Source organism: Metapseudomonas otitidis (assembly GCF_900111835.1).
GTDB lineage: Bacteria > Pseudomonadota > Gammaproteobacteria > Pseudomonadales > Pseudomonadaceae > Metapseudomonas > Metapseudomonas otitidis.
In genome coordinates, this window is the sequence record NZ_FOJP01000007.1 from 1 (window position 1) to 57,671 (window position 57,671).

At 67.7% G+C, this 57,671-nt stretch carries 45 protein-coding genes and 1 rRNA gene; 27 read left to right on the forward strand and 19 right to left on the reverse strand.

The window, feature by feature from the left end; genetic code table 11:
• The 3 genes from BM198_RS09910 to BM198_RS09925 all read right to left on the reverse strand — a co-directional run.
• Positions 1 to 95 (reverse strand): 16S ribosomal RNA (locus BM198_RS09910); the annotation flags it as partial.
• A gap of 487 nt (positions 96 to 582) precedes the next feature.
• Complete coding sequence (locus BM198_RS09920) at positions 583 to 1,806, reverse strand: CaiB/BaiF CoA transferase family protein (protein WP_074969650.1); 1,224 nt, start codon at positions 1,804 to 1,806, stop codon at positions 583 to 585.
• Positions 1,807 to 1,880: 74 nt separating this feature from the next.
• A complete protein-coding gene (locus tag BM198_RS09925; protein WP_044403414.1) occupies positions 1,881 to 3,062 on the reverse strand; it encodes an acyl-CoA dehydrogenase in 1,182 nt (393 codons plus the stop codon).
• 180 nt (positions 3,063 to 3,242) lie between these two features.
• Here BM198_RS09925 and BM198_RS09930 point away from each other — a divergent pair, with 180 nt between their 5' ends.
• The 7 genes from BM198_RS09930 to BM198_RS09960 all read left to right on the forward strand — a co-directional run bounded on the left by BM198_RS09930 (position 3,243) and on the right by BM198_RS09960 (position 13,568).
• On the forward strand, positions 3,243 to 4,151 hold the full coding sequence (locus BM198_RS09930) for a LysR family transcriptional regulator (RefSeq protein ID WP_044403416.1): 909 nt from the start codon (positions 3,243 to 3,245) through the stop codon (positions 4,149 to 4,151).
• 209 nt (positions 4,152 to 4,360) lie between these two features.
• Positions 4,361 to 6,127 carry a DUF1302 domain-containing protein gene (locus BM198_RS09935; RefSeq protein ID WP_074969652.1) on the forward strand — a complete coding sequence of 589 codons (1,767 nt, stop codon included), beginning with the start codon at positions 4,361 to 4,363 and terminating at the stop codon, positions 6,125 to 6,127.
• A gap of 22 nt (positions 6,128 to 6,149) precedes the next feature.
• Positions 6,150 to 7,520, forward strand: a complete 1,371-nt coding sequence (locus BM198_RS09940) for a DUF1329 domain-containing protein (RefSeq protein ID WP_044403420.1) — start codon at positions 6,150 to 6,152, stop codon at positions 7,518 to 7,520.
• A 132-nt stretch (positions 7,521 to 7,652) separates the two neighbouring features.
• Entirely contained in the window at positions 7,653 to 10,172 is a 2,520-nt protein-coding gene (locus BM198_RS09945; RefSeq protein ID WP_074969654.1) for a winged helix-turn-helix domain-containing protein, read from the forward strand.
• A gap of 508 nt (positions 10,173 to 10,680) precedes the next feature.
• On the forward strand, positions 10,681 to 11,802 hold the full coding sequence (locus BM198_RS09950; protein ID WP_074969656.1) for a Re/Si-specific NAD(P)(+) transhydrogenase subunit alpha: 1,122 nt from the start codon (positions 10,681 to 10,683) through the stop codon (positions 11,800 to 11,802).
• A gap of 12 nt (positions 11,803 to 11,814) precedes the next feature.
• Positions 11,815 to 12,129: an NAD(P) transhydrogenase subunit alpha part 2 gene (locus tag BM198_RS09955; protein WP_044405771.1), complete on the forward strand. Its 315-nt coding sequence runs from the start codon at positions 11,815 to 11,817 to the stop codon at positions 12,127 to 12,129.
• 2 nt (positions 12,130 to 12,131) lie between these two features.
• Positions 12,132 to 13,568 carry an NAD(P)(+) transhydrogenase (Re/Si-specific) subunit beta gene (locus BM198_RS09960; protein WP_044405769.1) on the forward strand — a complete coding sequence of 479 codons (1,437 nt, stop codon included), beginning with the start codon at positions 12,132 to 12,134 and terminating at the stop codon, positions 13,566 to 13,568.
• Between the two features lie 249 nt (positions 13,569 to 13,817).
• Here the strand turns inward: BM198_RS09960 and uvrD are convergent, their stop codons facing one another.
• On the reverse strand, positions 13,818 to 16,001 hold the full coding sequence (gene uvrD, locus BM198_RS09965) for a DNA helicase II (protein WP_044405767.1): 2,184 nt from the start codon (positions 15,999 to 16,001) through the stop codon (positions 13,818 to 13,820).
• A 200-nt stretch (positions 16,002 to 16,201) separates the two neighbouring features.
• Between uvrD and BM198_RS09970 the strand changes: the two genes are divergently transcribed.
• A complete protein-coding gene (locus BM198_RS09970; protein ID WP_083422364.1) occupies positions 16,202 to 19,087 on the forward strand; it encodes an EAL domain-containing protein in 2,886 nt (961 codons plus the stop codon).
• Here the strand turns inward: BM198_RS09970 and trhP are convergent.
• Together trhP and zwf are read right to left on the reverse strand one after the other, a co-directional pair.
• Positions 19,071 to 20,414, reverse strand: coding sequence for a prephenate-dependent tRNA uridine(34) hydroxylase TrhP (gene trhP, locus BM198_RS09975; RefSeq protein ID WP_074969658.1), 1,344 nt, complete (start codon positions 20,412 to 20,414; stop codon positions 19,071 to 19,073). The genes BM198_RS09970 and trhP overlap by 17 nt on opposite strands.
• Positions 20,415 to 20,721: 307 nt before the next feature.
• Positions 20,722 to 22,143, reverse strand: a complete 1,422-nt coding sequence (gene zwf / locus BM198_RS09980; protein WP_222902168.1) for a glucose-6-phosphate dehydrogenase — start codon at positions 22,141 to 22,143, stop codon at positions 20,722 to 20,724.
• A 174-nt stretch (positions 22,144 to 22,317) separates the two neighbouring features.
• Here zwf and hexR point away from each other — a divergent pair, with 174 nt between their 5' ends.
• Positions 22,318 to 23,184: a transcriptional regulator HexR gene (hexR, locus tag BM198_RS09985; RefSeq protein ID WP_044405761.1), complete on the forward strand. Its 867-nt coding sequence runs from the start codon at positions 22,318 to 22,320 to the stop codon at positions 23,182 to 23,184.
• 22 nt (positions 23,185 to 23,206) lie between these two features.
• Here the strand turns inward: hexR and BM198_RS09990 are convergent, their stop codons facing one another.
• Entirely contained in the window at positions 23,207 to 23,983 is a 777-nt protein-coding gene (locus BM198_RS09990; RefSeq protein WP_074969660.1) for an IclR family transcriptional regulator, read from the reverse strand.
• A 167-nt stretch (positions 23,984 to 24,150) separates the two neighbouring features.
• Here BM198_RS09990 and BM198_RS09995 point away from each other — a divergent pair, with 167 nt between their 5' ends.
• From BM198_RS09995 to BM198_RS10010, 4 genes are read left to right on the forward strand one after another with little or no spacing between them, the layout of a single operon-like run.
• Entirely contained in the window at positions 24,151 to 24,906 is a 756-nt protein-coding gene (locus BM198_RS09995) for an ABC transporter substrate-binding protein (RefSeq protein ID WP_074969662.1), read from the forward strand.
• Positions 24,907 to 24,966: 60 nt separating this feature from the next.
• Positions 24,967 to 25,623, forward strand: a complete 657-nt coding sequence (locus BM198_RS10000; protein WP_074969664.1) for an amino acid ABC transporter permease — start codon at positions 24,967 to 24,969, stop codon at positions 25,621 to 25,623.
• Positions 25,620 to 26,363, forward strand: a complete 744-nt coding sequence (locus BM198_RS10005; protein ID WP_074969666.1) for an amino acid ABC transporter ATP-binding protein — start codon at positions 25,620 to 25,622, stop codon at positions 26,361 to 26,363. Before BM198_RS10000 ends, BM198_RS10005 begins: the two co-directional genes overlap by 4 nt.
• Positions 26,360 to 27,646: an NAD(P)/FAD-dependent oxidoreductase gene (locus tag BM198_RS10010; RefSeq protein ID WP_074969668.1), complete on the forward strand. Its 1,287-nt coding sequence runs from the start codon at positions 26,360 to 26,362 to the stop codon at positions 27,644 to 27,646. The genes BM198_RS10005 and BM198_RS10010 overlap by 4 nt, the downstream gene beginning before the upstream one ends.
• Positions 27,647 to 27,658: 12 nt before the next feature.
• On the opposite strand, the gene BM198_RS10015 is transcribed toward BM198_RS10010, so the two are convergent.
• From BM198_RS10015 to BM198_RS10025, 3 genes are all read right to left on the reverse strand, one after another.
• Entirely contained in the window at positions 27,659 to 30,100 is a 2,442-nt protein-coding gene (locus tag BM198_RS10015; protein WP_074969670.1) for a TonB-dependent siderophore receptor, read from the reverse strand.
• Positions 30,101 to 30,195: 95 nt separating this feature from the next.
• Entirely contained in the window at positions 30,196 to 31,146 is a 951-nt protein-coding gene (locus tag BM198_RS10020; protein WP_074969672.1) for a FecR domain-containing protein, read from the reverse strand.
• Positions 31,143 to 31,661 (reverse strand): sigma-70 family RNA polymerase sigma factor, encoded by a 519-nt coding sequence (locus tag BM198_RS10025; protein ID WP_074969674.1) that lies wholly within the window; start codon positions 31,659 to 31,661, stop codon positions 31,143 to 31,145. Before BM198_RS10025 ends, BM198_RS10020 begins: the two co-directional genes overlap by 4 nt.
• 184 nt (positions 31,662 to 31,845) lie before the next feature.
• On the opposite strand from BM198_RS10025, the gene BM198_RS10030 reads away from it, so the two are divergent.
• The gene (locus tag BM198_RS10030; RefSeq protein WP_074969676.1) at positions 31,846 to 32,070 is read left to right on the forward strand and encodes a PA3496 family putative envelope integrity protein; all 225 of its coding nucleotides are present in this window, start codon (positions 31,846 to 31,848) and stop codon (positions 32,068 to 32,070) included.
• Here BM198_RS10030 and BM198_RS10035 read toward each other — a convergent pair.
• Positions 32,012 to 32,959, reverse strand: coding sequence for a LysR family transcriptional regulator (locus BM198_RS10035; RefSeq protein ID WP_107331003.1), 948 nt, complete (start codon positions 32,957 to 32,959; stop codon positions 32,012 to 32,014). The genes BM198_RS10030 and BM198_RS10035 overlap by 59 nt on opposite strands.
• Before the next feature lie 204 nt (positions 32,960 to 33,163).
• On the opposite strand from BM198_RS10035, the gene BM198_RS10040 reads away from it, so the two are divergent.
• The 3 genes from BM198_RS10040 (at position 33,164) to BM198_RS10050 (ending at position 37,379) form a co-directional block, all read left to right on the forward strand.
• A complete protein-coding gene (locus tag BM198_RS10040; RefSeq protein WP_044405753.1) occupies positions 33,164 to 34,579 on the forward strand; it encodes an acetyl-CoA carboxylase biotin carboxylase subunit in 1,416 nt (471 codons plus the stop codon).
• A gap of 16 nt (positions 34,580 to 34,595) precedes the next feature.
• Positions 34,596 to 36,401, forward strand: a complete 1,806-nt coding sequence (gene oadA, locus BM198_RS10045) for a sodium-extruding oxaloacetate decarboxylase subunit alpha (RefSeq protein WP_044405751.1) — start codon at positions 34,596 to 34,598, stop codon at positions 36,399 to 36,401.
• A gap of 537 nt (positions 36,402 to 36,938) precedes the next feature.
• Positions 36,939 to 37,379 carry a CBS domain-containing protein gene (locus BM198_RS10050; protein ID WP_044405749.1) on the forward strand — a complete coding sequence of 147 codons (441 nt, stop codon included), beginning with the start codon at positions 36,939 to 36,941 and terminating at the stop codon, positions 37,377 to 37,379.
• Between the two features lie 6 nt (positions 37,380 to 37,385).
• Here the strand turns inward: BM198_RS10050 and BM198_RS10055 are convergent, their stop codons facing one another.
• The 4 genes from BM198_RS10055 to purE all read right to left on the reverse strand — a co-directional run bounded on the left by BM198_RS10055 (position 37,386) and on the right by purE (position 39,893).
• A complete protein-coding gene (locus BM198_RS10055; RefSeq protein ID WP_074969678.1) occupies positions 37,386 to 37,922 on the reverse strand; it encodes a DUF3299 domain-containing protein in 537 nt (178 codons plus the stop codon).
• A 65-nt stretch (positions 37,923 to 37,987) separates the two neighbouring features.
• Positions 37,988 to 38,233: a GlsB/YeaQ/YmgE family stress response membrane protein gene (locus BM198_RS10060; RefSeq protein ID WP_044405746.1), complete on the reverse strand. Its 246-nt coding sequence runs from the start codon at positions 38,231 to 38,233 to the stop codon at positions 37,988 to 37,990.
• Between the two features lie 82 nt (positions 38,234 to 38,315).
• Positions 38,316 to 39,398, reverse strand: a complete 1,083-nt coding sequence (locus tag BM198_RS10065) for a 5-(carboxyamino)imidazole ribonucleotide synthase (protein WP_074969680.1) — start codon at positions 39,396 to 39,398, stop codon at positions 38,316 to 38,318.
• 3 nt (positions 39,399 to 39,401) lie between these two features.
• Positions 39,402 to 39,893, reverse strand: coding sequence for a 5-(carboxyamino)imidazole ribonucleotide mutase (purE, locus tag BM198_RS10070; RefSeq protein ID WP_044405744.1), 492 nt, complete (start codon positions 39,891 to 39,893; stop codon positions 39,402 to 39,404).
• Between the two features lie 246 nt (positions 39,894 to 40,139).
• Between purE and adhP the strand changes: the two genes are divergently transcribed.
• Positions 40,140 to 41,162, forward strand: a complete 1,023-nt coding sequence (gene adhP / locus BM198_RS10075) for an alcohol dehydrogenase AdhP (protein WP_074969682.1) — start codon at positions 40,140 to 40,142, stop codon at positions 41,160 to 41,162.
• Between the two features lie 15 nt (positions 41,163 to 41,177).
• Here adhP and BM198_RS10080 read toward each other — a convergent pair whose 3' ends face one another.
• Positions 41,178 to 42,104 carry a LysR substrate-binding domain-containing protein gene (locus BM198_RS10080; protein ID WP_074969684.1) on the reverse strand — a complete coding sequence of 309 codons (927 nt, stop codon included), beginning with the start codon at positions 42,102 to 42,104 and terminating at the stop codon, positions 41,178 to 41,180.
• A 180-nt stretch (positions 42,105 to 42,284) separates the two neighbouring features.
• Here BM198_RS10080 and aspA point away from each other — a divergent pair, with 180 nt between their 5' ends.
• Entirely contained in the window at positions 42,285 to 43,709 is a 1,425-nt protein-coding gene (gene aspA, locus BM198_RS10085; protein ID WP_044400038.1) for an aspartate ammonia-lyase, read from the forward strand.
• A 517-nt stretch (positions 43,710 to 44,226) separates the two neighbouring features.
• Here aspA and pdxR read toward each other — a convergent pair.
• Positions 44,227 to 45,693 (reverse strand): MocR-like pyridoxine biosynthesis transcription factor PdxR, encoded by a 1,467-nt coding sequence (pdxR, locus tag BM198_RS10090; protein WP_074969686.1) that lies wholly within the window; start codon positions 45,691 to 45,693, stop codon positions 44,227 to 44,229.
• A gap of 96 nt (positions 45,694 to 45,789) precedes the next feature.
• On the opposite strand from pdxR, the gene BM198_RS10095 reads away from it, so the two are divergent.
• The 4 genes from BM198_RS10095 (at position 45,790) to BM198_RS10110 (ending at position 50,649) form a co-directional block, all read left to right on the forward strand.
• Positions 45,790 to 46,422 carry an FMN-binding negative transcriptional regulator gene (locus BM198_RS10095; protein WP_074969688.1) on the forward strand — a complete coding sequence of 211 codons (633 nt, stop codon included), beginning with the start codon at positions 45,790 to 45,792 and terminating at the stop codon, positions 46,420 to 46,422.
• Between the two features lie 28 nt (positions 46,423 to 46,450).
• Entirely contained in the window at positions 46,451 to 46,894 is a 444-nt protein-coding gene (locus BM198_RS10100) for a GNAT family N-acetyltransferase (protein ID WP_074969690.1), read from the forward strand.
• 10 nt (positions 46,895 to 46,904) lie between these two features.
• Complete coding sequence (locus BM198_RS10105) at positions 46,905 to 47,582, forward strand: GNAT family N-acetyltransferase (protein ID WP_074969692.1); 678 nt, start codon at positions 46,905 to 46,907, stop codon at positions 47,580 to 47,582.
• Positions 47,583 to 47,748: 166 nt separating this feature from the next.
• Entirely contained in the window at positions 47,749 to 50,649 is a 2,901-nt protein-coding gene (locus BM198_RS10110; protein ID WP_074969694.1) for an autotransporter family protein, read from the forward strand.
• A gap of 404 nt (positions 50,650 to 51,053) precedes the next feature.
• On the opposite strand, the gene BM198_RS10115 is transcribed toward BM198_RS10110, so the two are convergent.
• Both BM198_RS10115 and BM198_RS10120 read right to left on the reverse strand, forming a co-directional pair.
• Complete coding sequence (locus BM198_RS10115) at positions 51,054 to 51,755, reverse strand: hypothetical protein (protein ID WP_074969696.1); 702 nt, start codon at positions 51,753 to 51,755, stop codon at positions 51,054 to 51,056.
• 28 nt (positions 51,756 to 51,783) lie between these two features.
• Positions 51,784 to 52,602, reverse strand: coding sequence for a helix-turn-helix domain-containing protein (locus BM198_RS10120; RefSeq protein ID WP_074969698.1), 819 nt, complete (start codon positions 52,600 to 52,602; stop codon positions 51,784 to 51,786).
• A gap of 171 nt (positions 52,603 to 52,773) precedes the next feature.
• On the opposite strand from BM198_RS10120, the gene BM198_RS10125 reads away from it, so the two are divergent.
• The 4 genes from BM198_RS10125 to BM198_RS10140 all read left to right on the forward strand — a co-directional run bounded on the left by BM198_RS10125 (position 52,774) and on the right by BM198_RS10140 (position 57,610).
• Entirely contained in the window at positions 52,774 to 54,222 is a 1,449-nt protein-coding gene (locus tag BM198_RS10125) for an alanine/glycine:cation symporter family protein (RefSeq protein WP_044403437.1), read from the forward strand.
• A gap of 156 nt (positions 54,223 to 54,378) precedes the next feature.
• Positions 54,379 to 55,368, forward strand: coding sequence for an asparaginase (locus BM198_RS10130; RefSeq protein ID WP_044403439.1), 990 nt, complete (start codon positions 54,379 to 54,381; stop codon positions 55,366 to 55,368).
• A gap of 220 nt (positions 55,369 to 55,588) precedes the next feature.
• The gene (locus BM198_RS10135; RefSeq protein WP_044403440.1) at positions 55,589 to 57,082 is read left to right on the forward strand and encodes an acetyl-CoA hydrolase/transferase family protein; all 1,494 of its coding nucleotides are present in this window, start codon (positions 55,589 to 55,591) and stop codon (positions 57,080 to 57,082) included.
• A 312-nt stretch (positions 57,083 to 57,394) separates the two neighbouring features.
• Complete coding sequence (locus BM198_RS10140; protein ID WP_044403441.1) at positions 57,395 to 57,610, forward strand: DUF1127 domain-containing protein; 216 nt, start codon at positions 57,395 to 57,397, stop codon at positions 57,608 to 57,610.
• Positions 57,611 to 57,671: the final 61 nt, after the last annotated feature.

Genomic DNA, 57,671 nt, shown 5'->3' on the forward strand with positions numbered 1-57,671 from the left:
TGAATCATGGAGCAAGCTCCACTCATCCGCTCGACTTGCATGTGTTAGGCCTGCCGCCAGCGTTCAATCTGAGCCATGATCAAACTCTTCAGTTCAATACTGCTTGGGTTTTGAGAAAACCCTAAACTTGGCTCAGCAATCGCAAATAAACTCTCGAATTCACGAGTGTTACTTGTGTTGCTGATAATCAGTCGACTACCAGCCTCACATCACAAGCACCCACACGAATTGCTTGATTCAAATTTTTAAAGAGCGTTTCGATCAAGCCTTTCGTCTCAACCGAGGCCGCGCATTCTACAGCAGCCTTTCTTTCTGTCAAGCTGTTTTTCGAAGAATTTTTTCTTTCTACTCAACAACCTGCGCTTCGTTCGATTTCTCTTCCGAAGCGAGGTGCGCATTCTACAGCACCTCTTTCTTCCGTCAAGCTATTTTTCGAAATTTTCTTTTCTACTCAACAACTTAGCTCGCTTGGCAGAGCGTTCCGCTTCAGCGAGGCGCGCATTCTACATGAGTGAAGATGGGTGTAAACCCCCTTTTCGGAAAAAGTTTACGCCCGGCTTCCAGGCCTCTTTATAGAGGTGGCTACACCACCCCTTCCTGCCGCAGACGTTCGATAGCCTCCGCCGACAGCCCCAGCACACGCTCCAGTACGGATGCCGTGTGCTCGCCCAGGCGAGGCGGTGCCATCCGGTACTCCACCGGCGTATCGGAGAGGCGCAGCGGGCTGGCCACCTGGGCCACCGCACCGGCCAGTGCATGGGGCAGTTCGACTTTCAGCCCCCGGGCCAGCACCTGGGGATCCTCGAATACCGCCGCCAGGTCGTTGATCGGTCCGCAGGGCACGCCGACCGCCTCCAGTGCCGCCACCCACTCGGCCGTGGTCTTGAATACGGTGGCCTGGCGGATCAGCGGGATCAGCTCCGCCCGGTTCGCCACCCGTGCCTTGTTGCTGGCAAAGCGCGGATCGTCCGCCCATTCCGGATGCCCGGCCACCTCACAGAACTTACGGAACTGCCCGTCGTTGCCAACCGTGAGGATGAAATCACCATCCGCCGTGGGGAAGTCCTGGTACGGCACGATATTCGGATGCGCATTGCCCAGGCGCCGGGGAGGAACGCCCGTGGTCAGGTAGTTCATCGCCTGGTTCGCCAGGCAGGCCACCTGCACGTCCAGCAGCGCCATGTCGATGTGCTGCCCCCGGCCGGTGGTCTCACGGGCGGTCAGGGCCGCCAGGATGGCCACGCTGGAATAGAGCCCGGTAAGAATGTCCGTCAGCGCCACCCCCACCTTCACAGGCCCGGCGCCCTCTTCCTGGTCCGAACGACCGGTCAGGCTCATCAGCCCACCCAGCCCCTGGATCATGAAGTCGTAACCCGCACGCTTGGAATAAGGGCCGAACTGACCGAAGCCGGTAATGGAGCAATAGATGAGACGCGGGTTGATCGCCTTGAGCGACTCGTAGTCCAGCCCATAGGCCGCCAGCCCACCGACCTTGAAGTTCTCGATGAGGATGTCCGACTCCGCCGCCAGCTTTCGCACCAGCGCCTGGCCCTCCGGCTGGGTGAAGTCGATGGTCACCGACTGCTTGTTGCGGTTGGCCGAGAGGAAGTACGCCGCCTCGCTGGTATCCCGCCCGCTTTCGTCCTTGAGGAAGGGCGGCCCCCAGGCGCGGGTATCGTCGCCACTCCCCGGCCGCTCCACCTTGATCACGTCGGCACCGAGGTCAGCAAGGATCTGTCCCGACCAAGGCCCGGCAAGCACACGGGACAGGTCGAGCACGCGGATATGGGAGAGGGCACCAGCCATGGAATCACCTGCGGAAGAAGAAATAAGCAGAGCCGGGCCCCTCTATATATAGAAGGGCCCGGACAGGGACCGGATCAGAAGAACGCCTGGATACCGGTCTGCGCGCGGCCGAGGATCAGCGCATGCACGTCATGAGTGCCCTCGTAGGTGTTGACCACCTCCAGGTTCACCAGGTGACGGGCGATGCCGAACTCGTCGGAGATGCCGTTACCGCCCAGCATGTCGCGGGCCATGCGCGCGATGTCCAGCGCCTTGCCGCAGCTGTTGCGCTTCATGATCGAAGTGATCTCCACCGCCGCCGTACCCTCGTCCTTCATCCGGCCGAGGCGCAGGCAGCCCTGCAGGGCCAGAGTGATCTCGGTCTGCATGTCGGCCAGCTTCTTCTGGATCAGCTGGTTGGCCGCCAGCGGGCGACCGAACTGATGACGGTCCAGCACGTACTGGCGCGCGGTGTGCCAGCAGAACTCGGCGGCACCCAGCGCCCCCCAGGAGATGCCGTAGCGGGCCGAGTTCAGGCAGGTGAACGGACCTTTCAGGCCACGCACCTCAGGGAACGCGTTCTCCTCCGGCACGAACACGTTGTCCATCACGATCTCACCGGTGATGGATGCACGCAGGCCCACCTTGCCGTGAATCGCCGGCGCGCTCAGGCCTTCCCAGCCCTTCTCCAGCACGAAGCCGCGGATGTCGCCGGCATCGTCCTTCGCCCAGACCACGAACACATCGGCGATCGGGCTGTTGGTGATCCACATCTTGCTGCCGCTCAGGCGATAGCCGCCATCCACCTTCTTCGCACGGGTCACCATCGAGCCCGGGTCGGAACCATGGTTCGGCTCGGTCAGGCCGAAGCAGCCGATCCACTCACCACTGGCCAGCTTCGGCAGGTACTTCTGCTTCTGCGCCTCGCTGCCGAACTCGTTGATCGGCACCATCACCAGGGACGACTGCACGCTCATCATCGAGCGGTAGCCGGAGTCGATGCGTTCCACTTCGCGGGCGATCAGCCCGTAGCACACGTAGTTCAGACCGCTGCCGCCGTACTCCACCGGAATGGTCGCGCCCAGCAGGCCCACTTCGCCCATCTCGCGGAAGATCGCCGGATCGGTCTGCTCATGACGGAAGGCCTCCAGCACGCGCGGCGCCAGCTTGTCCTCGGCGAACTGCTGGGCGCTCTCGCGCACCATGCGCTCCTCTTCGGTCAGTTGCTGGTCCAGCAGCAACGGGTCGATCCAGTTGAAGGAAGCTTTGGCAGCCATGGGCAAGTCCTCGAATAAGGGATGGGATCAGGCGGAGTGTCCGCGCGTTGTGGGGAACAATCCTAGACAGCGCCCCCAAGCCCGGCAAACGAGGTTTTCGCACCCTCTTGTGCTAATTTCTCACTCCGAACGCTTCATAGCCCCGCCAAAGGCCCGTCACTTGTGAGGTAGCCGTACACAATGCGCCGCAAGATTCCCAGCACCAGCGCACTGGTCGCATTCGAATCCGCCGCCCGCCACCAGAGCTTCACCAAGGCGGCCGAAGAGCTGGCCCTCACCCAGAGCGCCATCTGCCGCCAGATCGGCGGCCTGGAAGACTTCCTCGGCATCGAACTGTTCCGCCGCTCCCGACGTGGCGTGAAGCTCACCGAAGCCGGCCTCGCCTACTCCCGGCGCATCGCCAGCCAGCTCGACGCCGTCGAGCGGGACACCCTCGCCGTCATGGGCCAGCAGGGCGCCATGGCCATCGAACTCGCCGTGGTCCCCACCTTCGGCACCCAATGGCTGCTGCCCCGGCTGAAGGACTTCCAGCGCCTGCACCCCGAAGTCACCGTCAACCTCACCAACCGCACCCGCCCCTTCCTGTTCGCCGACACCGACTTCGACGCCGCCCTGCACTTCGGCACCGCCGACTGGTCCGGCACCCAGTCCCACTTCCTCATGCACGAGCATTCCGTACCGGTGTGCAGCCCCAGCCTGCTGGGCGGCCGGACCAGCCTCAGCGCCGAGGACATCGCCCGCCTGCCGCTGCTGCAGCAGACCACCCGCCCCTACGCCTGGCGCCAGTGGTTCAACTCCCTCGGCCTGAACGTCGCCCGCGACCTCAGCGGCCCACGCTACGAACTCTTCTCCATGCTCGCCCAGGCCGCCATGCACGAAATGGGCGTCGCCCTCATCCCCCCCTTCCTCATCCAGCGCGAACTGGAGGAAGGCCGCCTGGTCACTGCCCTCACCCACAGCTGCCGCAGCGACAAGGCCTATTACCTGTTCATCCCCGAGCGCAAGGTCGAGTCCGCCGTGCTCGGCGCCTTCCGCGACTGGCTGCTGGAAGCCGCCGCCCGGTATCGCCAGGAAGCAGGCGAATCCTGAGGCGAAACACCCCACCCAGCGCCCTGTCACGCAAGGTGACAGCCCAGCCCGAATCCCCGCCCGACGCACCAGAACAGGTCATTTCCCCGCGCCCCATCCCACCGCATCACCCACACGGGTGATGCCGCAAATCGCCCATTCAGGCAGTTATGGGCCCCGACCGCGCTGACTAGCATGAAGCCTCCCTCATTCCTTCACTGGAGAGCCGCATGACAACAAGAACAATGCGCGGAATCTTCCGGCCGCACGCGCTGGCCGCCGCCGTGGCACTGGGGCTGAGCGCCCCCGCCTTCGCCATCAACTTCAACATCGGGGAGATCGAAGGGCAGCTGGACTCCTCGCTGTCCGTCGGCGCCAGCTGGAGCACCCGCGCCCCGGACCGGGACTTCATCTCCACCGCCAGCGGCGGCACCGCCCTGTCGCGGACCAGCGACGACGGCCGCCTCAACTTCAAGAAGGGCGAGACCTTCTCGAAGATCTTCAAGGGCATCCACGACCTCGAACTGAAGTACGGCGACACCGGCGTCTTCATCCGTGGCAAGTACTGGTATGACTTCGAACTCAAGGACGAGCACCGCGAGTTCTACGACATCGACGACCACAACCGGAAGGAAGGTGCCAAGGCCTCCGGCGCGCAGATCCTCGATGCCTTCCTCTACCACAACTACAACCTCGGCGACCTGCCCGGCTCGGTCCGGGTCGGCAAGCAGGTGGTGAGCTGGGGCGAGAGCACCTTCATCGGCAACAGCATCAACAGCATCAACCCCATCGACGCCGCCGCCTTCCGCCGCCCGGGTGCCGAGATCAAGGAAGGCCTCATCCCGGTCAACATGATCTACCTGTCCCAGAGCCTCACCGAGAACCTCTCGGCCGAAGCCTTCTACCAGCTGGAATGGGACCAGACCGTCGCCGACAACTGCGGCACCTTCTTCTCCACCTCCGACGTGGTCGCCGACGGCTGCACCGACCGCCTGATCGTCAACGGGCCCGACCTCGCCCCCGGCGTTTCCACCAACACCGGCAGCACCCTCTACATCCCCCGCGCCGGGGACAAGGACGCCCGCGACAGCGGCCAGTTCGGCGTCGCCCTGCGCTGGTTCGTGCCGGAGTTCAACGACACCGAGTTCGGCGCCTACGCCATGAACTACCACAGCCGTGGCCCGGTGTTCAGCACCATCCGCACCACCAGCCCGAGCCTCGCGGTGATCCCCGGTGCACCGGGCGCCCGCTACTTCATCGAATACCCCGAAGACATCCGCCTCTACGGCCTGAGCTTCCAGACCAACATCGAAGGCACCTCCGTGGCCGGCGAGATCAGCTACCGCCCCAACATGCCGCTGCAGCTCAACAGCACCGACCTGTCCTTCGCCGCCCTGGCCGTACCCTCCTCACCGGTGTTCGAGAGTGGCCACAGCAGCAACACCGCCGGCGCCATCATCCACGGCTACGAGCGCAAGCCGGTCACCCAGGCCCAGGTCACCGCCACCCAGTTCGTCGACCAGGTCATGGGCGCCAGCCGTCTCACCCTGGTGGCCGAGGTCGGCTACAACCACATCAGCGGCCTCGACGACGACATCGGCTCCCTGCGCTACGGCCGCGACCCGATCTACGGCCCCGGCCAGCTCTCCTCCCAGGCCACCTGCATCGCCCTCACCGCCTCCAGCCCCGCCCAGCGCGAGTGCAACGACAAGGGCTTCTACACCAGCAACTCCTGGGGCTACCGCGCCCGCGCCGTGCTCGACTACCCCAACGTCATCGCCGGCATCAACCTCAGCCCGAGCCTCGCCTGGTCCCATGACGTCGACGGCTACGGCCCCAACTTCAACGAAGGCTCCAAGGCCATCAGCCTCGGCCTCACCGCCGAATACCAGAACACCTACACCGCCAGCCTCAGCTACACCGACTTCTTCGGCGGCCACTACAACCCCACCACTGATCGCGACTTCGTCGCCCTCAGCTTCGGTCTGAACTTCTGACCCCGCGCATAGGACTCGCACCATGAAAACCATAAGAATCCTGCAAGGTGGCGCACTGGTACTCGGCCTGCTGGCCTGCCAGGTCATGGCGGCCGTCAGCCCCGAAGAGGCCGCCCAACTCGGCACCACCCTCACCCCCCTGGGCGCCGAGAAGGCCGGCAACGCCGACGGCAGCATCCCCGCCTGGACCGGCGGCCTGGCGAAGAACGCCGCACCGATCGACGCCAACGGCTTCCTCGCCGACCCCTTCGCCAGCGAGAAGCCCCTGTTCACCATCACCGCCCAGAACGTCGACCAGTACAAAGCCAGGCTCTCCGAAGGGCAGCTGGCGATGTTCAAGCGCTACCCCGAGACCTACAAGATCCCGGTCTACCCCACCCACCGCACCGCCGCCGCGCCGGAGGCCATCTACGCCGCCGCCCGGCAGAGCGCCCTCAACACCCAGCCGGTGGACGGCGGCAACGGCCTCTCCAACTTCGCCGACAGCCACTACTACGCCTTCCCGATTCCCAAGGACGGCGTCCAGGTGCTGTGGAACCACATCACCCGCTACCGCGGCGGCAACGCCCGGCGCCTGGTGGTCCAGGTCACCCCGCAGACCAACGGTTCCTTCTCCCCCGTGCAGTTCCAGGACGAGGTCGCCTTCCCCGCCGACATGACCGACCTGGACAAGGACAAGGCCGCCAACATCCTTCTCTACTTCAAGCAGCGGGTCCTCGCGCCCTCGCGTCTGGCCGGCAACGTGCTGCTGGTCCACGAGACCATCGACCAGGTCAAGGAGCCGCGCCTGGCGTGGATCTACAACGCCGGCCAGCGCCGCGTGCGCCGTGCGCCCCAGGTCGCCTACGACGGCCCCGGCACCGCCGCCGACGGCATGCGCACCGCCGACAACTTCGACATGTTCTCCGGCGCCCCCGACCGCTATGACTGGAAGCTGATCGGCAAGAAGGAGATGTATATCCCCTACAACAGCTACAAGCTCGACTCCACCAGCCTCAAGTACGCCGACATCGTCCGCCCCGGCCACATCAACCAGGACCTCACCCGCTACGAGCTGCACCGGGTCTGGGAAGTGGTCGCCACCCTCAAGTCCGGCGAGCGGCACATCTACGCCAAGCGCCACATGTACCTCGACGAGGACAGCTGGCAGGTGGCCCTGGTGGACCACTACGACGGTCGCGGCCAACTGTGGCGCGTCGGCGAAGGCCACGCCGAGTACCACTACGGCCAGCAGGTCTCCGCCTACACCCTCGAAGCCCTCTACGACATCATCGCCGGTCGCTACATCGCCCTCGGCCTGAAGAACGAGGAGAAGCACGGCACCGAGTTCGGCTTCAAGGCCAGCGGCGCCGACTACACCCCCGCCGCCCTGCGCAACGCCGGCATCCGCTGAGCACACCGCGCCCAGGGACGGGCGCCCCCTTATGACCCGCCATCACGCCGGCGCATGGGCCTTTGCGCGATGGCAGCGGATGTCTAGCCTGAACGACCACGGTTCACCATAACGACAACACCGAGAACCGCCATGCCCCGCACCGCCCCCCGACCCGACCGTCCCGGCGTGCCCCGCCTGCCGCCCGCGCACGTGCCCCGGCCGCGCCTGGTGGCGCCGCTGCTGGAGCAACCGGCGCGCCTGCGCCTGCTCTGTGCCCCCGCCGGCTTCGGCAAGAGCGTGCTGCTCAGCGAACTGCTGCGGGCCGGCGCCGAAACCCACGACGCCATCGCCTGGATCGGCCTCGGTGGCGAAGCCCTCCCCGTGGAGCGCCTGGTCGCCCAGGTCGCCACCGCCCTGCAGCGCCCGGCCCCCGACCTGCCCCCGCAACAGGCCCTCTGGCAACTGCTGGGCGACCCCTCGCGGCCGCTGTGGCTGGTACTCGACGACTACCCCGCCGACCCGCCACCCGAACTGGACGCCTGCATCGACCTGCTGCTCGCCCGCACCCCACCCAACCTGCAGCTGCTGGTCAGCGCCCGCCAGCGCCCCGAATGGAACCTGCCGCGCCTACTGCTGGCCGGTGACCTGCAAGAGCTGGACGCCGCCCAGCTCGCCCTGACCCGTGACGAGCAGGAGCGCCTGGTGGACCTGATCGCCCCCCAGGCCAACCCGACCCTGCGCGACGAGCTGTGGGCGGAAAGCGAAGGCTGGTGCGCCGGCGTCCGCCTGCAACTGTGCAGCCGCTTCCCCCCGGCCGCCGCCAGCAACGTCGGCGCCCACCACTGCTGGCTCAAGGAATACCTCGACCACGAACTGCTGGCCCGCCTGGACGACGACGAAGCCCGCTGCCTGTTCGCCCTGGTGCACCTGCCCCGGGTCAGCGCCGAGCTCTGCCAACAACTCTGGGAGGACGGCGACGGCGCCGCCCTGTTCGCCCGTCTTCTCGCCCGCCATGCCTTCTTCATGCCGCTGGACGAAGAAGGCCGCTGGTACCGCGTCCTGCCCATCGTCGCCCGGGTGCTGCGCAACCGCCTCGCCCCCGCAGCCGCCACCCACCTGCACCTGGCCGCCTGCCGGGTCTTCATCGCCGCCGGCCAGGTGGAAGACGCCATCGAACAGGCGCTCTGCGCCCAGCAGCCGGAAGTCGCCGCCAACTACCTCGAACACCTCGGCCAGGAATGGCTCACCGGCGAACAGCACCTCGCCCACCTGCTCGCCTGGCGCGACCGCCTGCCCCAGGTGCTGCTGGAAAGCACCCCGCGCCTGCTCACCCTCAGCGCCTGGGCCCTGTTGCTGGCCTGGCGCCTGGACGAGGCCCAGGCCTGCATCGAGCACCTCGGCCGCTTCCTGCCCCAGGCCGACGCACGGCGCAACCGCAAGCTGATCGCCAACGGCCAGGCCCTGCAGGGCGTGCTCACCGCCCTGCGCGGACGCTCCGCCAGCGAAGCCCGGCAGCACTGCCGCGAAGCCCTGGAACACCTGCCCGAACGGGACTGGATGCCGCTGCTGCTGTGCCACTCCGCCCTGGCCCGGCTGGCCATGGCCGAAGGCGAACCCGACCAGGCCGCCGCCCTGCTCCACGACGCCCTCGAACTGGCCCGGCGCCAGGGCAGCGTGCTCTTCGAGGTGCTGATCAACCTCGACCGCATCCGCCTGCTGGTCCTGCGGGGCGAACTCACCCGCGCCCAGAGCCTGGTCACCCAGAGCTTCGCCCTCACCGCCCGGCGCCGGGGCGTCGACGGCCTGCTGCTGGGCCGCCTGCACCTGATCCAGGCCGAACTGCACCTGCTCCACGGTCGCCTCGACGAAGCCGGCCCCGCCCTGGACAGCGGCCTGGAACAGGCCCTGGCCTGCGCCGACCCCTTCGCCCTGCACGGCTACCTCGGCCTCGCCGAACGCAGCTCGCGCCAGGGCGAGTTCGACCAGGCCTTCCTGCACCTGCGCGAAGCCGAGCGGCAGATGCACTGCCGGCAGGTCTGGCGCCTGTGCTTCAACGGCGCCCTCAGCCTGCAGAGCATGCGCGTGCTGGCCCGCCAGGGCCGCTGGGAACGGGTCGAGCCAGTGGGCCTGCGCATCCAGCGCTACTTCGAAGGCGAACACCCCTGGATGGCCCCGCTCGACTACCCCACACTGCCCCTGCGCAACCAGCTGCTGCTGGCCCGGGTGCACCTCAGCGCCGGCCGCCCGCAGCAGGCCGAAGCGGCATTGCGCAGCCTCCTGCAACGCTGCGAGCGCCTGCAGTACCGGCCGCTGGCCTGTGAAGTCGGCCTGGTACTGGCCGAGGCCGCGCGGCAACTCGGCCAGGAGGACGCCGCCCAGCTGGAGCGCGAGGCCCGCCAGCAGGCCTCGGCCCTGGGCCTCAACGGCCTGCTGCAGGAATGGGCCGCCCTGCCGAACGGCACCCCGGCGGCCGTGACGCTGCTCAGCCAGCGGGAACAGGCGGTGCTGCACCTGCTGGCCGAGGGCTGCTCGAACGAAGAGATCGGCGGACGGCTGTTCATCTCGGTCAACACCGTCAAGACCCACACCAAGAAGATCAACAGCAAGCTCGGCGTGAAACGTCGCACCCAGGCCGTGATGCGCGCCAAGACCCTTGGCCTGCTGGTCTGAGGCACCATCGCGACAATCCGCCACACCCACCCCGCACACTCGGCTCAAAGCCCCGTCGCAGAGCGACCTGACCCTGTAGTCAACTATTCACGAAAACTACAGAAGCCCCGGATTTCCGGGACCTTATGGCAACTATAAAAAACGCTGACTAACAGTCACCACGCTGGACACGGCAGGATTGCGCAGCCTTCCCGAGGTTCCGGCGTGCCCGACGTTTTTCCACGAGCCCCGGCGCCTAACGGAAGACAAAAGAACGCCGAAAGGCCCATTAGACAAGGGCTGGAGGCAGATCGAACCTTATCACCGGGAAAACGGTCAGTAGGTGACTTGTAGTTCTTGTTGCGTTTTGCTCCAGAACTCCTTGATGGCCATTCGGTTCACCTGCAAAATGCCGCGCCCGTCCTGGTCGCGCCATGCGCACCCGGCGGCGTCGTGCTGATCCGCCCGCCAGAGCGCCATCGCAGTGCACTGGACTCATAAGTAAAACGATCACGCAGGAGGTTTTTACGTGCACATCGGTGTTCCTCTCGAAACCCAGGCCGGCGAAACGCGGGTTGCCGCGACGCCAGAGACCATCAAGAAGCTGATCGGCCAAGGCCATCAGGTCACCGTGCAGCGCGGGGCCGGCATCAACGCCAGCATTCCCGACGCCGCCTTCGAAGCCGTCGGCGCCACCCTGGGTGATGCCGCTGCCGCCTTCGGTGCCGACCTGGTGCTCAAGGTCGTGGCCCCCAGCGACGACGAAGCCGCCCTGATGAAGGCCGGTGCAGTCCTGGTGGGGATGCTCAACCCCTTCAGCAACGAAACCATCGCCCGGCTCAACGCCCGTGGCCTGACCGCCTTCGCCCTGGAGGCCGCCCCGCGTACCTCCCGCGCCCAGAGCCTGGACGTGCTGTCGTCCCAGGCCAACATCGCCGGCTACAAGGCGGTGATGCTGGCGGCCAACCACTACCCGCGCTTCATGCCCATGCTGATGACCGCCGCCGGCACCGTGAAGGCCGCTCGCGTGCTGATCCTCGGCGCCGGTGTCGCCGGCCTGCAGGCCATCGCCACGGCCAAGCGCCTGGGTGCGGTGATCGAAGCCTCCGACGTGCGTCCGGCGGTGAAGGAGCAGATCGAGTCCCTCGGCGCCAAGTTCGTCGACGTGCCCTTCGAGACCGATGAAGAGCGCGAATGCGCCCAGGGCGTCGGCGGCTATGCCCGTCCCATGCCCGCCTCCTGGATGGAGCGCCAGGCCAAGGCCGTGCACGAGCGCGCCAAGCAGTCCGACATCGTCATCACCACCGCGCTGATCCCCGGCCGCAAGGCCCCGACCCTGCTCCACGAGGCCACCGTCGCCGAGATGAAGCCGGGCTCCGTGGTCATCGACCTGGCCGCCGCCCAGGGTGGCAACTGCCCGCTCACCGAGCTGGACCAGGTGGTGGTCAAGCACGGCGTCACCATCGTCGGCCACGGCAACCTCGCGGCCCTGGTGCCGGCCGATGCCTCCGCGCTGTACGCCCGCAACCTGCTGGATTTCCTCAAGCTGGTCATCGACAAGGACGGCCAGTTCCACCTCAACCTCGAAGACGACATCGTCGCCGCGTGCCTGATGTGCCGCGACGGGCAAGTCGTCCGCACCAACGGCTAAGGGGCAGCGGACATGGACCTGATTTCTGACGGCATCTACAACCTGATCATCTTCGTGCTGGCCATCTACGTCGGCTACCACGTGGTGTGGAACGTGACCCCCGCCCTGCACACCCCGCTGATGGCCGTGACCAACGCCATCTCCGCGATCGTGATCGTCGGCGCCATGCTGGCTGCCGCGCTCACCGTCACCCCCCTGGGCAAGGCCATGGGCACCCTGGCGGTGGCCCTGGCCGCGGTGAACGTCTTCGGTGGCTTCCTGGTCACCCGCCGCATGCTGGAAATGTTCAAGAAGAAAGCGCCGAAAGCGGCTGCGGAGAAACACTGACCATGAGCATGAACCTGATCACTGTTCTCTACCTCGTCGCCTCGGTGTGCTTCATCCAGGCGCTGAAGGGCCTGTCGCACCCGACCACGTCCCGTCGCGGCAACCTGTTCGGCATGATCGGCATGGCCATCGCGGTGTTCACCACCGTCGGCCTGATCTACAAGCTCGGCGCCGAGCTCGCCACCCAGGGCATCGGCTACGTCATCGTCGGCCTGCTGGTCGGCGGCACCGCCGGCTCGATCATGGCCAAGCGCGTCGAAATGACCAAGATGCCGGAGCTGGTCGCCTTCATGCACAGCATGATCGGCCTGGCCGCCGTGTTCATCGCCATCGCCGCCGTGGTCGAACCCCAGTCCCTGGGCATCGTCGCCACCCTGGGCGACGCCATTCCCAAGGGCAACCGCCTGGAACTGTTCCTCGGCGCGGCCATCGGTGCCATCACCTTCTCCGGTTCGGTGATCGCCTTCGGCAAGCTCTCCGGCAAGTACAAGTTCCGCCTGTTCCAGGGCGCCCCGGTGGTGTTCAAGGGCCAGCACATGGTCAACCTGCTGGTGGGCCTGGCCATCCTCGCACTGGGCCTGTACTTCACCTTCACCGGTGACATCCGCGCCTTCGCCGTGCTGGTGGCCCTGGCCTTCGTCATCGGCGTGCTGATCATCATCCCGATCGGCGGCGCCGACATGCCGGTGGTGGTGTCGATGCTCAACAGCTACTCGGGCTGGGCGGCCGCCGGTATCGGCTTCTCGCTGAACAACTCGATGCTGATCATCGCCGGTTCGCTGGTGGGCTCCTCGGGCGCGATCCTCTCCTACATCATGTGCAAGGCGATGAACCGCTCGTTCTTCAACGTCATCCTCGGCGGCTTCGGTGCCGACGCGGACGCCGGCAGCTCGGGCGGCAGCCAGGAGCAGCGCCCGGTGAAGTCGGGCTCCTCCGACGACGCGGCCTTCCTGCTGACCAACGCCGACACCGTCATCATCGTCCCCGGCTACGGCCTGGCCGTGGCCCGTGCCCAGCACGCGCTGATGGAACTGTCGGAGAAGCTGAGCCACCGTGGCGTGACCGTGAAGTTCGCCATCCACCCGGTCGCCGGCCGCATGCCCGGCCACATGAACGTCCTGCTGGCCGAGGCCGAAGTGCCCTACGAGCAGGTGTTCGAGATGGAAGACATCAACTCCGAGTTCGGCCAGGCCGACGTGGTGCTGGTCCTGGGCGCCAACGACGTGGTCAACCCGGCCGCGAAGAACGACCCCAAGTCGCCCATCGCCGGCATGCCGATCCTCGAGGCCTACAAGGCCAAGACCGTGATCGTCAACAAACGCTCCATGGCCAGCGGCTACGCCGGCCTGGACAACGAACTGTTCTACCTGGACAAGACCATGATGGTCTTCGGCGACGCCAAGAAAGTCCTGGAAGACATGGTCAAGGCCGTGGACTGAGATCACACGCCTGCGCTCCACCTTTCCCAGCCCCGGCCTTCGTGCCGGGGTTTTTTATGGGTGGTGCCTAAGGCGGGTACTACGGCGTGCGCTCCTGAATAGCCCACCGGGGAAAGGGGCTGGAGAGCAGCCAAAGGTTGGCATAGCCCTTGGGAAATGACAGGCAGGGAGCGCCCGGTGGGTCGAGCAGGTACAGCCAGGGAAGCAACGGCCGGAAGGACAAACCAGACCCTCCCGGCCACACCGGCCTCAGAGCGGCTGCAACTTCGCGTAGGCCAGCATCAGCCACTTGCTGCCTTCGCTCTCGAACTTCACCTGCACCCGCGCCTGGGCGCCGGCGCCTTCGAAGTTGAGGATGGTGCCCTCGCCGAACAGCGCGTGCTGCACACGCTGGCCGAGGGTGAAGCCGGTCTCCGGCACTTCGGCACCGCTGAACATCGACGGCGTGCGCGGGGCGCTGCCGGCCATCGGGCGGCTGACGGTATTGCCCAGGCGCACTTCGCGCACCAGCGAGGCGGGAATCTCGCGGACGAAGCGCGAGACCTTGTTGTAGGTCTCGCTGCCGTACAGGCGCCGGGTCTCGGCGTAGGTCAGCACCAGGCGCTGCATGGCGCGGGTGACGCCGACGTAGGCCAGGCGGCGCTCCTCTTCCAGGCGGCCGGGTTCCTCCATGCTCATCTTGTGGGGGAACAGGCCCTCTTCCATGCCCACCAGGAACACCAGGGGGAACTCCAGGCCCTTGGCGCTGTGCAGGGTCATCAGCTGGACGCTGTCCTCGAAGGCATCGGCCTGGGCTTCGCCGGCTTCCAGGGAGGCGTGGCTGAGGAAGGCCTGCAGCGGCGTCAGCTCCTCGTCCTCCTCGCTGTTCTCGAAGGCGCGGGCGGCACTGACCAGTTCCTCCAGGTTCTCCACACGGGCCTGGCCTTTCTCGCCTTTCTCTTCCTTGTGGTAGGTGATCAGCCCGGTCTGCTCGATGACGGTCTGGGTCATCAGGTGCAACGGCATCTCCAGGACCTTGGCGGCGAGGTTCTCCACCAGTTCGACGAACACCGCCAGGGCCGACGCCGCGCGCCCCGACAGGCCCTTGTTGGCCAGCAGCAGGCGGATCGCCTCCCACATGGACACGTCCTGGGCGCGGGCGAACTCGCGGATGCTTTCCACGGTCTTCTCGCCGATGCCGCGCGGCGGCACGTTGATCACCCGCTCCAGCGCAGCGTCGTTGCCACGGCCGTCCAGCAGGCGCAGGTAGGCCATGGCGTTCTTGATCTCGGCGCGCTCGAAGAAGCGCTGGCCGCCGTAGATGCGGTAGGGGATCTTCTCCCGCAGCAGCGCCTCTTCCAGCACCCGCGACTGGGCGTTGGAGCGGTAGAGGATGGCGATCTCGCTGCGGGTCATGCCGTCCTTCAGCGCGCTCTCGATGCTCTCCACCACGTAGCGGGCTTCGTCGTGCTCGTTGTAGGCGGCATAGAGGCCCAGCGGCTCGCCGTCCGGGCCGTCGGTCCAGAGTTCCTTGCCCAGGCGGCCGTTGTTGTTGGCGATCAGGGCGTTGGCGGCCTTGAGGATGGCCGCGGTGGAGCGGTAGTTCTGCTCCAGGCGGATGGTCTGCACATCCGGGAAGTCGCTGGCGAACTGCTGGATGTTCTCGATCCGTGCGCCGCGCCAGCCGTAGATGGACTGGTCGTCGTCGCCCACCACCATCAGGCTCTCGCCGCCCTGGGCGAGCAGACGCAGCCAGGCGTACTGTACGGCGTTGGTGTCCTGGAACTCGTCCACCAGCAGGTGGCGGAAGCGCCGCTGGTAGTGCGCCAGCAGGCTCGGCTTGTCACGCCAGAGGTCGAGGGCGCGCAGCAGCAGTTCGGAGAAGTCGATGACCCCGGTGCGCGCGCAGGCGGCCTCGTAGGCCTCGTAGATCTTCAGCATGGTGGCGAGGAACAGGTCGCCGCCGGCCTGGATGTGCTGCGGGCGCAGGCCCTCGTCCTTCTGCCCGTTGATGAACCACTGCGCCTGGCGGGCTGGCCAGCGCTGCTCGTCCAGCCCGAGGTCGCGGATCACCCGCTTGATCAGCCGTTGCTGGTCGTCGCCATCGAGAATCTGGAAGTTCTCCGCCAACCCGGCCTCCTGCCAGTGCGCGCGCAACAGGCGGTGCGCCAGGCCGTGGAAGGTGCCCACCCACATGCCGGCCGGGTTGATGCCCAGCAGCTGCTCGATGCGGTGGCGCATCTCGGCAGCGGCCTTGTTGGTGAAGGTCACCGAGAGGATGGAATGAGGCGAGGCGCCCTCGGTGAGGATCAGCCAGGCGATGCGATGCACCAGCACGCGGGTCTTGCCGGAGCCGGCGCCGGCCAGCACCAGCTGGCGGCCCAGCGGAGCGGCCACAGCCTGCACCTGGGCATCGTTGAGGGACGCGATGAGGAGTTCGGGGTCGTTTTGCATCGCGGCATTCTAGGGGGGCGGCCCAGGCAGGGCAAACCGATGACCGGGCGGTCGGCCAGACGGCACGCAGCCTGCGTGCCAGAGCGCCCGCCAAAAGTTGGGAGGCGCAAGGGAGAAAGGCATCACATAACCCTTTGGCGACTCCGCAGGCTCGGGTAAGCTCCGCCGACGCCTAGGCAACCATTACAAGAACATCGCCTATGACCGCGACTCCTAACCAGGCTTCCCTTGCGTTTGCCGACGACGATTCCGCGCCGCTGCGCCCCCCGTTCGCCGCCGATCTGGCGATCGAGCGCACGCGCCTGCTCTACCAGGGCTCCCGGGTCCCGACCCTGTTCATGCTGCTCAACGGGCTGGCCTGTGCCTGCCTGCTGTGGCGCTCGGAACTGGCGGCCCTGCTCTCCGGCTGGCTGATCTGGCTGGTCCTGCTGGCCGTGCTGCGGCTGACCCAGGTCGCCGCCTTCAACCGCGCCCTGCCCTCGCGCCAGGCCCAGCCGCACTGGCACCGCACCTTCCTGCTCGGCGCCGGCGCCTCGGGGCTGACCCTGGCTTTCCCGGTGGTCTTCCTGGTGCCGGCGGACGCCTTCCTGCAGCAGGCGCTGGTCTACGGGCTCGTCGCCGCCGCCATCCTCTCCGCCAGCGTCGCCTATGCCGTCAGCCTGCCGGCCTTCCTCGCCTTCGCCCTGCCCTGCCTGCTGCCCACGGTCAGCTGGCTGCTCGCCAGCGGCCACCCGATGCTGCGCGGCTGGGGCCTGCTGAGCCTGACCCTGCTGGCGGCGCTGATGGTGGTGGCGCTGCAGGTCAACCGCCTGGTGCGCAACAGCCTGCTGCAGCGCCTGCAGAACCAGGCCCTGATCGACAACCTGGAGCACGCCAAGAGCCGCGCCGAAGGGCTCAATGCCGAACTGGCCCGCGAAGTGGAGCAGCGCCGCCGTGCCGAGCGGGAGCTGCGCGGAGCCCACGACGAGCTGGAGATCCGCGTCGCCCAGCGCACCCTGGAACTGGCCGACGCCACCCACGCCCTGGCCAAGAGCGAGGCGCGCCTGGCCCTGGCCCTGGAGGCCAGCGAGCTGGGCCTGTGGGACTGGAACCTGGAAACGGACGAGGTGCACCACACCCAGCTCAAGGCCATCTTCGGCCTGGAGAGCGACGAGGTGTCCCGGGTGCTCAGCGACCTGCGCCCCTGCCTGCACCCCGATGACGTGCCGCTGCTGCGCCGCGCCCTGGTGGACCACCTCAAGGGCCGCAGCGAGGACTACGCGGTGGACTACCGCGTGCGCCACCGCGACGGCCGCTGGATCTGGGTGGAAGACCGCGGCCGCGCCGTGGAGCGCGACGCGCGCGGGCGTGTGCTGCGCATGGTCGGCACCCGCCGCGACGTCACCGCCCGGCGCCAGGCCGAGGAGCAGCAGCGCCTCGCCGCCACGGTGTTCGAGGCCGCCAGCGAAGGCATCGTCATCCTCGACCCGGACTACCGCCTGCTGGCGGTCAACCAGGCCTTCACCCAGGTCACCGGCTACCGCGCCGAGGAAGTGCTCGGCCGCGCCGTGGCGGAAATCAGCGGCACCCGCGAGAGCCGCCGCCAGTACCACCTGATCCACCAGCAGCTGGAGCACGACGGCTGCTGGCAGGGCGAGCTGGTGGACACCCGCAAGAACGGCGAGCTCTACCCGCAGTGGCTGCAGCTCAACGTGGTGCGCGACTCGCGCGGCCAGGCCAGCCACATCGTCGGCTTCTTCTCCGACCTCTCGGCCCGGCGCGAGGCCGAGGAGCGCCTGCGCTACCTGTCCCACTACGACGACCTCACCGGCCTGGCCAACCGCACGCTGTTCCGCGATCGCCTGCACCAGGCCAGCGAGCGGGCCCGCGAGCACGGCCACGGCCTGGCGCTGCTGCACATCGACCTGGACCGTTTCAAGGTGCTCAACGACAGCCTCGGCCACGAACTGGCCGACCAGCTGCTGCGGCAGATGGGCCGGCGCCTGGCCCAGGCCGCGCCGGAGGCGGACACCATCGCGCGGCTGTCCGGCGACGAGTTCGCGCTGATCCTCGACCGCTACGGCAGCCTCTCCAGCCTCGCGCGCACCGCCAGCCGCCTGCTGGCCAAGCTGCGCACGCCGATGACGGTGGGCGGCGAGGAACTGGTGGTCAGCGCCTCCCTGGGCATCAGCCTGCTGCCGGACAACGCGCGGGAGATCACCACCCTGGTCAGCCAGGCCAACATGGCCATGCAGCACGCCAAGCACCTGGGCGGGAACACCTTCCAGTTCTTCACCGACAACCTGCAGGCCTGCACCCTGGAGCGCCTGCAACTGGAAACCCAGCTGCGCAAGGCCATCGACGAGGGTCAGCTGGAGGTCTTCTACCAGCCCAAGCTGTGCCTGGCCGACGACAGCCTCAACGCTGCCGAGGCCCTGGTGCGCTGGCGCCACCCGCAGATGGGGCTGGTCCCGCCGGGGGACTTCATCGGCCTGGCCGAGGAAACCGGGCTGATCGCCCCCATCGGCGAGTTCGTCCTGCGCCAGGCCTGCCTGCAGGCCCGCGACTGGCAGCGCCAGGGCGTGGCGGACATCCGCGTCTCGGTGAACCTCTCCGGTCACCAACTGCGCCAGGGCAACCTGGTGGCCCTGGTGCGCCAGGTGCTGGCGGAAACCGGCCTGCCGCCGCGCCTGCTGGAACTGGAGCTGACCGAGAGCCACCTGCTGGAGAACGTCGAGCACGTCATCGCCACCTTCCACCAGCTGCGCGAGCTGGGGGTGAAGCTGGCCATCGACGATTTCGGCACCGGCTACTCGTCCCTGAGCTACCTCAAGCGCTTCCCGGTGCACTACGTGAAGATCGACCAGACCTTCATCCGCGACCTGTCGCTGGGCGGCGAGGATGCCGCCATCACCCGCGCCATCATCGCCATGGCCCACGGGCTGGAACTGAAGGTGGTGGCCGAGGGCGTGGAGACCACCGAGCAGCTGGACTTCCTCAAGGAGCAGGGCTGCGACGAGATCCAGGGCTACCTGCTGAGCCCGCCGGTGGAAGCTTCGGCCTTCACCGCGCTGCTCCGCGAACAAAGCGCTACGCTGTGGCGCTGACCGGTTCCGGCAGGTCGCGCAGCAGCAGCCCGTGCTCCAGGTCGAGGTCGGCAGGCAGCGGGATGTAGAGGACGTGGCCGTCCCCCGGCGCCACCTCGCGGCGGCTGCCGTCGCCGGCCTGCAGCCCATGGAGGATGAAGCCGAGGTTGCCGGCGGGGGTCATCAGCTCCAGGCGGTCGCCGACCTCGAAGCGGTTCTTCACCACCACCTCGGCCAGTTCGCCCCGACGCACGCCGGTCAGCTCGCCGACGAACTGCTGGCGCGACGGCCGCGAGCTGCCGAAGGCGTAGTTCTGGTAATGGTCGTGGGTGTGCCGGCGCAGGAAGCCCTCGGTGTAGCCCCGGTTGGCCAGTGACTCCAGGCGCTCAAGCAGGCGCGGCTCGAAGGGCCGGCCGGCCACCGCGTCGTCGATGGCCTGGCGGTAGGCCTGGGCCGTGCGGGCCACATAGAAGTACGACTTGGTGCGCCCCTCGATCTTCAGCGAATGCACCCCCATGGCCACCAGGCGCTCCACGTGCTGCACGGCGCGCAGGTCCTTGGAATTCATGATGTAGGTGCCGTGCTCGTCCTCGAAGGCGGGCATGAAATCGCCGGGGCGGGTCTCGTCCTCCAGCAGGAAGACCCGCTCGGTGCTCGGCCCCTCGCCCAGGGTCGGCGCCGGCTGGCAGGCGTGGACGATGTCGCCGAGGGTGTCTTCCCGCGCTTCACCGGCCTTGTACTGCCAGCGGCAGGCGTTGGTGCAGGTGCCCTGGTTGGGGTCGCGGTGGTTGATGTAGCCGGAGAGCAGGCAGCGTCCGGAATAGGCCATGCACAGGGCGCCGTGGACGAACACCTCCAGCTCGATGCCAGGCACGGCCTGGCGGATCTCGCCGATCTCCTCCAGGGACAGCTCGCGGGAGAGGATCACCCGCTCCAGCCCCTGGCGGTGCCAGAACTCGACGCTGGCCCAGTTCACCGCGTTGGCCTGCACCGACAGGTGGATGGGCATCGCCGGGAAGTGCTCGCGCACCAGCATGATCAGCCCGGGGTCGGACATGATCAGCGCATCCGGCCCCATGGCCACCACCGGCTCCAGGTCCTTGAGGAAGGTCTTCAGCTTGGCGTTGTGCGGGGCGATGTTGACCACCACGTAGAAGCGCTTGCCGGCGGCATGGGCCTCGGCGATGCCCAGCGCCAGGTTGGCGTGGTCGAACTCGTTGTTGCGCACCCGCAGGCTGTAGCGCGGCTGCCCGGCGTAGACGGCATCGGCGCCGTAGGCAAAGGCGTGGCGCATGGACTTGAGGGTGCCGGCGGGGCACAGCAGTTCGGGGGCGGGAAGGCGGGACATGGGCGGTGCTCGTGACGCGAAAAATCGCGCATTCTAGGCAAGCCCCAAACCACGGGTATTGCGCTGGAGCAATGCCGCTGCACGCCCACAACGCCGTGACCGATCGATGCGGTTCGCCGAGCTCACCGCATCCTACGGGCCTGCTCGATTCGTAGGATGGGCTGAGCGGTGCGAAGCCCATAGTTGGCGCTGCGGCCCCCTTTAGTGGTCCATCAGCGGAGCCAGACCGAGCCCAGCCGGTGACGTCCAACCTAGGCAGCGGTCTGGCTCTTTTGTAGGAGCTAATTCATTCGCGAAGGGATGGGGCTCAGTCGTTCCACGCCCGTCCCTGCAGCTCCAGCAGGCTGTGGGCCTGTTCCGGGCCGCTGGAGCCGGCGGGGTAGCTGCGGGGGCTCTGGTAGTGCTCGTGCCAGCCTTCGAGGATCGGGTCGACCCAGCGCCAGGCGGCCTCCACCTCGTCGCGGCGCATGAACAGCGTCGAGTCACCCTCGATCACGTCCAGCAGCAACCGCTCGTAGGCATCCCAGCGCCGCTGGCTGAAAGCCTGGGCCAGGTTCAGGTCCAGCTCCACCGGTTCCAGGCGCATGCCCTTGCCGGGGTTCTTGGCCATCAGTTGCAGGCTGATGCGCTCCTCCGGCTGCAGGCGGATCAGCAGGCGGTTGGCCTCGCCGCCGTTGAACAGGCGGTGGGGCACCGGCTTGAACTGGATGACGATCTCCGAGTACTTGCGCGCCAGGCGCTTGCCGGTGCGCAGGTAGAAGGGCACGCCGGCCCAGCGCCAGTTGTCGATCTCCACCTGCAGGGCGACGAAGGTCTCGGTGTCGCTGTCGTTGTCGACGTTCTTCTCGAAGTAGTAGGCCGGCACTTCCTGGCCGCCGATCTTGCCGGCGCTGTACTGGCCGCGCACGGTCTTGTCCTGTACGTCGAGCCCGGAGATGGGCTTGAGCGCTTCGAGGATCTTCACCTTCTCGTTGCGCACCGCCTCGGCGTCGAAACGTACCGGCGCCTCCATCGCCACCAGGCAGAGCAGCTGCAGCAGGTGGTTCTGCACCATGTCGCGCATGGCGCCGGCCTGGTCGTAGTAGCTGCCGCGGTTCTCCACGCCCAGGGTCTCGCACACGCTGATCTGCACGTGGTCGATGTGGCCGGCGCGCCAGATCGGCTCGAACAGGGCATTGGCGAAGCGCAGCGCCATGAGGTTCTGCACCGTCTCCTTGCCCAGGTAGTGGTCGATGCGGAACACCTGGGATTCGCTGAACACCTTGCCGATGGCAGCGTTGATGGCGCGGGCCGACTCCAGGGAATGGCCGATGGGCTTCTCCAGCACGATGCGGTCGTCCGGCCCGCCGAGCCCGGCGATCTGCAGGTGCCGGGCGATGTCCTCGAACAGGCGCGGGGCGATGGCCAGGTAGTGGACGCGGGTGCGCCCCTCCAGCGGGCCGAGGTGGCGCGCCAGGCGGCCGAAGTCGGCGCTCTGGGACACGTCCATGGCGAAGTAGTCCAGCCGCTCGGCGAACCCGGCCCAGGCCTGCTCGGTGAACTCGGCACGGGCCACCTGGGCGCGGCAATGGCGCTCGGCCAGGGCGCGGTAGCGGTCGATATCCAGGGGATTGCGGGCAATGGCGAGGATGCGCAGCTGCGGATGCAGCCGGCCGTCGCGATGCAGGTGATAGAGCGCCGGCAGCAGCTTGTGAAGCGCCAGATCGCCGGTGCCGCCAAAGACCAACATGTCGCAAGGCTGGGTCACGTGTGCACTCCTGCGTGGTTTGCCTGGGCGGGGAAGCGGGTCATGTAGTATAACTACACGGTCACTACAGCCTGACCGTCGCCGATCATAACCGAGTTGCCCGGCCGAATAGATCGCGACCTGCGGCGTACTTCCCCACTTCGAAGAGCCTGCCCAGTGAATCTGCTGCAACATATCGCCCAATCGCGCCATCTGCTGCGCAAGTCGGAATTGAAAGTCGCCGATCACGTCCTGCTCGACCCCGCCGCCGTCATGCACAGCTCCATGGCCGACCTGGCGCAGAGCGTCGGGGTCAGCGAGCCCACCATCGTGCGCTTCTGCCGTGCCATCGGGTGTGGCGGCTTCCAGGACCTCAAGCTGAAGCTGGCGCAGAGCCTGGCGGCGGGCGCCAGCTTCGGCCAGTTCGCCATCCACGAGAACGACTCGGTGGCGGACTTCAGCCTGAAGATCTTCGACACCACCCTGCACACCCTGATGGACGTGCGCGAGAAGCTCGACCCGCAGGCCCTGCAGGCCGCCATCGCCGCCTGCGCCCAGGCCCAGCGCGTGGAGTTCTACGGTTTTGGCGCCTCCGGTGCGGTGGCGGCCGATGCCCAGCACAAGTTCTTCCGCCTGCTGCTGACCGCCGCGGCCTATTCCGACCCGCACATGCAGGCGATGTCGGCGGTGACCCTCAAACCCACCGACGTGGCCATCTGCATCTCCCAGTCGGGCCGCTCCAAGGACCTGCTGATCACCGCCAACCTGGTCCGCGAGACCGGCGCCACGCTGATCACCCTGTGCCCCAGCCAGACCCCCCTGGCGGACCTGGCCACCGTCAACCTGGCCATCGACGTGCAGGAAGACACCGAGATCTACACCCCGCTGACCTCGCGCATCGCCCACCTGGTGGTGATCGACGTACTGGCCATGGGCGTGGCCATGGCCCGTGGCCCGAGCCTGGTCAACCACCTCAAGAGCGTGAAGCGCAGCCTGCGCAGCCTGCGTCTGTCGCCGAAGTCGATCAAGAACGCCGAGGACTGAGCCGCCCGCTGAAAGCGACCGGCTAGAGCGTGCGGATCGAGGTGCGGATGGCCCGCGCGCACTCGATCACCGCCGGCGCCAGGCGGCGCTCAGCTTCCTCCTGGGTCCAGCGACTGGTGGGCGCCACCACGTGCACCGAGGCCACCGGGCGGCCCTGGCTGCCGAGGATCGGCGCCGCGATGGTCATGTCGCCCTGGAACAACTCCTCGTTGTTGATCGCGTAGCCCTTGGCCCGGGTGATCGTCACCTGCGCCAGAATCGCCTCCGGGTCCACCAGCGTCTGCTGGGTGTGCCGCTTCAGCTCGCTGGCGGCCAGTAGCTCGCGTACCTCCCCGTCCTCCAGCGCACTCAGGTAGGCCCGGCCGGAGCCGGTGCAGTACATGGGGATGCGGCTGCCGATGGGCATGTGGATGGGAATGAACTTGGGCGCCACGAAGCGCGCCACGTAGACCATCTCCACCCCGTCGGGCTCGGTGAGGTTGGTGGTCTCCCCGGTGATCTGCGCCAGCTCGGCGAGGAAGGGATTGGCCACGTCCACCAGGGTGTCGGCGGCGAGGTAGTTGTAGCCGATCTCCATCACCCGGGGCGTGAGCTGGAAGCGCTTGGTCTGCGGGTGCTTGCAGACGTAACCCAGGGCTTCGAGGGTGTGGATCATCCGCTGCGCGGAGCTCTTGTTGATGCCCGCGGCCTCGGCCACCTCCGCCAGGTTCATGGTGCGGCGTTGCGCGTTGAACGCCCGCAGCACGGCCAGGCCTTTCTCCAGGGATTGGTTGAACAGGGCATTGTCGTTGTCGTTCACAGCGGCTCTCTTGGTTATTCGCCACAAAGTATCGATATTCGATATTTATAAATCTCTTTACGATTTCTGTAAATCACTTATAGTCGGTTCAACGCCTCCTGCCGATACAGACGAGGCTATCCACACGCGCACAACGACAACAAGCAGCGTTTGATGGGAGAACCGCCATGCATCCTCGCCTCCGTGCCCTCACCTGTGCCTGCGCCCTGATCGCCGGCCTCGCCTCCTTCACCACCCAGGCCGACACCTTCCGCGTCGGCGCCACCGCCACCGGCGTGCCCTTCACCTTCCTCGACGTCAAGAGCCAGCGCATCCAGGGGATGATGGTGGACGCCGCCGAAGCCGTCGGCCGCGCCGGTGGCTTCGAGGTGGACATCCAGCAGACCACCTTCGCCGCCCTGATCCCCTCGCTGACCGCGAAGAAGATCGACGTCATCTCCGCCGCCATGCTGCGCACCCCAGCGCGGGAGAAAGTGGTGCAGTACTCCGACCCGGTGTTCAGCTACGGCGAGGGCCTGATCGTCCGCGCCGACGACGCCACCGCCTACACCCGCATGGAGGACCTCAAGGGCGAAGTGGTGGGCGCCCAGGTGGGCACCGTGTTCATCGACGAGCTGAACAAGCGCGGCATCTTCAAGGAAGTGCGTGGTTATGACTCCATCGCCGACCTGATGCGCGACCTGGCGCTGGGGCGGATCAAGGCCGGCTTCGCCGACCACCCGATCCTCGCCTACCAGATGGCCCAGGGCACCCAGGACAAGGTGCGCCTGGTGCAGGGCTACCAGCCGGTGATCATGGGCGACGTCTGCCTGATCGTGCGCAAGGGCGAGCCGCAGACCCTGGAACGGGTCAACCGGGGCATCGCCGCCATCAAGGCCGACGGCACCCTCGCCGGCATCATCGCCAAGTGGAAGCTCGACTGAGCCCACCCTGCCCGCCCCTCCCCGGGCGGGCCTTTCCTGAACCTTCTCTCGGGTAGCGCCATGTTTCTCCAGAACGCCCTGGACTTCCTCCCCATTCTGCTGAAAGGGGCGGTGGTCACCCTGCAGGTCACGGCCGGGTCCTTCCTGCTCAGCTCCGTCATCGGCCTGGTCTTCGCCCTGATGATGGTGTCCAAGGTCCGCGCCGTGTCGCTCTTCGCCATCGGCCTGGTCAACGTCATCCGCGGCCTGCCGATCATCGTGCAGCTGTTCTACATCTACTTCGTGCTGCCGGACTTCGGCATCCAGCTCAGCGCCTTCCAGGCCGGCGTCATCGGCCTCGGCATCGCCTACTCGGCCTACCAGGCGGAGAACTTCCGCGCCGGCATCCAGGCCATCCACCAGGGGCAGATCGAAGCAGCCGAATCCCTCGGCATGCGCGGCGCCATGGTGATGCGCCGCGTGGTGCTGCCCCAGGCCTTCCGCATCGCCCTGCCGCCCTACGGCAACACCCTGGTGATGATGCTCAAGGACTCCTCCCTGGTCTCCACCATCACGGTGGCCGAGATGACCCGGGCGGGGCAACTGATCGCCTCCTCCACCTTCGAGAACATGACCGTCTACACCCTGGTGGCACTGCTCTACCTGGCGCTGAGCCTGCCGCTGTCCTACGGCCTGCGCCGGCTGGAAGCGCGAATCGGCAAGAGGAGCAAGGCATGATCGAGATCAAGCAGCTGCACAAGAGCTTCGGCAGCCTGGCGGTGCTCGAAGGCATCGACCTGAGCATCGAGAGTGGCGAGGTGGTCTGCCTGATCGGCCCCTCCGGCTCCGGCAAGTCCACCCTGCTGCGGTGCATCAACGGCCTGGAGACCCACGACCGGGGCGAGATCCTGGTCAGCGGCCAGCCGGTGAACCGCCACCACGACAGCATCCATGAGATCCGCACCCAGGTGGCCATGGTGTTCCAGCGCTTCAACCTGTTCCCCCACCGCACCGCCCTGGAGAACGTCATGGAAGGGCCGGTGTACGTGAAGAAGGAAAACCCCCGCGAGGCCCGCGAACACGCCCGTGCCCTGCTGGAGAAGGTCGGCCTCGCCCACCGCATGGACGCCTACCCGGACGAGCTCTCCGGCGGCCAGCAACAGCGCGTGGCCATCGCCCGCGCCCTGGCGATGAAGCCCAGGGCAATCCTCTTCGACGAGCCCACCTCGGCCCTCGACCCCGAGCTGGTGGGCGAGGTGCTGGCGGTGATGCGCAAGCTCGCCGACGAAGGCATGACCATGGTGGTGGTGACCCACGAGATGGGCTTCGCCCGGGACGTGGCCGACAAGGTCTGCTTCCTCCACGGCGGCCGCATCGTCGAGGCCGGCCCCGCCCGCGAGGTGCTCGGCGCCCCCAGCCACCCGCGCACCCAGGACTTCCTCCGGCGCCTGCTGAACAGCGGCGAGGTGCCGGCATGAACGCACCACAGACCGCTCTGCCCGCCTCGCTCTGGGCCGCCACGGCAACGCCGGCACCGGCGACGCCCGCCCTCGCCGAAGACGCCCGGGTGGATGTCGCCATCGTCGGCGCCGGCTACACCGGCCTGGTCACCGCCCTGCACCTAGCCGCCGCCGGCACCCGCGTCTGCGTACTGGATGCCGGCGAGCCCGGCTGGGGCGCCTCCGGGCGCAACGGCGGCCAGGTGATCCCCGGCCTCAAGTACGACCCCGACGCCCTGCGCAAGCGCTTCGGCGGCGAACAGGCCGAGCACTTGATCGACGTGGCGGGCGGCGCAGCGGACGAGGTGTTCACCCTGATCGAGCGCCACGCCATCGACTGCGACGCCACCCGCCGGGGCTGGATCCAGCCGGCCGCCTCGCCGGCCGCGCTGCGCACCATCGAGGGTCGCGCCGAGCAATGGCGCCGGCACGGCGTCCCGGTGGAGCTACTGGACCGGGAGCAGGTCACCCGGCGCATCGGCAGCCCCCACTACCTGGGCGCCTGGGTCGACCCGCGCGCCGGCAGCGTGCAGCCCCTCAGCTACGCCCGTGGCCTGGTCCGGGCGGCCCAGGCCGAAGGGGCTAGCATCCACGGCCACAGCCGGGTGACCGGCCTGTCAGCGCAGGGCGGCGGCTGGCGCCTGGCCACGGCCGGTGGGCACAGCGTCCACGCCGAGCGGGTGCTGCTGGCCACCAACGGCTACACCGACGCCCTGTGGCCCGGCCTGCGCCAGACCGTGCTCGCCGCCAACAGTTTCATCGTCGCCACCCGCCCGCTGCCCGAGGCCCTGCGGCGCAGCGTGCTGCCAGGCGGCGAGGTGTGCTCGGACGCCCGCCGGCTGCTGCTGTACTTCAAGCAGGACGCCCAGGGCCGCCTGCTGCTCGGCGGCCGGGGCCCCTTCGCCGAACCCCGCCAGGCGGGGGACTGGGCCCATCTGGAGCAATCCCTCACGCACCTCTTCCCGCAACTGGCCGGGGTGCCCATCGACTACCGCTGGAGCGGTCGCGTCGCCCTGACCCAGGACTTCCTGCCGCACCTGCACGAACCGGCGCCGGGACTCTCGATCCTGCTGGGCTACAACGGGCGGGGCGTGGCCCTGGCAACTGCATTGGGCCGACGAATGGCACAGCGGATGCTGGGCTCGGCCGAGACGTTCCCGTTCCCGCCAAGCCCCGTGCGCCCGCTGCCTTTCCATGGACTGCAACGCCTTTACCTGGGCGCCGGCATCGCATGGTACCGACTGCTGGACGCCCTGTTCTAGCGGCAGTACGGCTTACCAGTCGTAGGTGACTTCAAGGCTCGCCGTGCGCTCCTGGCCGTAGTAGCAGCCGAAGGCATAGTTGCAGTCCGACACATAGTCGCGGTCGAAGAGGTTCTGCACGTTCAGGCTGGCCTGCAGGCCCTTGAGGTCAGCCGACAGTTCCCCCAGCTGGTAGCGCAGGGTGGTGTCGTAGACGACATAGGCGGGGGTACTGAAGCTGTTGGCCGCGTCGCCGGGCTTGCGTCCGGTGTAACGGGCACCCGCTCCCCAGGTGACACCGGGCAGCCCGACCAGGTGGTAATCCACCCAGGCAGCGGCGGATACGGGCGCCTGGGCCTCGCTGCGGTTTCCTTCGTTGCCGTAGGTGTCACGGGTGTAGAAGGCGTCGAGGTAGCTGCCGGAGAGCAGGACATCGAAGCGCCCGAGGCGCGCCTTGGCCTCCAGCTCCGCACCCCGCGTGCGCATTTGCCCGGACTGGATCTCGTACTGGGGATAGTCGACATCGCCGGTCCGCACGTTCTTCTGGGTGATCTCGAAGACCGATGCGGTCAGCAGCAGGTCCTCGTGGGGCTGGTACTTCACGCCCGCCTCGTACTGGATGCCCTCGATGGGCTCGAACGCCTTGCCACCCCGCTCCGGCGCGCCCGTCCCGACGGTGGGCATGAAGGACTCGGAATAGCTGATGTAAGGCGCCAGGCCGAATGCGGTCAGGTAGGTCAGCCCCGCCCGTGCGGTGAACCGGTTGTCTCGCTGCGTCGTCTCGGTACGCGCCAGCAGGTCCTTGTTCTCAACCTCCGCCCAATCCTGGCGACCGCCAAGAGTCAGCAACCAATTGCCCAGGCGCAGTTGGTCCTGCAGGTAGAGACCGGTCTGGCGGACCGTGTTGTCCCAGCGGGTATCCAACTGCGGGGTGACGCTGCTGGTGTCGTAGTTGTTGCGGCCGTACAGGTCGATGGGCAGCACGCTGTAGGCGTTGTAGCCCTGGTACTTGCGGTTGAAGTCGCGGTAGTCCACGCCCACCAGCGTGGTGTGCTGCACGGGCCCGGTGTCGAAGCTGTAGGTCAGGTTGTTGTCGAGGGTGTAGGTGGTGTTGTGCTGGCGCCAATCCAACTTCACGCGGTTGACCCGCGTGTAGTCGGTCTGGCCGAGTCCGTCGACAACGAAACCCCGCAGGTAGAAGCCCTTGTAGCGGTCACGGACATCGATGTAGCGCGCTGTGGAACGGAACTTCAGGTCATCGTCGAAACGGTGCTCGAAGTCGTAGCCGAGGACGTACTGGTCGCGCTGGTAGTCGTTGTAGTTCGAGTCTCCGGAGAAGAAGTCGCGGTCGATCCGCTGCCCATTCGGCCCCCGGACCAGGCTGCCGATCCTGGGCAGGGCCTGGTAGTCCGCCTTGCCATCGTCCCGCTGCACCTGCGCCAGCAAGGTCAGGTCGGTGTCATCCGACACCGCCCAGCTGAAGCTCGGCGCCAGCAGCAGACGGCCATTGCGGGTGTGATCGATCTGGCCATTGCCCTTGCGCGCCAGAGCCACCAGCCGGTAGGCCAGGTCCTGCTCGGTATCCAGTACACCCTGGGTGTCCAGCGCACCATTGACCCGATGGTCGTCGCCCAGGCCGAACTTGACCTGGTTGCGTGTTTCACCGGTAGGTCGCTTGGACACGAGGTTGACCAGGCCACCCGGCTGGTTCTGCCCATAGAGCACGGACGCCGGCCCCTTGAGGACCTCGGCCCGCTCCAGCGTGTAGGGGTCGATCTGCGGGGCTCCGCCCAGGCTGCCGGCATACGGGAGGTAGGCTCCATCCAGGTAAAGCGCTGCCGGCGCGAATCCGCGGCTGGTGATTTCGTCGGCAATCACGTTGCGATCGGTGAAACCGTTCACCCCGATACCCGGCGTATAGCGCAGGGCCTGGGTGAGGTCCTGCGCGCCCTGGGCCTGCATCTGGTCGGCGGTGACCACGTTGATGCTCTGCGGAACCTCCAGCAACGACGCGTCGGTCTTGGTTCCGGTGGCGCTGCGCGTGGCGATGTAGCCGACCACGGGGCCATAGGCCGACTCGCTTGCGGTGCTGGCGACGGTGGTGGGCGCCAGTTGCAGGCCAGCCTCGTCGCCCACCGGCTGCAATCCATAGAGCCCCTCACCCTCGCGAACAGCACGCAAACCGCTGCCATGCAGCAAAGCCTCCAACCCGGCTTCGATGCCGGTGTCACCGTTCAGGCCTGGGCTGGAACGCCCCTGAACCAGGGCCGGGTCGATAGGCAGTGTGATCCCGGCCTGCACGGCGAACTCGACCAGCGCCGTCCCCAGGGAACCGGCCGGTACGGCAAAGTGACGGACCCCATCCGCAGCATTGAGCGGAAGGGCGACGGCCGCCGTGCTGGTGGCCAGCACGAGAGCCAGGCAGCGGACCCGCTGGGCCAGTGGGTGGAGGGAGAAAAGAGTGGCGGGCTGCATCAGGGTGTCCCCGTGTTGTGGTTGGCAGTGTCGAGGAAGGGACACGCCAACCACGAAAACACGACAACAATTCTCATTAGCGCGTATGCAGCGCCTCAGGTACGGGGAGCCAGCGTCACCCAGTATCGGGTCCGGTAGTGGATATCCACAGGCAAGGTACGCGCCAGGGACTCCAGCACCTGGCCCGTATCGGCCAACTGGAAGGCACCGGAGATGCGCAGCCCGGCGACGGCAGGGTCACAGCGCAGCACACCGGGTCGGTAGCGTCCCAGCTCCTCGATGAATGCCCCCAGGGTGAGCCCTTCGGCCCGCAGCACACCACGCACCCAGTCGTCCGTTCCGGGCTGCAACGGCCTCACCTCGCCCATCCGCAGATCGTCGAACTCACTCTGGTAGCCCGCCCCCAGCAGAGTGGCCGAAGGGGCACCGACGGGCTTCAGCTCGACGGCGCCCGACTGCACTGCCACCTGGGTGAGCCCCTCGCGTTGTCGCACGGTGAAGCGCGTCCCCACCGGTCGCACCAGGCCCTCACGGGTCTGCACCCAGAACGGTCGGCCAGACGCGTCCACGGCGGTGGACACCTGGATTTCACCAGCGTGCAGGCGCAGCAGGCGTCGCTGCTCATCGAACGCCAGATCAAGGGCACTGGCGGTGTTGAGGACGACCTGGGTGCCATCGGGCAGTTGGATCTCGCGTCGCTCGCCGACTGCCGTACGCTCGTCTGCCACCCAGCTGCGCCAGGGCGTTGCCCGATAGCCGATGACCCCGCAGGGCGCGGCGAGGGCAGCCAGGGCCAGCAGCTTCAGCAATGCTCGGCGATCCGCTGTCGCCGGCCGTCCCAGGGCCTGACCGGCAATGGCAGGCGGAATGCCTTGTAGCCGCTGATGAAACTGTTCGGCAATCTGCCAGGCGCGTTCGTGCGCCTCATGGCTGGCTCGCCAGCGGGCGCACTCGGCGTGCACCGCCTCGCTGGCCCCGGCCTGCAGGCGAACGAACCAGCGCGCCGCCTCCCGGGCAATCCTCCTTTCGATGGGACCTGCGCTCACAACAGATCCCCTGCAATCACGATGCACTCCTCATACGCCTGGGCGAGATAGCGCTGCACGGAGCGCACATGCACACACAGGCGCTGGGCGATTTCCTCCTGGGTGCAACCTTCGAGCTGGGACAGCAGGAAGGCCTCACGGGCTTTTGCAGACAACCGCTGAAGCACCTGGTCGACCTCCTGCAAGGCCTCCAGCAGGAGCGCCTGCTGCTCCAGGGACGGCACCGCAGGCTCGGGCAACTCCGCCAGGGCATCGAGGTAGGCGCGTTCCAGCGACTTGCGCCGGTAGAAGTTGATCAGCAGGCGATTGGCCACGGTCGCCAGGTAGGCTCGCGGGGCGTCGATCGATTGCGGTCGGGCCACCAGCAGGCGAAGGAAGCTGTCCTGGGTCAGGTCGGCAGCATCGGCACCATTGCCCAGGCGTTTGCGCAGCCAGTTGAGCAGCCAGCCATGGTGTTCACGGTAAAGCTGCTGCAGCGGATCACCGGAGCAGCTCTGGTGGGGGGCGACTGGCATGGAGGACTTCCCTGGCGACATGCGCCTGACCGACATCAAATGAGAAAAAGTCTCATTCTATGTAGAGCCCCAGCAGCGAGCAATCACCCATCGGCGTCACGGGATGTTCAACGGCACGTCTTCAAACGGTCACCTGCTGCGCAAATGCTGGGGGCTCCGACAACGGAGCCCCTGGAGACCCGACATGACTCATCCCCATGACGTGCGTTCGGACGCCCCCGTCCTCGACAGCAAGACCCGCCGCAAACTCGAAGACCAGCGCCGGATGCGTTTCCGCCGCGCCATCGAGGCCCATGCCGAAGAACGGCGCCTGAAGGCCGAGATCGACGATTATCCCGACCTGATCGCCATCAACTACCTGTTGTCGACAACGGCAAAGCGCCGTCGAAACGCTGCGAAAGCGTGCTGATCTGGGCGCGTTCTTCGCGGATGTAGCTGATGAAGGCCTGGGCAACCGGTGACAGCCGTTTGCCCTTGGCATGCACCACGCACCAGCTGCGGTAGAGCGGCAGTTCCTCCACCGGCAGTTCCCGCAGCAACCCCGTGGCCAGTTCCAGGCTGACCGCATGACGGGGCAGCAGGCCGATGCCCAGGCCCGCCACCACGCACTCGCGCAACGCATCCAGGGAGGTGACTTCCTGGGTGTGGGCGAAGTGCGCGCGCTTCTGCTGGAAGTACTCCTCGCAGGCCTTGCGGGTGCCGGAGCCGGCCTCGCGCACCAGCAGCGGGAAGGGCTCCAGGTCCTTGAGGGTCAGGCTGCGGGCGTGGCACAGCGGGTGGTCCGGCGGGGCCACGGCGATGATCGGGTTGTTCAGGAACGGCAGGAACTCCAGGGCCATGTCCTGGGGCACCAGGGACATGATCACCAGGTCGTCGCGGTTGTCCGCCAGGCGCTTGATCGCCTGGGCGCGGTTGACCACCGTGAGGTGCAGGCTGACGTCCGGGTGCTGCTGGCGGAAGGCGGCGAACAGGTGGGGCACGAAGTACTTGGCGCTGGACTCCACCGCCAGGTTGAGCTGCCCCTGCAGCGAACCCTGCAGGTCGGAGAGCTGCATGTCGAGGCTCTCCAGCCGCTGGAAAATGTCGCCGCTGGCCACGTACAACGCCTCGGCGGCATCGGTCTGGTAGAGCTTCTTGCCCACGTATTCGAACAGCGGCTGGCCAACCAGCTCTTCCAGCTGGCGGATCTGCAGGCTCACCGCCGGCTGGGTCAACGCCATCTCCTCCGCCGCGCGGCTGTAGGAGCGGCTCTCGTACACGGCACGGAACACCTGGAGCTGGCGCAACGTCATGCGCAGCAGGGTCTTGCGCATCATGGACCTCGATAAATCGGGGGGTGCGGCGCCGGACTATAAGGCCTTCCTAATGGATATCCCAATAATTATTGATTTTGGTTATTCACAAACTTCGATTTAGGTTAGATACGCGACCGTCCAGCCTGGCTCGGTCACTCGCCGACCGGCCTACGCCGTTCGCCTGCCCACTTGGTCGAGGGAACACTCGTGATCAAGAAAATCCTCATCGCCAACCGGGGTGAGATCGCTGTCCGCATCGTGCGCGCCTGCGCCGAGATGGGCATCCGCTCGGTGGCCATCTACTCCGAGGCCGATCGCCATGCGCTGCACGTGAAGCGCGCTGACGAAGCCCACAGCATCGGTGAAGACCCGCTGGCCGGTTACCTGAACCCGCGCAAGCTGGTGAACCTGGCCGTGGAGACCGGCTGCGACGCCCTGCACCCCGGCTACGGCTTCCTCTCGGAGAACGCCGAGCTGGCGGAGATCTGCGCCGAGCGCGGGATCAAGTTCATCGGCCCGTCCGCCGAGGTCATCCGCCGCATGGGCGACAAGACCGAGGCGCGCCGCAGCATGATCAAGGCCGGCGTACCGGTCACCCCCGGCACCGAGGGCAACGTCGCCGACCTGGCCGAGGCCCTGCGCGAAGGCGACCGCATCGGCTACCCGGTGATGCTCAAGGCCACCTCAGGCGGCGGCGGCCGTGGCATCCGCCGCTGCAACAGCCGCGAGGAACTGGAGCAGGCCTACCCCCGGGTGATCTCCGAGGCCACCAAGGCCTTCGGCTCGGCGGAAGTGTTCCTGGAGAAGTGCATCGTCAACCCGAAGCACATCGAAGCCCAGGTGCTGGCCGACTCCTTCGGCAACACCGTGCACCTGTTCGAGCGTGACTGCTCGATCCAGCGCCGCAACCAGAAGCTCATCGAGATCGCCCCCAGCCCGCAGCTCACCCCCGAGCAGCGCGCCTACATCGGCGACCTGGCGGTGCGCGCGGCCAAGGCCGTGGGCTACGAGAACGCCGGCACCGTGGAGTTCCTGCTCGCCGAGGGCGAGGTGTACTTCATGGAGATGAACACCCGGGTGCAGGTGGAGCACACCATCACCGAGGAAATCACCGGCATCGACATCGTCCGCGAGCAGATCCGCGTCGCCTCCGGGCTGGAGCTGTCGGTCAAGCAGGACGACATCATCCACCGGGGCTACGCCCTGCAGTTCCGCATCAACGCCGAGGACCCGAAGAACAACTTCCTCCCCTCCTTCGGCAAGATCACCCGCTACTACGCCCCCGGCGGCCCCGGTGTGCGCACCGACACGGCGATCTACACCGGCTACACCATCCCGCCCTACTACGACTCGATGTGCCTGAAGCTCATCGTCTGGGCGCTGACCTGGGAAGAAGCCCTCGACCGCGGCCTGCGCGCCCTCGACGACATGCGCGTGCAGGGGGTCAAGACCACCGCCGCCTACTACCAGGAGATCCTCCGAGACCCCGAGTTCCGCAGCGGCCAGTTCAACACCAGCTTCGTCGAAGCCCACCCGGAACTGACCCAGTACTCCATCAAGCGCAACCCGTCGCACCTGGCCATCGCCATCGCCACCGCCATCGCTGCCCACGCCGGCCTGTAGGGGAAGGATTCAGAACATGAGCAAAAAAGTCACCGTCACCGACACCATCCTGCGCGACGCCCACCAGTCGCTGCTGGCCACCCGCATGCGCACCGAGGACATGCTCCCGATCTGCGACAAGCTGGACAAGGTCGGCTACTGGTCCCTGGAAGTCTGGGGCGGCGCTACCTTCGACGCCTGCGTGCGCTTCCTCAAGGAAGACCCGTGGGAGCGCCTGCGCAAGCTCAAGGCCGCCCTGCCCAACACCCGCCTGCAGATGCTCCTGCGCGGGCAGAACCTGCTGGGCTACCGCCACTACAGCGACGACGTGGTCCGCGCCTTCGTGGCCAAGGCCGCCGTCAACGGCATCGACGTGTTCCGCATCTTCGACGCCATGAACGACGTGCGTAACCTGCGCGTCTCCATCGAGGCGGTGAAGGCCGCCGGCAAGCACGCCCAGGGCACCATCTGCTACACCACCAGCCCGGTGCACACCATCGACGCCTTCGTCGAGCAGGCCAAGCAGATGGCCGCCATGGGCGTGGACTCCATCGCCATCAAGGACATGGCCGGCCTGCTGACCCCCTACGCCACCGGCGACCTGGTCAAGGCCCTGAAGGATGCCCTGCCCCTGGAAGTGGCCGTGCACTCCCACGACACCGCCGGCGTGGCCAGCATGTGCCAGCTCAAGGCCGTGGAGAACGGCGCCGACCGCATCGACACCGCCATCTCCAGCATGGCCTGGGGCACCAGCCACCCCGGCACCGAGTCCATGGTCGCGGCCCTGCGCAACACCCCCTACGACACCGGCCTGGACCTGGAGCTGATCCAGGAGATCGGCCTGTACTTCCACGCCGTGCGCAAGAAGTACCACCAGTTCGAGAGCGAGTTCACCGGCGTCGACACCCGCGTGCAGGTCAACCAGGTGCCCGGCGGCATGATCTCCAACCTGGCCAACCAGCTGAAGGAACAGGGCGCCCTGAACCGCATGGGCGAAGTGCTGGAAGAGATCCCGCGCGTGCGCGCCGACCTGGGCTACCCGCCCCTGGTCACCCCCACCTCGCAGATCGTCGGCACCCAGGCCTTCTTCAACGTCCTGGCCGGTGAGCGCTACAAGACCATCACCAACGAGGTGAAGCTCTACCTGCAAGGCCGCTACGGCAAGGCCGCCGGGCAGATCAACGAAGAACTGCGCCGCCAGGCCATCGGCAACGAGGAAGTCATCGACGTGCGCCCGGCCGACCTGCTCAAGCCCGAGCTGGACAAGCTGCGCGCCGAGATCGGCAGCCTGGCCAAGTCCGAGGAAGACGTGCTGACCTTCGCCATGTTCCCGGACATCGGCCGCAAGTTCCTCGAAGAGCGCGCCGCCGGCACCCTCAAGCCCGAGGAACTGCTGCCCATCCCCAATGGCCAGGGCCCGGCTCCGGTCGGCGGCGAGGGCGTACCCACCGAGTTCGTGGTGGACGTGCACGGCGAGAGCTACCGCGTGGACATCACCGGCGTGGGCGTGAAGAGCGACGGCAAGCGTCACTTCTACCTGTCCATCGACGGCATGCCGGAAGAAGTGGTGTTCGAGCCGCTGAACGAATTCATCGGCGGCGGCGGCAACAAGCGCAAGAGCGCCAGCGCACCGGGCGATGTCAGCACCACCATGCCGGGCAACATCGTCGACGTGCTGGTCAAGGAAGGCGACAGCGTCAAGGCCGGCCAGGCCGTGCTCATCACCGAAGCCATGAAGATGGAAACCGAGGTCCAGGCGCCCATCGCCGGCACCGTCAAGGCGATCCACGTCGCCAAGGGCGACCGGGTCAACCCGGGCGAGGTGCTGATCGAGATCGAATGATCCCGACCCGAAGTCCCCGTGGGGAGCCGAAAGGCTCCCTTTTTTTGCCTATGCCCAACGGTTACAGCCCGGGGACCTGGAGCCGAACATCCCTGGGCTGAAGCCCAGGCTACGGGAGCTGCACAGGCGTAGGGTGGGCTTCAGCCCACCATCCGGACCCGCCGCAACTCCGCTGGTGGATCGATGAAGCGCGATCCCCCCTACGGGTGCCGGTCATTGCGTAGGGTGGATAACGCTCTTTTTATCCACCGACCGGACTCACACCCGACACCGAAGCCTCCCCGCTGTGGCATCTGCACCTACCAGCCGTAGCCCGGGCTTCAGCCCGGGGACCTGGAGTCGAATATCCCTGGGCTGAAGCCCAGGCTAAGCCGCACCGCGTAGGGTGGGCTTCAGCCCACCATCCGAGCCCGCCGCAGCACCTGCCCGGCTCATGAATTTCTCAATAGTCATCATGAAAATTCCCACTTGGCCGCCGCACCGGCTGCAGGTGCATCCTGCGCTTCCAGTCAGCGCCATCCCCAGGGAGGAGAAGCCATGAAAACCGTCGCCCAGATGCTTCACGCCAAGCCTCGCCAGCAGGTCCACACCATCGAGGCCGATGCCCCGATGCTCGAAGCCCTGCGCCTGATGGCGGAGCAGAACATCGGCGCCCTGCCGGTCACCGAAGGCGGTCGCCTGGTGGGCATCGTCAGCGAGCGTGACTACGCCCGGCGCGGCGTGCTCCAGGGGCGCTCCTCGGTGGCGACGCCGGTGCGCGAGTTCATGACCGAGCCGGTGTTCACCGTCCATGCCCGGCAGAGCATCCGCGAATGCATGTCGCTGATGACCGACCGCCACATGCGCCACCTCCCGGTGGTGGAAGACGGCCAGCTGATCGGCCTGCTGTCCATCGGCGACCTGGTGAAGGAAGCCATGGCCGAGCAGGACAACCTGATCCTGCACCTGGAGCAGTACATCCGCGGCGAAGTGGCCTGAGGCCCGTCAGAGGTCCTCGTCCTGCACCACCCGCACCTCGCCGGCGTCCATCGCGTAGGCGGCGTCGGCCAGGTCGTTGCTGACCGGCTCCACCTTGAGCGTGCCGCTCACCCAGAGCGGGGTGTAGATGTCGTCCAGGGCGATGCCCTTCGGGAAGCGCACCAGCACGATCTGGTTCGGCGGCGGCGGCGGTACGTGGATGCAGGCGCCCGGGTAGGGCACGAGGAAGAACAGCGTGTTGCGCCCCTTGGCATCGGTCTCCAGCGGCACCGGGTAGCCCCCCAGGCGGATCTTCTTGCCGTTGAGCGTGGCCACCGTCTTCGCCGAATACATCACCGCCGGCAGGTCCTTGTCCTGCTGCTTCAGCCCGCCCTTGTTGGTGAAGGTGCCTTCGCCTTCGGGGGTGTTGTGGCTGATGTCCGGCATCTCTTCCAGGGCCTTGCGGTCCTCCGGGGGCATCAGCTCCAGCCAGTCGGTCTCGGGGAGCTGGGCATGGGCCAGGGCGCTGCACAGCAGCAGGGGAAGCAGCAGGGTACGGCGCATGGTGCGGGCTCGCGGGCGGGAAACAGGCGCTAAGACTAGCCGCGCCCGTTCCCGGTTCCCAGCCCTCAGTCCTTCTTGATGGCGCTGTAGATCATCAGCAGGACGATGGCGCCGACCACCGCACCGATGAAGCCCGCCCCCTGCCCGGCGCGGTAGATGCCCAGCGCCTGGCCGCCGTAGGTGGCGGCGATGGAGCCGCCGATGCCCAGCAGGATGGTCCAGATCCAGCCCATGCTGTCATCGCCCGGTTTGAGGAAGCGTGCGACCAGGCCCACGACCAGGCCGATGAATAGCGTTCCGATGAGCCCCATGGCAGTCACTCCTGAATCCTGAATGAAAAAGGGCGTGTCCGTGGACACGCCCTTGATCAGACAGCAGCGCAGCGGCAGGGGTTCAGCCGGCGATCAGCGCCTCGACCTCGGCGATGCGCGCCTTCAGGGTCAGCAGGTCGGCGCTGCGCAGGGTGGCATGGCCGACCTTGCGCCCGGCCTTGAAGGCCTTGCCGTAGTGGTGCAGGTGGCAGTCGCCGACGGCGATCACCTTCTCCACCGGCGGCACTTCGCCGATGAAGTTGAGCATGGCGCTCTCGCCCACCTTGGCGGTGGAACCCAGCGGCAGGCCGGCAACGGCGCGCAGGTGGTTCTCGAACTGGCTGCACTCGGCGCCTTCGATGGTCCAGTGGCCGGAGTTGTGCACGCGCGGGGCGATCTCGTTGGCCTTCAGGCCGCCGTCCACTTCGAAGAATTCGAAGGCCAGCACGCCGACGTAGTCCAGCTCGCGCAGCACGCGGCCGACATAGTCCTCGGCCAGGCCCTGCAGCGGGTGGTCGGTGCTGGCGATGGACAGGCGCAGGATGCCGTTCTCGTGGGTGTTGTGCACCAGCGGGTAGAAGCGCGTCTCGCCGTCACGGGCGCGCACCGCCACCAGGGACACTTCGCCGGTGAAGGGCACGAAGCCTTCGAGGATGCAGGGCACGCTGCCCAGCTCGGCGAAGGCACCGGCCACGTCCGCCGGGCTGCGCAGGACCTTCTGGCCCTTGCCGTCGTAGCCCAGGGTGCGGGTCTTCATCACCGCCGGCAGGCCGATGGCGGCCACGGCGGCGTCCAGGTCCGCCTGGGACTGGATGTCGGCGAACTCGGGGGTGGGGATGCCCAGGTCCTTGAACATCGACTTCTCGAACCAGCGGTCACGGGCGATGCGCAGGGCATTGGCCGAGGGGTAGACCGGCACGAACTGGGAGAGGAAGGCCACGGTCTCGGCCGGCACGCTCTCGAACTCGAAGGTCACCAGGTCCACTTCGTCGGCCAGCTGGCGCAGGTGGTCCTGGTCGCCGTAGTCGGCGCGGATGTGCTCGCCGAGCGCCTGGGCGCAGGCGTCGGGGGCCGGGTCGAGGAAGGCGAAGTCCATGCCCAGCGGGGTGCCCGCCAGGGCCATCATGCGGCCGAGCTGGCCGCCGCCGATCACGCCGATCTTCATGGGTCAGGCCTCGCGCGGGTCCGGATTGTCGAGAACGGTGCGGGTCTGCTCCTCGCGGAAGGCCTTCAGCGCCGCGTGGTACTGCGGGTGCTGGTGACCGAGGATGCTGGCGGCCAGCAGGGCGGCATTCACCGCACCGGCCTTGCCGATGGCCAGGGTGGCGACCGGGATGCCCGCCGGCATCTGCACGATGGAGAGCAGCGAGTCGACGCCCGAGAGCATGGACGACTGCACCGGCACGCCGAGCACCGGCAGGTGGGTCTTGGCCGCGCACATGCCCGGCAGGTGGGCGGCACCGCCGGCACCGGCGATGATCACCTGGATGCCGCGGGCCTCGGCCTCTTCGGCGTACTGGAACAGCAGGTCCGGGGTGCGGTGGGCGGAGACCACCTTCACTTCATAGGGGATGCCCAGCTTGTCCAGCATCTCGGCGGTGTGGCTGAGGGTGCTCCAATCGGACTTGGAGCCCATGATCACGCCTACCAGTGCGCTCATCGTCGTACCTCATCAAGGGTCGAAAACCAACAAGCCACGCTCAAGGGCGTGGCTTGTCTGCGATGTGGGCCGGCGTGCGCTGCCGGCCGAAGGCCGCGCAGTATACCGCAAAGGCGGGCGCGGTAATCACCCGCCTCGACCGTCCGTCACGCGGTGCCCGACACGGGCCGTAACCTTGTCCCAGCGCAAGGTTTGTCACGCTCGGCGCGGCACACTCCCAGGCTCCACAGCCAGGAGGTGAAAGCCATGAACAAGACCATGAAAGCCGCCGTCGTCCATGCCTTCGGTGAACCGTTGCGGATCGAGGAAGTGAAGGTGCCGCTGCCCGGCCCCGGCCAGATCCTGGTGAAGATCGAGGCCTCCGGCGTCTGCCACACCGACCTCCACGCCGCCGAGGGCGACTGGCCGGTGAAACCCGCCCTGCCCTTCATCCCCGGCCATGAAGGCGTCGGCTACGTCGCCGCCGTCGGCAGCGGCGTCACCCGCGTCCGCGAAGGCGACCGGGTCGGCGTGCCCTGGCTGTACACCGCCTGCGGCTGCTGCGAACACTGCCTGACCGGCTGGGAAACCCTCTGCGAAGGCCAGCAGAACACCGGCTACTCGGTGAACGGTGGCTACGCCGAATACGTGCTGGCCGACCCGAACTACGTCGGGCTGCTGCCCAAGGACGTCGAGTTCGACGCGATCGCGCCGATCCTCTGCGCCGGCGTCACCGTCTATAAAGGCCTGAAGGTCACCGGCGCCCGCCCCGGCCAGTGGGTGGCCATCTCCGGCATCGGCGGCCTCGGCCACGTGGCCGTGCAGTACGCCCGCGCCATGGGCCTGCACGTGGCGGCCATCGACGTCGACGACGCCAAGCTCGACCTGGCCCGCAAGCTCGGCGCCAGCCTGACCATCAACGCACGCAACGAGAACCCCGCCGAGGTGATCCAGCGCGACATCGGCGGCGCCCACGGCGTGCTGGTCACCGCCGTGTCCAACAGCGCCTTCGGCCAGGCCATCGGCATGGCCCGTCGCGGCGGCACCGTGGCCCTGGTGGGCCTGCCCCCGGGCGACTTCCCCACGCCGATCTTCGACGTGGTGCTCAAGGCCATCAGCATCACCGGCTCCATCGTCGGCACCCGTGCCGACCTGCAGGAAGCGCTGGACTTCGCCGGCGAAGGCCTGGTGAAGGCCACCATCCACAAGGACTCGATGGACAACATCAACGGCATCTTCGACCAGATGCGCGCCGGCAAGATCGAAGGCCGCATCGTCATCAACCCCTGACCCGCCGGGGCCGGCTCAGCCGGCCCCTCCCCCCTCCAGCGTCGCCCCCAGCCCGCCCTCCAGCTTGCGCCACAGCAAGCGGATGGCCGCCTTGCGCACCAGCGCGCAGCGGTACAGGCGGATTTCCAGCGGCACGTGCCAGTGCGGCCCGCCGCACACCACCAGATCCCCCCGCGCCAGCGCCGCCTCGGCACTGAAGCGCGGCACCCAGGCCACGCCCAGGCCCTGCAGCGCCATGCTCTTGAGGCTGTCGGCCATCGCCGTCTCGTACACCGTGGTGGAACGCAGGGCCCGCTGGCGCAGCAGCAGGTTCACCGAACGCCCGAGGAAAGCCCCGGCGCTGTAGGCCAGCAGCGGCACGCTCTGCCCGCTGTCCAGCTCGTAGAGCGGCTTGCCCTCGGCGTCCACCGCGCACACCGGCAGCATCTCGGTGCGCCCCAGGCTCATGGACGGGAACAGTTCCGGGTCCATCTGCAGTGCCGCGTCCGGGTCATAGAAGGCCAGGATCAGGTCGCAGCCCCCCTCCCGCAGCGAGTGCACCGCCTCCCCCACGTTGGTGGCGATCAGGCGGCTGGAGATGTTCAGCCCCTCGGCCCGCAACCGCGCGATCCACTGCGGGAAGAAGCCCAGCGCCAGGGAGTGGGCGGCGGCGAACTGCAGCACCTCGCCCTGCTGGCCCTCCAGGTGGTGCAGGCGGCGCACCACCTCCCCCAGCTGCTCCACCATGCTGCGCGCGGTGACCAGGAACAGCTGGCCCGAGTCGGTCAGCTCGATCGGCGTGCGCGAGCGGTTCACCAGGGTCAGCCCCAGCGCCGCCTCCAGGCTGCGAATGCGCCGGCTGAACGCCGGCTGGGTGACGAAGCGCCGCTCGGCGGCCTGGGAGAAGCTGCGGGTGTTGGCCAGGGCGACGAAATCCTCCAGCCATTTGGTTTCCAGGTTCATGGGGCCTTCCAGGGAATGCTCGATTTTGGTGCACACGCTTGCCAGCGAAGCGGCGTCACACCTGCATTATGCCGATTGTGCATAGGGCAGCGAATAACAGCATTGGTCTAAAAATGCCTGGAGCCTTAGATTAGCGGGCATCGCGGCACTAGCCGTGTTCTTCCAGAGATGAATCGCATCATGTCCGCTGCTGCATCCTTCCGCGTCGAAAAAGACCTGCTCGGTACCCTCGAAGTCCCCGCCGATGCCTACTACGGCATCCAGACCCTGCGCGCCGTGCAGAACTTCCGCCTCTCCGGCGTACCGCTGTCGCACTACCCGAAACTGGTAGTCGCCCTGGCCATGGTCAAGCAGGCCGCCGCCGACGCCAACAAGCAGCTCGGCCACCTGCCGGCCGACAAGCACGCCGCCATCACCGAGGCCTGCGCCCGCCTGATCCGTGGCGAGTACCACGACCAGTTCGTAGTGGACATGATCCAGGGCGGTGCCGGCACCTCCACCAACATGAACGCCAACGAGGTCATCGCCAACATCGGCCTCGAAGCGATGGGCAAGCAGAAGGGCGAATACAAGCACCTGCACCCGAACAACGATGTGAACATGGCGCAGTCCACCAACGACGCCTACCCCACCGCCATCCGCCTCGGCCTGCTGCTCGGCCACGACGCCCTGCTGGCCAGCCTCGACAGCCTGATCCAGGCCATCGCCGCCAAGGGTGAAGAATTCGCCCATGTGCTGAAGATGGGCCGCACCCAGCTGCAGGACGCCGTGCCCATGACCCTGGGCCAGGAATTCCACGCCTTCGCCACCACCCTGGGCGAGGACCTGGACCGCCTGCGTCGCCTGGCACCCGAACTGCTGACCGAAGTGAACCTGGGCGGCACCGCCATCGGCACCGGCATCAACGCCGACCCCGGCTACCAGAAGCTGGCCGTCGAGCGCCTGGCCGAAATCAGCGGCCAGCCGCTGAAGCCCGCCGCCGACCTGATCGAAGCTACCTCCGACATGGGCGCCTTCGTGCTGTTCTCCGGCATGCTCAAGCGCACCGCGGTCAAGCTGTCGAAGATCTGCAACGACCTGCGCCTGCTCTCCAGCGGCCCGCGCACCGGCATCAACGAGATCAACCTGCCGGCACGCCAGCCGGGCAGCTCGATCATGCCCGGCAAGGTCAACCCGGTGATCCCGGAAGCGGTCAACCAGGTCGCCTTCGAAGTGATCGGCAACGACTTGGCCCTGACCCTCGCCGCCGAAGGCGGCCAGCTGCAGCTGAACGTGATGGAGCCGCTGATCGCCTACAAGATCTTCGACTCGATCCGCCTGCTCCAGCGCGCCATGGACATGCTCCGCGAGCATTGCATCGTCGGCATCACCGCCAACGAAGAGCACTGCCGCCGCCTGATGGAGAACTCCATCGGCCTGATCACCGCGCTCAACCCCTACATCGGCTACGAGAACTCCACCCGTATCGCCAAGGAGGCCCTGATCAGCGGCCGTGGCGTACTGGAACTGGTTCGCGAAGAGAAGCTGCTGGACGACTCCATGCTGGCGGACATCCTCCGCCCGGAAAACATGATCGCCCCGCGCCTCGTACCGCTGAAGGCCTGAGCCTTACCGTCTCACCAGGAGGGGCGTAGCCCCTCATTCCAGAGGATGGTCGTCTGACCATCCTTTTTTTTGCCTGTGGAAAAGTACCCCACCCGGCCAGACGTAGAGAGGGCTTCAGCCCACCATCCGGACCCACCGCAACACCCCTGGTGGATCGATGAAGCGCGATCCCCCTACGGGTGCCGATCATTGCGTAGGGTGGATAACGCTCTTTTTATCCACCGACCGGACTCACACCCGACACCAAAGCCTCCCCCTGCGGCATCTGCACCTGCCAGCCGTAGCCCGGGCTTCAGCCCGGGGACTTGGAGTCGAACATCCCTGGGCTGAAGCCCAGGCTACGGGGGCTGCCCAGGCGTAGGGTGGGCTTCAGCCCACCATCCGGACCCGCCGCAACTCCGCTGGTGGATCGATGAAGCGCGATCCACCCGACGGGTGCCGATCATTGCATAGGGTGGATAACGCCCTTTTTATCCACCGGCCGGGCTATCCCCCGACACCGAAGCCTCTACCGCACCTAAACCCGCCAGGCCCGGCGCAACACCCGCACCGCCTCGGCGATCTCCGGCTCGGGCACGGCGGCGAAGCCCAGCACCAGCCCGGCGCGGTTATCCACAGGCTCGTCACTGTCCTCCAGCCAATAGCTGCTCAACCCGTTCATCTCCACCCCCGCCGCCCGCGCGGCGCCCAGCAGTGCCTGCTCCCGCGCCAGGCTGTCGACCCGGATGCACAGGTGCAGCCCCGCTTCCACCGCCGGCATCGGTGCACAACCGGGAATCGCCGCCGGCCAGTCCCGCAGCAAGGCATCGCGACGCGCCCGGGCAGCCTGGCGCATGCGCCGGACGTGGCGCTGGAAGTGCCCGGCGGCGATGAACTCCGCCATCACCGCCTGGGTGCCGATCTCCGAATGGCGCATGTCCAGGGCCAGCCGCCGGGCGAAGGGCTGGGCCAGGGCCGGCGGCAGTACCAGGTAGCCCAGGCGCAGGGCCGGGAAGGCGATCTTGCAGAAGGTGCCGACGTAGAGCACCCGCCCCTGCCGGTCCAGCGAGGCCAGGGGCGCCAGCGGGACCCCGCTGTAGCGGTACTCCCCGTCGTAGTCGTCCTCGATGATCCAGCCGCCCTCGCGCTCGGCCCACTCCAGCAGCTCCAGGCGCCGCGCCAGGGACAGCGTCACCCCCGTCGGGTACTGGTGGGACGGCGTCAGGTACACCAGCCGGCAGTTATCCACAGCGGACAGCGCCGGGCAGACCAGCCCCTCGTTGTCCACAGGCACCCCTACCACTTGCGCGCCGGCCACCGCGAACGCGTGGCCCGCCGCGCGATAGCCGGGGTTTTCCACAGCCACCCGGTCCCCCGGCTGCACCAGCAACTGCGCACAGAGGCTGATGGCCTGCTGCGCACCGCAGGTGATCACCACCTGCTCCGCATCGCAGGCCAAGCCCCGGCTGCTGCGCAGGTAGGCCGCCACCAGCTCGCGCAGGCCGCGGTCGCCCGCCGGGTCGCCATAACCCAGGCGCGCCAGCGACGGCTTGCGCCAGAAGCGCGCGGACAGTCGCGCCCAAGTCTCGAAGGGAAACAGGTCGAAGGCTGGCACGCCGATGCGAAAGGCCCGGGGCGCGCGCTCCGGCGAAGCCGGCAGGTGATGCCGCTCCAGGCGCTCCAGGGCCACGCTCGGCGCCGGCCCGGGCGGTTCGGGCAGGGCCACCGGCGGGCTTGTGGATAACTCCACCACGTAGGTGCCGTCGCCCACACGCCCCTCCACATAGCCCTCGGCATAGAGCTGGTCGAAGGCGCGGGTCACGGTGTTGCGGGAGATGCCCAGCAGCGCCGCCAGGTCGCGGCTGGCGGGCAGGCGCGTGCGGCTGCCCAGGCGCCCGTCGAGGATGCGTTCGCGCAGCGCCTCGTAGAGCTGGCGGGACAGCCCCCGCGCAGGGTCCAGGCGGATGCCGGAGAGGTCGACGGGCAAGGGGGGCGTGGCGGTCATGGCGGCCTCGATTGGCTCTATGAAAGTGGCGGCCAATGGATCTTACACAAGGCCAATTCCCTGCCTAGCATGAAGCCATCGCCGAGGAGACCGACCATGTACTGCCCCGCCGCCTTCCGCCAGGACGACCTGGCCCAGCTCCACGCCCAGATCGACGCCAGCGGCCTCGCACTGCTCACCAGCGCCGGCCCCCAGGGCCTGCAGGCGAGCCACCTGCCGCTGCTGCTGGCCCCCGGCGAAGGCGAGTTCGGCACCCTCTACGGCCACTTCGCCCGGGCCAACCCGCACTGGCGCGACCTGGCCGCTGGCAGCGAAGCCCTGGTGGTGTTCAGCGGCCCGGACGCCTACGTCCACCCCGGCTGGTACCCGAGCAAGGCCGAGCACGGCAAGGCGGTGCCCACCTGGAACTACATCGCCGTGCACGCCTGGGGCCAGGCCGAAGTGTTCGACGACCCCGAACGCCTGCTGGCCCTGGTGCGCCAGCTCAGCGACCGCCACGAAGCGCGCCAGGCCCGCCCCTGGTCCGTGGACGAAGCCCCGGCCGACTACCTGGCCGGCATGCTGCGCGCCATCGTCGGCTTCGCCTTGCCGATCCGCCGCCTGGAAGGCAAGTGGAAGCTCGGCCAAAACCGTTCCGCTGCCGACCAGGCCGGTGTCCGCGCCGGCCTGGAGGCCTCCGCCGACCCGCGCGACCAGGCCCTGGCGGCCCGGCTGCAGCCCACTTCCTGATCCTCAACCGAGCCCACAAGGACGCCCCATGAGCCTCGAGATCCGCCCCGTCACCGCCGATGACCACGCCGCCTGGCTGCCCCTCTGGCAGGGCTACCAGCGCTTCTACAAAACCGAGATCCCCGAGGCCACCAGCGCCGTCACCTGGCAGCGCTTCCTCGACCCGGCCGAACCCATGCACGCCGCCCTCGCCTGGCAGGACGGCCGCGCCGTCGGGATGGTGCACTGCATCGACCACCGCAGCTGCTGGACGGTGGGCAACTACTGCTACCTGCAGGACCTGTTCGTTGCCGAGGGCCTGCGCGGCGCCGGCATCGGCCGCGCGCTGATCGAATACGTCTACGCCCGCACCGGGGCCGCTGGCGGCTCGCGGGTGCACTGGCTGACCCACGAGACCAACACCGACGCCATGCAGCTCTACGACCGCATCGCCAACCGCTCCGGCTTCGTCCAGTACCGCAAAGTCCTGTGAGGACCGCCCCATGACCGACCTCAGCCACTGGCAACCCCGCCCCACCCCCGACCACCGCGCCCTGCCCGGGCGCTTCGTGCGCCTGGAAGCCCTCGACCCGGCGCGCCACGGCGACGACCTCTGGCACGCCCTGCAAGGGCCCGGCCACGACCCGGCACTGTGGAACTACCTGCCCTACGGCCCCTTCCCCGAGCGCGCGCCCTTCGACGCCTGGCTCGCCGGCCACGCCGCCAGCCGCGACCCGCTGTTCTACGCCGTCTTCGACCTGGCCAGCGGCCGCGTCACTGGCCTGCTCAGCTACCTGCGCATCGCCCCGAAGGACGGTGCCATCGAGATCGGCCACATCGCCTTCGGCCAGGCCATGCAGCGCTCGCCGGCCTCCACCGAAGCAGTCTGGCTGCTGGCCCGCCACGCCTTCGACGACCTCGGCTACCGCCGCCTGGAATGGAAGTGCAACGCCGCCAACGCCCGCTCCATGCGCGCCGCCGAACGCCTGGGGTTCCACTACGAAGGGCTGTTCCGCCAGCACATGGTCATCAAGGGCCAGAACCGCGACACCGCCTGGTTCTCCATCATCGACAGCGAATGGCCCGCCGTGCGCAGCGCCTTCGAGGCCTGGCTGTCTGTGGATAACTTCGACGGCGAAGGCCACCAGCGCCGCCGGCTGGAGGATCTGCGGCCGGCGTAGGCCGCAACCGGTGCCATCCCGCCCCGTTACAGCCCGTCACCTCGACGGGCGACGCGGGATGGCCCGCCCTCACTCCCTTATTCCCGTCACACCATTGTTACGGAACGGTAAGACTTCTTCCTTATAAAGAGCGGCCAGCCAACAAGACCCCCAACAGGTTGCCGCCATGCTCCGCTCGCCGTCCCCGCTCGCCCGCTGCATCACCCTCGCCCTGGCCGGTTGCACCGGCCTGGCCAGCGCCGCCACCGTCACCGTGAACAGCGCCACCACCACCGGCCAGGTGCTCAGCGGCGAGACCACCCTCCAGGTGGGCAGCAGCGGCAGCATCACCACCAGCGGCAAGAGCGTGGAGCTGAAGAACGCCACTAGCGGCACCGGCGTGGTCGTCGACAACAGCGGCCTGATCAGGTCCACCGCCGACCGCGGCCTCGACGCCTCCGGCAGCAACCCCGCGCGCACCTACCAGATCATCAACCGCGAAGGCGCCACCCTCGACGCCGCCAAGCAGGCCATCCGCATCAGCGGCGACCTGGCCGGCACCCGCGTGTCCATCGACAACGCCGGCACCGTCATCTCCCAGACCGACCGCGCGATCATGCTCAAGGACCTCAAGACCAACGTGCAGATCGATATCACCAACCGCGCCACCGGCCTGATCCGCGGTGTGCGGGAGGACGCCATGCGCGTCGGCAACAACGCCACCATCACCAACTACGGCACCATCAGCAGCGGCGACATGACCAGCGCCGACGCCAAGTTCGACGGCATCGACTTCGACGCCTCCACCGGCGGCAAGGTGGAGAACCACGGCACCATCACCGGTGGCCGCCACGGCATCACCACCGATGCCGGCGCCGAGCTGGTCAACTACGCAGGCGGCGTGATCATCGGCCGCAACGGCTCGGGCTTCGGCTCCGACGGCAACGGCCGGGTCACCAACTACGGGCGCATCACCGGTGCCTACAACGGCCTGGTGCCCGATGGCGACGGCGATGGCGTGGACATCGACGGCCAGGGCTGGATCGACAACCACGGCATCATCGAAGGCACCGGCGCCGGCGGTTCCAAGGACGGCTCGCCGAACACCAGCGAAGGCATCGCCATGGGCGGCGGGACGATCCTCAACCACGCCGGCGCCACCATCAGCGGGGCGGCCAACGCCATCCTCATCGACGACAGCGCCACCGGCGGCGCCCCCTATGCCACCCACCTGGAGAACTTCGGGCAGATCCTCGGCCTGGGCGGCGACGCCGTGCGCATCATCGGCGAGCAGGCCGACAGCGTGATCAACGGCGGCCTGATCAGCAGCACCGGCGGCGTGGCCCTGGACCTGGGCGGCGGCGCCGACAGCCTCACCCTGCGCAGCGGCAGCCACTTCGTCGGCCGGGTGGACGGCGGCGCCGGCCGCGACGTGCTGACCCTGGACGACGTCGGCGGCAGCTTCGGCAACAGCACCCGCTTCGAATGGCTGCAGGTCAGCGCCGGCCGCTGGACCCTCGACACCGACGACTTCAGCGAAGGCGGCCAGGTGCTGGCCGGCGCCGAGTTGGTCAACCTCGGGCGCATCGGCGGCACCCTGGGTGTCGCCTCGGGCGCTACCTACGCCGGCGGCGGCCATGTGGATAACCTCGACCTCGCGGCCGGTTCCACCCTGGCCTTCGCCGTCGCGGCCGACGGCAGCCACAGCCCGCTGCAGGCCGACGGCCGGGTCAGCCTCGACGGCGCCCGCCTGGATGTCCGTGCCAGCGCCGGCACCTACCCGAACACCAGCCGCTACCAGGTGATCCAGGCGGCCGGCGGTGTCAGCGGGCGCTTCGCCAGCGTCACCAGCACCTTCGCCTTTCTCACCCCGAGCCTGCGCTACGGCACCAACAGCGTGGAGCTGGAGCTGACCCGCAACGACGTGGCCTTCGCCAGCGTCGCCGGCAACAGCAACGCCGCCACGGTCGCGGGCAGCATCAGTGCCCAGGGCAGCCCGCAGTTGTACAACGCCCTGGTGGTGCAGGACGGCGCCCGCGCCGGGCAGGCCCTCGACCAGTTGGCCGCCGCCGGCAACGCCAGCCTCGCCGGCAGCAGCCTGGCCAGTACCGGCCAGGTCACCGGCGCCATGCTCGGCGCACTGCAAAGCGTCGGGGCCAGCGGCACCGGCGGGCTGCTCAGCGCCCGCTCGCTGGAAGACGGGCCGCAACTGGCGGCCCTCGGCGTGCCTGAAGCGGCACGCAACCTCAACGACCCCGCCGCCCGGGGCCATCTGTGGATGCAAGGCCTGGGCAGCCACGGCCGCCTGGACGGCCAGGCCGGCAGCGCCGACCTGGACAGCGATACCCGGGGGGCGGTGCTCGGCGCCGACTGGGCCCTCGACGGCCAGTGGCGCCTCGGCGTACTGGGCGGCTACTCGCGCACCCGCCTGGATGCCGGACGCAGCCTGAAGGGTGATGTGGACAGCCTGCACCTGGGCCTCTACGGCCTGCGCCAGGACGGCCCGCTGTCCCTGCGCCTGGGCGCCGCCTACAGCCGGCATGACGGCGAGAGCCGCCGTACGGTTGAGTTCGACGGATTCAGCGACCGCCTCAAGGGCCGTTACGACGCCCACAGCCTGCAGGCCGTCAGCGAACTGGGCTACGCCCTGGGCAGCGGGCGCTGGCAGGCCGAACCCTTTGCCGGGCTGGGCTACCAGTACTACGCCCGCGACGGCTACGCCGAACGGGGCGGAGCCGCCGCCCTGCGGGTGGACGACCAGCACCAGGGCAACTTCACCAGCAGCCTCGGCCTGCGCCTGGCGCACCTGGGCACCCTGGACAACGGCATGACCCTGGTGCCGCGCCTTTCCCTGGCCTGGCGCCACGTCTACGGCGACGTCGACAGCAGCACCCGCCAGGCCTTCCTCAGCGGCGGCAGCGCCTTCCGCGTCGAAGGCACCGCCCTGGACCGCAACAGCCTGCTGGTGGAAACCGGCCTCGACCTCGGCCTGAGCAGCACCCAGCGCATCGGCCTCGCCTACAGCGGCGAACTGGGCAACAACGCCCGCAACAACGCCCTCATCGCCCAGTGGCAGATGGGGTTCTGAACAGGCAGGGGAGCGAGGTCCGCGTGGATCGATGAAGCACGAGATCCACCAGCCGTCTCCGGTTGGCCCTCGGGCGAACCGTAGGATGCGCTGAGGCCACGAAGCGCATCACATCGCGGCCAAGTGGCGGCACCACGGATAGCCTCGGCGCTCGGATCGATGGGCTTCGCTGCGCTCAGCGCCATCCTACGGGTGCCGATTGAAGCGTTCGGCACCGCACCCGACGTCTCCCGTTGGCCCTCGGGCAAACCGTAGGATGCGCTGAGGCCACGAAGCGCATCACATCGCGGTCAAGTGGCGGCACCACGGATAGGCTCGGCGCTCGGATCGATGGGCTTCGCTGCGCTCAGCGCCATCCTACGGGTGCCGAGCCAGATCGGAACGACGCGAGGGAGCGCCCCGCTTCAATTGACCCGGCAGGCACCCTCGGAGAGACGTTCCAGGAAGCGGTCGCGCAGGCGGCTTTCGCCGTCGAACTCGGCGGCGGGCGGGCCTTTGTGGACGGGGTCGGTGAAGGACAGGTTCACCAGCAGGCGGTAGACCTGGTAGCGCTCGCGCACCGGGCGGGAGCCGGGGCAGTCGCGGAAGTAGTCGGTGCGGGTCACCTGCTCGCGCCGGCAGTTCTGATCGTCGAGGTGGTCGCCGTAGCGCTCGGTGCCGCTGAGGTAGCGCTTGCCGTCGCAGTTGAGGACGCTCACGGTGCGGGTGCAATAGCCCGGCGCGGTGCAGGACTCCTGGCGATCGCGCTCGGTCTGCAGTTCGCGCTCCTCGCGCCAGCGGGCCTGGATGTCGTAGTTCAGCCCGGCCTCGCGGCCGTCGATGAAGAACGAGCGCTTGCCGTAGGCGCTGCGGGGCACGTCGATGCTGACGTCGTCGCGCTCGTCCTTCAGCCGCAGGGTCCCGAAGAAGCTCGGCGTGGGGCTGAACTCCAGCTCCTTGTGGCCCTGGTGCAGGGTGGCCTCGTCGTTCAGGCGCAGCGCCTGGCTGTCGCGGGTGAACAGGTAGCCCTTGCCCTTCACGCCGCCGCCGCAGCCGGCGAGCAGGAGGCCGGCGAACAGCAGCACGAGGGCACGGGCGAGGGAACGGGGGTGACGGAGAGCGTCCATGGTCGGGGGGTTCCTTGAAGCAGGTGGGTCATTCGATTTCGAAGAGGTTGTTCTGCAGCGGCCCGACCTGCAGGCGGCGGCGGATGTCCTCGTCGACGCGCGGGTCGTCCGGGCGGTAGAGCATCACCTGGCGGTAGGCGCTGACGCGGTTGATCTCCGGCCCCAGGTATTCCCACACCACGCGGGTGCAGGCGGGGTTGCGCCGGTCGCCGCTGGAGACGCCGGTCTTGAGGCCGTTGAGGCGGGTGATGCGGCTCTTGAAGCTGGGGATGAGGATGGTCTGGCTCATCTCGTTGAGGGTGAGCGACTCGAAGTCGGCGAGGAACAGCCGGTCCTGCAGCTGGAACGCCGCGCCGAGGTAGCGGCAGCGCACCCAGTCCTCGGCCTCGACGTTGGAGGCGCTGGAGCGCTCCTGGCGTTCCTGGCGCTCGAACAGGAAAGTGCCGCGCTCCTCCCACAGGTGCACCAGCGACAGCAGGATGGTGCCGGGCACCGACATGCAGTTGGAGTATTCGAAGTAGTAGCCGCAGTAGCGCGACAGGTCGCCGGCGTGCTCGCGCAGGGGGCGCAGCATCTGCATCAGCGGGTCGTCGCTGGGGGCACTGCTGTCGTGGGGGCGGCGGGCACCGATCAGGCGGGCGAACTGCTCCGGTGGCAGGCCCAGCTCATAGTCCTCGACACCGAAGAAATCACCGATGCGCTTGAGGTTGTAGGCCGTCGGCGCGCTCTGGCCGCTGAGGTACTTGTTGAACTGCGCACGGTTGATCGACAGCTTCCGGCAAACCTCCGAGATAGAGCGGTAGTGGCTGCACAGCAACTTCAGGTTGGCACCCAGATTGTTTGACAATTCCCGCCCCTCCAGCTGACGCGAGCGGCGCGATTGTAGCGTCAACTCGCATCATTTTGAGCCAACCTGCGAAATTGCCTGACCGACGGCCATGCCCAACCATGCGCGCCTCTGCCTCGACCCGCTCGCGGCACTCCATCGTTCGAACAATAAGAATCGAGGAATTCTCCAATGCTCGAAGCGCTCAACGACTTCCTGTCCGGGAAACTGCTTATCGTGCTGATCGTCGGGTTGGGCGGGTATTTCACCCTCCGCTCCCGTTTCGTCCAGTTCCGCCACTTCGGCCACATGTTCAGCGTTTTCAAGGAATCCATCCGCGGCCAGGCAGGCCAGCTGAGCTCCTTCCAGGCCCTGATGCTGAGCCTCGCCGGCCGCGTCGGCGCCGGTAACATCGCGGGCGTCGGCATCGCGGTGACCCTGGGCGGCCCGGGCGCCGTGTTCTGGATGTGGGTGACCGCCCTGGTCGGCATGTCCAGCAGCTTCTTCGAGTGCACCCTGGCCCAGGTCTACAAGCGCGCCGATGGCGACGGCCTGTACCGTGGCGGCCCGTCCTACTACATCGAGCACGGCCTGAAGCTGCGCTGGATGGCCGTGACCTTCGCCGTGCTGCTGCTGGTGACCTACGGCTTCGCCTTCAACGGCCTGCAGTCCTTCACCGTGACCCACTCCCTGGAGAACGCCTTCGGCCTGCCGGTGCAGTACACCGGGATCGGCCTGGCCGTGCTGCTGGGCCTGGTGTTCATCGGCGGCATCAAGCGCATCGCCGCCGTCTCCGACCTGCTGGTACCGGTCAAGACCCTGGCCTACATCGGCGTGACCCTGTACGTGATCGCCACCCAGATCGAGCTGGTCCCGGGCATGCTGGTGACCATCGTCAAGAGCGCCTTCGGCCTGGAACCGGCCTTCGCCGGCCTGCTGGGCAGCGCCATCGTGATGGGCGTGAAGCGTGGCGTGTTCGCCAACGAAGCCGGCCTGGGCAGCGCCCCGAACGTGGCCGCCGTGGCCGCCGTGAAGCACCCGGCCGCCCAGGGCGTGGTCCAGGCGTTCAGCGTGTTCCTCGACACCTTCGTGATCTGCACCTGCACCGCGCTGCTGATCCTGCTGTCCGGCTTCTACACCCCGGGCTTCGAAGGCGACGGCATCGTCCTGACCCAGAACTCGCTGGCCGCCGTGGTCGGTGACTGGGGCCGGATCTTCGTCAGCGTCGCGCTGAGCCTCTTCGTCTTCACCTGCATCCTCTACAACTACTACCTCGGCGAGAACGCCCTGCAGTTCCTCGCCGGCCGCAGCCGCGCTGCCCTGCTGACCTACCGTGGCCTGGTGCTGGCACTGATCTGCTGGGGCTCCATGCAGAACCTGGGCACCGTGTTCGCCTTCGCCGACATCACCATGACCTGCCTGGCCTTCGTCAACCTGCTGGCCCTGGCCCTGCTGATCAAGGTCGGCCTGCGGGTGATGCGTGACTACGACGAGCAGCGCAAGGCCGGCATCGACCAGCCGGTGTTCGACGCCAGCAAGTTCACCGACCTGGACCTGGACCGCGCCGCCTGGCCGATCAACCCGGTCACCGAAGCGGCTCCGCAGCAAGTCCCGGCCGGCCTGGCGGAAAGCCACCGCTAAGCGCCCCGCGCGTCACCGGATGCCGCTTCTCCGCCCTGCGGGGAAGCGGCATTTTCATATCAGGCAACCTTTTCTGGTGGGATCGGCTCGCGTTCGCGGCCGTATTCAGCGTTATGCTGGCCCACCGTTTTACTCCCCGTACGACCAGGGCAAGGCATGAGCGCAGTCAAGAACCTCTTCGTCCTCTACACCGGCGGCACCATCGGCATGCTGCAGAGCGCCCAGGGCCTGGCCCCGGCCGGCGGCTTCGAGGCGCGCATGCGCGAGCACCTGGCGAGCCAGCCCACTGCGCCGGCCCTGGACTTCACCTTCGCCGAGATGCTGCCCCTGCTGGACAGCGCCAACATGACCCAGGCCCAGTGGCTGGCCATGCGCGACGTCATCGTCGACGCGGTGCGCGAAGGTGGGCACGACGCCGTGCTGCTGCTGCATGGCACCGACACCCTGGCCTACAGCGCTGCGGCCCTGAGCTTCCAGCTGCTCGGCCTGGGCGTGCCGGTGGTGCTCACCGGCTCCATGCTGCCGGCCGGTGCCGAGGGCAGCGACGCCTGGCCCAACCTGTGCGGCGCCCTGGCGGCCCTCGCGGCTGGCGTGGCGCCCGGCGTGCACCTGTGGTTCAACGGCGCGCTGATGCACGGCGCCCGCGTCAGCAAGCTGTACAGCGAGGCGCTGGACGCCTTCACCGTGTTGCCGCGCCCGCGCCACGGCGAGCACGCACCGGTGCCTGCCGAGCTGGGCTTCGCCGTCCGTCGGCAGCCGGTCAACCTGGCGGTGGTGCCCCTGTTCCCCGGCCTGCAGGCCGCGCACCTGCGGGCCCTGCTGGGCAGCGGCGTGCAGGGCCTGCTGCTGGAGTGCTACGGCAGCGGCACCGGCCCGTCGGACAACGCCGAGCTGCTGCAGGTGCTGCGCGAGGCGCGCCAGCGCGGCGTGGTGCTGGCGGCCATCAGCCAGTGCCCGGCCGGGCACGTGGAGTTCGGTGTCTACGCCGCCGGCAGCCAGCTGGCCGCCAGTGGCCTGGTGTCGGCCGGCGGCATGACCCGCGAGGCCGCCCTGGCCAAGCTGTTCGCCCTGATCGGTGCCGGCCTGGACGCCGAGGCGACGGAACGCTGGTTCGCCCTGGACCTGTGCGGCGAACGCGCCGACTGACCCCCGCAGGGGCCTGCCCGGGCCCCTCGCCATGCCCCGCGCGGCCGTCTGCGCCGCGCCAATCCGCCGCATTCAAAAGCGCCCTCCGAAGCACCACCATGGCGCGCGCAAAGGCCCCGTCCAGAGCGGCCTCTTCGACCTTGGTATAGAAGTCGCCCCGCGCCGCAGCCCCTAGACTGCGCGCCTTCCTCCCCACCCTGAAGCCCTGAGGTTTTCCTCCATGTACCCTGATCGCGTACGCCTGCCCTCGTTGTTGGACAAGGTCATGAGTGCGGCCGAGGCCGCGGCCCTGATCGAAGACGGCATGACCGTCGGCATGAGCGGCTTCACCCGCGCCGGTGAAGCCAAGGCGGTGCCCCGCGCCCTGGCCGAGCGCGCCAAGGCCTCGCCGCTGCGCATCACCCTGATGACCGGCGCCAGCCTGGGCAACGACCTCGACAAGCAGCTCACCGAGGCCGGCGTACTGGCACGGCGCATGCCGTTCCAGGTGGACAGCACCCTGCGCAAGGCGATCAACGACGGCAGCGTGATGTTCATCGACCAGCACCTGTCGGAAACCGTCGAGCAGCTGCGCAACCACCAGCTCAAGCTGCCGGACATCGCCGTGATCGAGGCCACCGCCATCACCGAGCAGGGCCACATCGTGCCGACCACCTCGGTGGGCAACTCGGCCAGCTTCGCCATCTTCGCCAAGCGCGTGATCGTGGAGATCAACCTCTCCCACCACACCAACCTGGAAGGGCTGCACGACATCTACATCCCGACCTACCGCCCGACCCGCACGCCGATCCCGCTGACCCGCGTGGACGACCGCATCGGCAGCACCGCGATCCCGATCGACCCGGCGAAGATCGCCGGCATCGTCTTCACCAACCAGCCCGACTCGCTGTCCACCGTGCTGCCGCCGGACCACGAGACCCAGGCCATCGCCGACCACCTGATCGCCTTCTTCGGCCGTGAAGTGGCCGACGGCCGCATGAGCAACAACCTCGGCCCGCTGCAGGCCGGCATCGGCAGCATCGCCAACGCGGTGATGTGCGGCCTGATCGACTCGCCCTTCCAGGACCTCACCATGTATTCCGAGGTGCTGCAGGACTCCACCTTCGACCTGATCGACGCCGGCAAGCTGCGCTTCGCCTCGGGCAGCTCCATCACCCTCTCCGCGCGCCGCAACGCCGACGTGTTCGGCAACCTGGAGCGCTACAAGGACAAGCTGGTGCTGCGCCCGCAGGAGATCTCCAACCACCCTGAAGTGGTGCGGCGCCTGGGCATCATCGGCATCAACACCGCCCTGGAGTTCGACATCTACGGCAACGTCAACTCCACCCACGTCGGCGGCACCAGGATGATGAACGGCATCGGCGGCTCGGGCGACTTCGCCCGCAACGCCCACCTGGCGATCTTCGTCACCAAGTCCATCGCCAAGGGCGGCGCCATCTCCAGCGTGGTGCCCATGGTCAGCCACGTGGACCACACCGAGCACGACGTCGACATCCTGGTCACCGAACAGGGCCTGGCGGACCTGCGCGGCCTGGCCCCGCGCGAGCGCGCACGGGTCATCATCGACAACTGCGTGCATCCGGATTATCGTCCGGCGCTCGATGCGTACTTCAGCGCCGCCTGCGCCAAGGGCGGGCACACACCGCACCTGCTCCGCGAGGCTATGGCCTGGCACATCAACCTGGAAGAAACCGGCCGCATGCTGGCCAGCTGAGCCCCCGCCGAACGGCCTTTTACCTGACAAACAGGTCAAAAAACTGCATCAGGTAAAAGGCCAACTGTACTGCTCCAAACCCCTGCCAAAAGGCACTTCCCCAGAGGAAAATCCGGTTTCCCGTTGAATGCCGAGGGTTTCAACGGGTAACCGATACAGCTGACTAAAATTTTACCAATACAGTTAGTTAGCTTGCTTTCTAGTAGCCATACAATTTTCGGTAGCTGTGACTACTGGGTCGGCTGTTCCGGCTAGAAAATAGCCACCAGACAACCCCTCTAGCCCCGCCACAAGCGGGAAGGAAGCACCGCCATGGAACGTACCCTCAGTTCCGACCTGATCTTCAACTCCCACGAGTCGAGCGCCAAAGCCTCCTGGCCGCTGCGCGTCATCTCCACCCTGCTGCTGTGGCAGCGCCGCATCGCCAGCCGTCGTCAACTGGCCATGCTGGACGCCCGCCTGCTGGCTGACGCCGGCATCAGCGAAGCGCAGCGTGAACTGGAGCTGAACAAGCCCTTCTGGCGTTGAGCCAGCGCGGCGCAAGCCGCACCGCAGTACCGACAGAACCCGCCGCTCAGCCGGCGGGTTT

Coding starts and splice junctions, on each gene's coding strand:
- BM198_RS09920 (WP_074969650.1), bottom strand. CDS start 1,806: ATGGCTGGTGCCCTCTCCCATATCCGCGTGCTCGACCTGTCCCGTGTG.
- BM198_RS09925 (WP_044403414.1), bottom strand. CDS start 3,062: ATGGCTGCCAAAGCTTCCTTCAACTGGATCGACCCGTTGCTGCTGGAC.
- BM198_RS09930 (WP_044403416.1), top strand. CDS start 3,243: ATGCGCCGCAAGATTCCCAGCACCAGCGCACTGGTCGCATTCGAATCC.
- BM198_RS09935 (WP_074969652.1), top strand. CDS start 4,361: ATGACAACAAGAACAATGCGCGGAATCTTCCGGCCGCACGCGCTGGCC.
- BM198_RS09940 (WP_044403420.1), top strand. CDS start 6,150: ATGAAAACCATAAGAATCCTGCAAGGTGGCGCACTGGTACTCGGCCTG.
- BM198_RS09945 (WP_074969654.1), top strand. CDS start 7,653: ATGCCCCGCACCGCCCCCCGACCCGACCGTCCCGGCGTGCCCCGCCTG.
- BM198_RS09955 (WP_044405771.1), top strand. CDS start 11,815: ATGGACCTGATTTCTGACGGCATCTACAACCTGATCATCTTCGTGCTG.
- BM198_RS09960 (WP_044405769.1), top strand. CDS start 12,132: ATGAGCATGAACCTGATCACTGTTCTCTACCTCGTCGCCTCGGTGTGC.
- uvrD (WP_044405767.1), bottom strand. CDS start 16,001: ATGCAAAACGACCCCGAACTCCTCATCGCGTCCCTCAACGATGCCCAG.
- BM198_RS09970 (WP_083422364.1), top strand. CDS start 16,202: ATGACCGCGACTCCTAACCAGGCTTCCCTTGCGTTTGCCGACGACGAT.
- trhP (WP_074969658.1), bottom strand. CDS start 20,414: ATGTCCCGCCTTCCCGCCCCCGAACTGCTGTGCCCCGCCGGCACCCTC.
- zwf (WP_222902168.1), bottom strand. CDS start 22,143: ATGTTGGTCTTTGGCGGCACCGGCGATCTGGCGCTTCACAAGCTGCTG.
- BM198_RS09995 (WP_074969662.1), top strand. CDS start 24,151: ATGCATCCTCGCCTCCGTGCCCTCACCTGTGCCTGCGCCCTGATCGCC.
- BM198_RS10000 (WP_074969664.1), top strand. CDS start 24,967: ATGTTTCTCCAGAACGCCCTGGACTTCCTCCCCATTCTGCTGAAAGGG.
- BM198_RS10005 (WP_074969666.1), top strand. CDS start 25,620: ATGATCGAGATCAAGCAGCTGCACAAGAGCTTCGGCAGCCTGGCGGTG.
- BM198_RS10010 (WP_074969668.1), top strand. CDS start 26,360: ATGAACGCACCACAGACCGCTCTGCCCGCCTCGCTCTGGGCCGCCACG.
- BM198_RS10015 (WP_074969670.1), bottom strand. CDS start 30,100: ATGCAGCCCGCCACTCTTTTCTCCCTCCACCCACTGGCCCAGCGGGTC.
- BM198_RS10025 (WP_074969674.1), bottom strand. CDS start 31,661: ATGCCAGTCGCCCCCCACCAGAGCTGCTCCGGTGATCCGCTGCAGCAG.
- BM198_RS10030 (WP_074969676.1), top strand. CDS start 31,846: ATGACTCATCCCCATGACGTGCGTTCGGACGCCCCCGTCCTCGACAGC.
- oadA (WP_044405751.1), top strand. CDS start 34,596: ATGAGCAAAAAAGTCACCGTCACCGACACCATCCTGCGCGACGCCCAC.
- BM198_RS10050 (WP_044405749.1), top strand. CDS start 36,939: ATGAAAACCGTCGCCCAGATGCTTCACGCCAAGCCTCGCCAGCAGGTC.
- BM198_RS10055 (WP_074969678.1), bottom strand. CDS start 37,922: ATGCGCCGTACCCTGCTGCTTCCCCTGCTGCTGTGCAGCGCCCTGGCC.
- BM198_RS10060 (WP_044405746.1), bottom strand. CDS start 38,233: ATGGGGCTCATCGGAACGCTATTCATCGGCCTGGTCGTGGGCCTGGTC.
- BM198_RS10065 (WP_074969680.1), bottom strand. CDS start 39,398: ATGAAGATCGGCGTGATCGGCGGCGGCCAGCTCGGCCGCATGATGGCC.
- purE (WP_044405744.1), bottom strand. CDS start 39,893: ATGAGCGCACTGGTAGGCGTGATCATGGGCTCCAAGTCCGATTGGAGC.
- adhP (WP_074969682.1), top strand. CDS start 40,140: ATGAACAAGACCATGAAAGCCGCCGTCGTCCATGCCTTCGGTGAACCG.
- BM198_RS10080 (WP_074969684.1), bottom strand. CDS start 42,104: ATGAACCTGGAAACCAAATGGCTGGAGGATTTCGTCGCCCTGGCCAAC.
- aspA (WP_044400038.1), top strand. CDS start 42,285: ATGTCCGCTGCTGCATCCTTCCGCGTCGAAAAAGACCTGCTCGGTACC.
- pdxR (WP_074969686.1), bottom strand. CDS start 45,693: ATGACCGCCACGCCCCCCTTGCCCGTCGACCTCTCCGGCATCCGCCTG.
- BM198_RS10095 (WP_074969688.1), top strand. CDS start 45,790: ATGTACTGCCCCGCCGCCTTCCGCCAGGACGACCTGGCCCAGCTCCAC.
- BM198_RS10100 (WP_074969690.1), top strand. CDS start 46,451: ATGAGCCTCGAGATCCGCCCCGTCACCGCCGATGACCACGCCGCCTGG.
- BM198_RS10105 (WP_074969692.1), top strand. CDS start 46,905: ATGACCGACCTCAGCCACTGGCAACCCCGCCCCACCCCCGACCACCGC.
- BM198_RS10110 (WP_074969694.1), top strand. CDS start 47,749: ATGCTCCGCTCGCCGTCCCCGCTCGCCCGCTGCATCACCCTCGCCCTG.
- BM198_RS10115 (WP_074969696.1), bottom strand. CDS start 51,755: ATGGACGCTCTCCGTCACCCCCGTTCCCTCGCCCGTGCCCTCGTGCTG.
- BM198_RS10125 (WP_044403437.1), top strand. CDS start 52,774: ATGCTCGAAGCGCTCAACGACTTCCTGTCCGGGAAACTGCTTATCGTG.
- BM198_RS10130 (WP_044403439.1), top strand. CDS start 54,379: ATGAGCGCAGTCAAGAACCTCTTCGTCCTCTACACCGGCGGCACCATC.
- BM198_RS10135 (WP_044403440.1), top strand. CDS start 55,589: ATGTACCCTGATCGCGTACGCCTGCCCTCGTTGTTGGACAAGGTCATG.
- BM198_RS10140 (WP_044403441.1), top strand. CDS start 57,395: ATGGAACGTACCCTCAGTTCCGACCTGATCTTCAACTCCCACGAGTCG.